At 63.1% G+C, this 55,708-nt stretch carries 51 protein-coding genes (1 of these 51 cut by a window edge); 32 read left to right on the top strand and 19 right to left on the bottom strand.

Annotation, left to right across the window (positions count from 1 at the left end):
• Together M5B42_RS27290 and M5B42_RS27285 are read left to right on the top strand one after the other, a co-directional pair.
• Positions 1 to 620: the 3' portion of a DUF4892 domain-containing protein gene (locus M5B42_RS27290; protein ID WP_248747581.1), read on the top strand. The gene continues 199 nt to the left of window position 1, outside the view; only the last 620 of its 819 coding nucleotides appear in the window; its start codon lies beyond the left edge, outside the window; it ends in the stop codon at positions 618 to 620.
• A gap of 126 nt (positions 621 to 746) precedes the next feature.
• On the top strand, positions 747 to 1,799 hold the full coding sequence (locus M5B42_RS27285; RefSeq protein ID WP_103498780.1) for an AI-2E family transporter: 1,053 nt from the start codon (positions 747 to 749) through the stop codon (positions 1,797 to 1,799).
• 135 nt (positions 1,800 to 1,934) lie between these two features.
• Here the strand turns inward: M5B42_RS27285 and M5B42_RS27280 are convergent, their stop codons facing one another.
• From M5B42_RS27280 to M5B42_RS27270, 3 genes are all read right to left on the bottom strand, one after another.
• Entirely contained in the window at positions 1,935 to 2,816 is an 882-nt protein-coding gene (locus M5B42_RS27280; RefSeq protein ID WP_248747555.1) for an EF-hand domain-containing protein, read from the bottom strand.
• Positions 2,817 to 2,931: 115 nt separating this feature from the next.
• Entirely contained in the window at positions 2,932 to 3,972 is a 1,041-nt protein-coding gene (locus M5B42_RS27275) for an ATP-binding protein (protein ID WP_103498614.1), read from the bottom strand.
• Positions 3,972 to 4,736, bottom strand: coding sequence for a response regulator (locus M5B42_RS27270; protein ID WP_248747554.1), 765 nt, complete (start codon positions 4,734 to 4,736; stop codon positions 3,972 to 3,974). Before M5B42_RS27270 ends, M5B42_RS27275 begins: the two co-directional genes overlap by 1 nt.
• Before the next feature lie 351 nt (positions 4,737 to 5,087).
• Here M5B42_RS27270 and kdpF point away from each other — a divergent pair, with 351 nt between their 5' ends.
• From kdpF to M5B42_RS27240, 6 genes are all read left to right on the top strand, one after another.
• Entirely contained in the window at positions 5,088 to 5,177 is a 90-nt protein-coding gene (gene kdpF, locus M5B42_RS27265) for a K(+)-transporting ATPase subunit F (protein ID WP_017128001.1), read from the top strand.
• Between the two features lie 11 nt (positions 5,178 to 5,188).
• Positions 5,189 to 6,883 carry a potassium-transporting ATPase subunit KdpA gene (kdpA, locus tag M5B42_RS27260; RefSeq protein WP_248747553.1) on the top strand — a complete coding sequence of 565 codons (1,695 nt, stop codon included), beginning with the start codon at positions 5,189 to 5,191 and terminating at the stop codon, positions 6,881 to 6,883.
• A gap of 10 nt (positions 6,884 to 6,893) precedes the next feature.
• On the top strand, positions 6,894 to 8,957 hold the full coding sequence (gene kdpB, locus M5B42_RS27255; protein ID WP_103498617.1) for a potassium-transporting ATPase subunit KdpB: 2,064 nt from the start codon (positions 6,894 to 6,896) through the stop codon (positions 8,955 to 8,957).
• A gap of 70 nt (positions 8,958 to 9,027) precedes the next feature.
• A complete protein-coding gene (gene kdpC / locus M5B42_RS27250; RefSeq protein WP_103498618.1) occupies positions 9,028 to 9,579 on the top strand; it encodes a potassium-transporting ATPase subunit KdpC in 552 nt (183 codons plus the stop codon).
• 159 nt (positions 9,580 to 9,738) lie between these two features.
• Positions 9,739 to 12,390 carry a sensor histidine kinase KdpD gene (locus M5B42_RS27245; RefSeq protein WP_248747552.1) on the top strand — a complete coding sequence of 884 codons (2,652 nt, stop codon included), beginning with the start codon at positions 9,739 to 9,741 and terminating at the stop codon, positions 12,388 to 12,390.
• A gap of 36 nt (positions 12,391 to 12,426) precedes the next feature.
• Positions 12,427 to 13,116: a response regulator gene (locus tag M5B42_RS27240; protein ID WP_103498620.1), complete on the top strand. Its 690-nt coding sequence runs from the start codon at positions 12,427 to 12,429 to the stop codon at positions 13,114 to 13,116.
• Here the strand turns inward: M5B42_RS27240 and M5B42_RS27235 are convergent.
• Positions 13,113 to 14,159, bottom strand: a complete 1,047-nt coding sequence (locus M5B42_RS27235; protein ID WP_248747551.1) for a patatin-like phospholipase family protein — start codon at positions 14,157 to 14,159, stop codon at positions 13,113 to 13,115. The two genes, M5B42_RS27240 and M5B42_RS27235, sit on opposite strands and share 4 nt — an antisense overlap.
• Positions 14,160 to 14,368: 209 nt before the next feature.
• On the opposite strand from M5B42_RS27235, the gene M5B42_RS27230 reads away from it, so the two are divergent.
• The 6 genes from M5B42_RS27230 to M5B42_RS27205 all read left to right on the top strand — a co-directional run bounded on the left by M5B42_RS27230 (position 14,369) and on the right by M5B42_RS27205 (position 20,414).
• Positions 14,369 to 14,647: a hypothetical protein gene (locus M5B42_RS27230; RefSeq protein WP_100940841.1), complete on the top strand. Its 279-nt coding sequence runs from the start codon at positions 14,369 to 14,371 to the stop codon at positions 14,645 to 14,647.
• A gap of 257 nt (positions 14,648 to 14,904) precedes the next feature.
• Positions 14,905 to 15,822, top strand: a complete 918-nt coding sequence (locus tag M5B42_RS27225) for a MoxR family ATPase (protein WP_248747550.1) — start codon at positions 14,905 to 14,907, stop codon at positions 15,820 to 15,822.
• Positions 15,819 to 16,775 carry a DUF58 domain-containing protein gene (locus tag M5B42_RS27220; protein WP_248747549.1) on the top strand — a complete coding sequence of 319 codons (957 nt, stop codon included), beginning with the start codon at positions 15,819 to 15,821 and terminating at the stop codon, positions 16,773 to 16,775. The genes M5B42_RS27225 and M5B42_RS27220 overlap by 4 nt, the downstream gene beginning before the upstream one ends.
• Positions 16,772 to 18,742, top strand: coding sequence for a DUF3488 and transglutaminase-like domain-containing protein (locus M5B42_RS27215; RefSeq protein WP_248747548.1), 1,971 nt, complete (start codon positions 16,772 to 16,774; stop codon positions 18,740 to 18,742). Before M5B42_RS27220 ends, M5B42_RS27215 begins: the two co-directional genes overlap by 4 nt.
• Before the next feature lie 7 nt (positions 18,743 to 18,749).
• Positions 18,750 to 19,514 (top strand): CHAD domain-containing protein, encoded by a 765-nt coding sequence (locus M5B42_RS27210; protein WP_248747547.1) that lies wholly within the window; start codon positions 18,750 to 18,752, stop codon positions 19,512 to 19,514.
• 102 nt (positions 19,515 to 19,616) lie between these two features.
• Positions 19,617 to 20,414, top strand: a complete 798-nt coding sequence (locus M5B42_RS27205) for a thioesterase family protein (protein ID WP_248747546.1) — start codon at positions 19,617 to 19,619, stop codon at positions 20,412 to 20,414.
• Between the two features lie 36 nt (positions 20,415 to 20,450).
• Here M5B42_RS27205 and M5B42_RS27200 read toward each other — a convergent pair whose 3' ends face one another.
• The 3 genes from M5B42_RS27200 to M5B42_RS27190 form a co-directional block, all read right to left on the bottom strand.
• Positions 20,451 to 20,690: a terminase gene (locus M5B42_RS27200; protein ID WP_103498628.1), complete on the bottom strand. Its 240-nt coding sequence runs from the start codon at positions 20,688 to 20,690 to the stop codon at positions 20,451 to 20,453.
• Positions 20,691 to 20,773: 83 nt separating this feature from the next.
• On the bottom strand, positions 20,774 to 22,252 hold the full coding sequence (locus M5B42_RS27195; protein ID WP_248747545.1) for a methyl-accepting chemotaxis protein: 1,479 nt from the start codon (positions 22,250 to 22,252) through the stop codon (positions 20,774 to 20,776).
• 97 nt (positions 22,253 to 22,349) lie between these two features.
• Positions 22,350 to 23,156: a TatD family hydrolase gene (locus M5B42_RS27190; RefSeq protein ID WP_248747544.1), complete on the bottom strand. Its 807-nt coding sequence runs from the start codon at positions 23,154 to 23,156 to the stop codon at positions 22,350 to 22,352.
• A 237-nt stretch (positions 23,157 to 23,393) separates the two neighbouring features.
• Between M5B42_RS27190 and M5B42_RS27185 the strand changes: the two genes are divergently transcribed.
• From M5B42_RS27185 to M5B42_RS27175, 3 genes are all read left to right on the top strand, one after another.
• Positions 23,394 to 24,818: a transglycosylase SLT domain-containing protein gene (locus tag M5B42_RS27185; protein WP_152737163.1), complete on the top strand. Its 1,425-nt coding sequence runs from the start codon at positions 23,394 to 23,396 to the stop codon at positions 24,816 to 24,818.
• 101 nt (positions 24,819 to 24,919) lie between these two features.
• Positions 24,920 to 25,357, top strand: a complete 438-nt coding sequence (locus tag M5B42_RS27180; RefSeq protein ID WP_248747543.1) for a DoxX family protein — start codon at positions 24,920 to 24,922, stop codon at positions 25,355 to 25,357.
• Between the two features lie 345 nt (positions 25,358 to 25,702).
• Positions 25,703 to 26,011 (top strand): class I SAM-dependent methyltransferase, encoded by a 309-nt coding sequence (locus tag M5B42_RS27175; RefSeq protein ID WP_177100349.1) that lies wholly within the window; start codon positions 25,703 to 25,705, stop codon positions 26,009 to 26,011.
• Positions 26,012 to 26,041: 30 nt separating this feature from the next.
• On the opposite strand, the gene greB is transcribed toward M5B42_RS27175, so the two are convergent.
• From greB to M5B42_RS27160, 3 genes are read right to left on the bottom strand one after another with little or no spacing between them, the layout of a single operon-like run.
• A complete protein-coding gene (gene greB / locus M5B42_RS27170; protein ID WP_248747542.1) occupies positions 26,042 to 26,539 on the bottom strand; it encodes a transcription elongation factor GreB in 498 nt (165 codons plus the stop codon).
• Between the two features lie 34 nt (positions 26,540 to 26,573).
• Entirely contained in the window at positions 26,574 to 29,078 is a 2,505-nt protein-coding gene (locus M5B42_RS27165) for an ABC transporter permease (protein WP_248747541.1), read from the bottom strand.
• Positions 29,078 to 29,761 (bottom strand): ABC transporter ATP-binding protein, encoded by a 684-nt coding sequence (locus tag M5B42_RS27160; RefSeq protein ID WP_248747540.1) that lies wholly within the window; start codon positions 29,759 to 29,761, stop codon positions 29,078 to 29,080. The genes M5B42_RS27165 and M5B42_RS27160 overlap by 1 nt, the downstream gene beginning before the upstream one ends.
• A 10-nt stretch (positions 29,762 to 29,771) precedes the next feature.
• Here M5B42_RS27160 and M5B42_RS27155 point away from each other — a divergent pair, with 10 nt between their 5' ends.
• The 3 genes from M5B42_RS27155 (at position 29,772) to M5B42_RS27145 (ending at position 31,818) form a co-directional block, all read left to right on the top strand.
• Positions 29,772 to 30,377, top strand: coding sequence for an arylesterase (locus M5B42_RS27155; RefSeq protein ID WP_248747539.1), 606 nt, complete (start codon positions 29,772 to 29,774; stop codon positions 30,375 to 30,377).
• A gap of 54 nt (positions 30,378 to 30,431) precedes the next feature.
• Positions 30,432 to 30,725 (top strand): hypothetical protein, encoded by a 294-nt coding sequence (locus M5B42_RS27150; protein WP_100940825.1) that lies wholly within the window; start codon positions 30,432 to 30,434, stop codon positions 30,723 to 30,725.
• A 127-nt stretch (positions 30,726 to 30,852) separates the two neighbouring features.
• The gene (locus tag M5B42_RS27145; RefSeq protein ID WP_103497655.1) at positions 30,853 to 31,818 is read left to right on the top strand and encodes a L,D-transpeptidase family protein; all 966 of its coding nucleotides are present in this window, start codon (positions 30,853 to 30,855) and stop codon (positions 31,816 to 31,818) included.
• 133 nt (positions 31,819 to 31,951) lie between these two features.
• Here M5B42_RS27145 and oprI read toward each other — a convergent pair whose 3' ends face one another.
• The gene (oprI, locus tag M5B42_RS27140; RefSeq protein ID WP_100940823.1) at positions 31,952 to 32,203 is read right to left on the bottom strand and encodes an outer membrane lipoprotei OprI; all 252 of its coding nucleotides are present in this window, start codon (positions 32,201 to 32,203) and stop codon (positions 31,952 to 31,954) included.
• A 684-nt stretch (positions 32,204 to 32,887) separates the two neighbouring features.
• On the opposite strand from oprI, the gene M5B42_RS27135 reads away from it, so the two are divergent.
• Positions 32,888 to 33,169 (top strand): GNAT family N-acetyltransferase, encoded by a 282-nt coding sequence (locus M5B42_RS27135; RefSeq protein WP_040065473.1) that lies wholly within the window; start codon positions 32,888 to 32,890, stop codon positions 33,167 to 33,169.
• Between the two features lie 60 nt (positions 33,170 to 33,229).
• Here M5B42_RS27135 and M5B42_RS27130 read toward each other — a convergent pair whose 3' ends face one another.
• Positions 33,230 to 34,306, bottom strand: coding sequence for a 3-deoxy-7-phosphoheptulonate synthase (locus M5B42_RS27130; protein ID WP_103497654.1), 1,077 nt, complete (start codon positions 34,304 to 34,306; stop codon positions 33,230 to 33,232).
• Positions 34,307 to 34,435: 129 nt separating this feature from the next.
• Complete coding sequence (locus M5B42_RS27125) at positions 34,436 to 34,882, bottom strand: PilZ domain-containing protein (protein WP_103497653.1); 447 nt, start codon at positions 34,880 to 34,882, stop codon at positions 34,436 to 34,438.
• Here M5B42_RS27125 and M5B42_RS27120 point away from each other — a divergent pair.
• The 4 genes from M5B42_RS27120 to cysB all read left to right on the top strand — a co-directional run bounded on the left by M5B42_RS27120 (position 34,881) and on the right by cysB (position 38,045).
• Complete coding sequence (locus M5B42_RS27120; protein WP_177100347.1) at positions 34,881 to 35,267, top strand: thioredoxin family protein; 387 nt, start codon at positions 34,881 to 34,883, stop codon at positions 35,265 to 35,267. The genes M5B42_RS27125 and M5B42_RS27120 overlap by 2 nt on opposite strands.
• Positions 35,264 to 36,229: a putative 2-dehydropantoate 2-reductase gene (locus tag M5B42_RS27115; RefSeq protein ID WP_152737161.1), complete on the top strand. Its 966-nt coding sequence runs from the start codon at positions 35,264 to 35,266 to the stop codon at positions 36,227 to 36,229. Before M5B42_RS27120 ends, M5B42_RS27115 begins: the two co-directional genes overlap by 4 nt.
• A 229-nt stretch (positions 36,230 to 36,458) precedes the next feature.
• Entirely contained in the window at positions 36,459 to 36,959 is a 501-nt protein-coding gene (locus M5B42_RS27110) for a universal stress protein (protein ID WP_103497650.1), read from the top strand.
• Positions 36,960 to 37,070: 111 nt separating this feature from the next.
• Positions 37,071 to 38,045 carry an HTH-type transcriptional regulator CysB gene (cysB, locus tag M5B42_RS27105; RefSeq protein ID WP_040065465.1) on the top strand — a complete coding sequence of 325 codons (975 nt, stop codon included), beginning with the start codon at positions 37,071 to 37,073 and terminating at the stop codon, positions 38,043 to 38,045.
• Between the two features lie 174 nt (positions 38,046 to 38,219).
• Here cysB and M5B42_RS27100 read toward each other — a convergent pair whose 3' ends face one another.
• The 5 genes from M5B42_RS27100 to M5B42_RS27080 all read right to left on the bottom strand — a co-directional run bounded on the left by M5B42_RS27100 (position 38,220) and on the right by M5B42_RS27080 (position 43,587).
• Complete coding sequence (locus M5B42_RS27100; protein ID WP_100940816.1) at positions 38,220 to 38,954, bottom strand: phosphoadenylyl-sulfate reductase; 735 nt, start codon at positions 38,952 to 38,954, stop codon at positions 38,220 to 38,222.
• Between the two features lie 108 nt (positions 38,955 to 39,062).
• Positions 39,063 to 40,406: an aminodeoxychorismate synthase component I gene (pabB, locus tag M5B42_RS27095; protein ID WP_248747580.1), complete on the bottom strand. Its 1,344-nt coding sequence runs from the start codon at positions 40,404 to 40,406 to the stop codon at positions 39,063 to 39,065.
• 117 nt (positions 40,407 to 40,523) lie between these two features.
• The gene (locus M5B42_RS27090; protein WP_248747538.1) at positions 40,524 to 41,510 is read right to left on the bottom strand and encodes an alpha-L-glutamate ligase-like protein; all 987 of its coding nucleotides are present in this window, start codon (positions 41,508 to 41,510) and stop codon (positions 40,524 to 40,526) included.
• A complete protein-coding gene (locus M5B42_RS27085; protein WP_152737159.1) occupies positions 41,510 to 43,042 on the bottom strand; it encodes an inactive transglutaminase family protein in 1,533 nt (510 codons plus the stop codon). Before M5B42_RS27085 ends, M5B42_RS27090 begins: the two co-directional genes overlap by 1 nt.
• A 5-nt stretch (positions 43,043 to 43,047) precedes the next feature.
• Positions 43,048 to 43,587, bottom strand: a complete 540-nt coding sequence (locus M5B42_RS27080) for an ATP-dependent zinc protease (protein ID WP_248747537.1) — start codon at positions 43,585 to 43,587, stop codon at positions 43,048 to 43,050.
• A gap of 303 nt (positions 43,588 to 43,890) precedes the next feature.
• Between M5B42_RS27080 and M5B42_RS27075 the strand changes: the two genes are divergently transcribed.
• From M5B42_RS27075 to prpD, 6 genes are all read left to right on the top strand, one after another.
• On the top strand, positions 43,891 to 44,613 hold the full coding sequence (locus tag M5B42_RS27075) for a GntR family transcriptional regulator (protein ID WP_103497646.1): 723 nt from the start codon (positions 43,891 to 43,893) through the stop codon (positions 44,611 to 44,613).
• Positions 44,610 to 45,509, top strand: coding sequence for a methylisocitrate lyase (gene prpB, locus M5B42_RS27070; RefSeq protein WP_103497645.1), 900 nt, complete (start codon positions 44,610 to 44,612; stop codon positions 45,507 to 45,509). Before M5B42_RS27075 ends, prpB begins: the two co-directional genes overlap by 4 nt.
• Positions 45,510 to 45,686: 177 nt before the next feature.
• Positions 45,687 to 46,814: a 2-methylcitrate synthase gene (gene prpC, locus M5B42_RS27065; protein ID WP_248747536.1), complete on the top strand. Its 1,128-nt coding sequence runs from the start codon at positions 45,687 to 45,689 to the stop codon at positions 46,812 to 46,814.
• Positions 46,815 to 46,833: 19 nt separating this feature from the next.
• A complete protein-coding gene (gene acnD, locus M5B42_RS27060) occupies positions 46,834 to 49,428 on the top strand; it encodes a Fe/S-dependent 2-methylisocitrate dehydratase AcnD (RefSeq protein WP_248747535.1) in 2,595 nt (864 codons plus the stop codon).
• A gap of 165 nt (positions 49,429 to 49,593) precedes the next feature.
• Positions 49,594 to 50,784 carry a 2-methylaconitate cis-trans isomerase PrpF gene (prpF, locus tag M5B42_RS27055; RefSeq protein ID WP_248747534.1) on the top strand — a complete coding sequence of 397 codons (1,191 nt, stop codon included), beginning with the start codon at positions 49,594 to 49,596 and terminating at the stop codon, positions 50,782 to 50,784.
• Positions 50,785 to 50,812: 28 nt separating this feature from the next.
• Positions 50,813 to 52,297 (top strand): 2-methylcitrate dehydratase, encoded by a 1,485-nt coding sequence (gene prpD, locus M5B42_RS27050; RefSeq protein WP_248747533.1) that lies wholly within the window; start codon positions 50,813 to 50,815, stop codon positions 52,295 to 52,297.
• Positions 52,298 to 52,302: 5 nt separating this feature from the next.
• Here prpD and M5B42_RS27045 read toward each other — a convergent pair whose 3' ends face one another.
• Positions 52,303 to 53,121, bottom strand: a complete 819-nt coding sequence (locus M5B42_RS27045; RefSeq protein WP_103499188.1) for a pyruvate, water dikinase regulatory protein — start codon at positions 53,119 to 53,121, stop codon at positions 52,303 to 52,305.
• A 175-nt stretch (positions 53,122 to 53,296) separates the two neighbouring features.
• Here M5B42_RS27045 and ppsA point away from each other — a divergent pair, with 175 nt between their 5' ends.
• Positions 53,297 to 55,672: a phosphoenolpyruvate synthase gene (gene ppsA, locus M5B42_RS27040; RefSeq protein WP_103499189.1), complete on the top strand. Its 2,376-nt coding sequence runs from the start codon at positions 53,297 to 53,299 to the stop codon at positions 55,670 to 55,672.
• Positions 55,673 to 55,708: the final 36 nt, after the last annotated feature.

The following is a 55,708-nucleotide window of genomic DNA, read 5'->3' as shown; positions in this document are numbered from 1 at the left end:
TGCGCACCGATGCCCAGGTCAGCGCCCGTGGGCAGATGACCTCGGTGACCTATGAGCTGCCGCCCGAGCATGGCGCCGACGAAGCCTTCACCGCGGCGCGCGAAGCCTTGCAGAAGGAGGGCGCGCAGTTGCTGTTCTGGTGCCAGGCCCGCGACTGTGGGGAAAACAGCCTGTGGGCCAATGAAGTGTTCGGTAATTCCACGTTGTCCGGTGCCGACGATCAGCAGGCTTACCTGCTGCTGCGCCTTGCGGCCCCGGCGGACAATTCGCTGGTGGCGTTGTACAGCATCACTCGCGGCAACCGCCGGGCCTACCTGCATGTGGAGCAGTTCGCCTCCGCTTCGCCGCTGGGCGAATTGCTGCCCACCTCCGCGACCTTGCTGCGGGAACTGCGCGATACCGGCAAGCTCGACTTCCCGAAATTGGCCGGCGCCCCCCAGGATGCCTGGGTCACCCTGATTTCCCGGGGCCTGAACCTGGACGCTACCTTGCGGGTCAGCCTTTCTGGAGCCTCCGCCGAGGCCTGGCGCCAGGCGCTGATGGCCCAGGGCGTGAGGGCCGCGCGCCTGGAGGCGGGCAGCGCCACCTCCAGTGGTTTGCATATCGAATTGCTGCGTTAGACGCTGTACGAATGACCACCGAGAGACGATCATGCGCGTTTACCGCTGAACCCGGGTCGTCTGTCGGTAAACGCCTGACCCGGGCTTGGCCTACGCTTTCATTGCCGTCTCCTGTCTGGAAAGACCATGCCCAATAATGATCGTCTGCTGGTGCAGATACTGCTCCTGGTACTGTTCGGTGCCACCTTGTGGGTGCTGGCGCCGTTCTGGTCGGCGCTGTTCTGGGGCGCCGTGCTGGCGTTTGCCAGTTGGCCGCTGATGCGCCTGTTGACCCGTGTGCTCGGTCACCGCGAATCCCTGGCGGCCGGGCTGCTGACGTTGGGTTGGATGTTGCTGGTGGCCGTGCCCCTGGTCTGGCTGGGGCTCAACCTGGCGGACCATGTGCGCGATGCGGTGACCTTTATCAAGGATGCCCAGGTCGACGGGCTGCCCGCGGCCCCGGCCTGGCTGGGCAGCTTGCCGATCGTCGGCGAACGCCTGGTGGGTCTCTGGAACACCATCGACCAGCAGGGCGCGGCCTTGCTGGTGACGATCAAGCCTTATCTGGGGCAGGTCGGCAACTGGTTGCTGGCGCGCAGCGCGCAGATCGGCGGCGGGATCCTCGAACTGACCCTGAGCATTGTCTTCGTGTTCTTTTTCTATCGCGACGGTCCGCGACTGGCGACCTTTATCCACGGCTTGCTGGAGCGGCTGATCGGCGAGCGTGCCGATTACTACCAGGAGCTGGTGGCGGGCACGGTGCAGCGGGTGGTCAACGGGGTGATCGGCACGGCGGCGGCCCAGGCCCTGCTGGCGTTGATCGGCTTCCTGATCGCCGGTATTCCCGGGGCCCTGGTACTGGGCATCGCGACCTTCCTGCTCAGCCTGATTCCCATGGGACCGCCGCTGGTCTGGATTCCCGCCACGGCCTGGCTGGCCTGGAAAGGCGAGTACGGGATGGCGGTGTTTCTCGGGATCTGGGGCACGTTCATCATCAGTGGCGTGGACAACGTACTCAAGCCGTACCTGATCAGCCGTGGCGGCAACCTGCCGTTGGTGATTGTGTTGCTGGGAGTGTTTGGCGGCTTGATCGCCTTCGGCTTTATCGGCCTGTTTATCGGCCCGACCTTGCTGGCGGTGGCCTACAGCTTGCTGATCGACTGGAGCGCGAGCCAGTCGCGGCGTGAAGAGAAATCCTGACCTTCGTTCGATCTTGAAAGCAGCACCGAACCTGTAGGAGCGTGGCTTGCCCGCGAAGAGGCCCTTGAGACCGCTAAAAGCTTCGCGGGCAAGCCATGCTCCTACAAGGTCAGGTGTGTTCTTACAGCCGATGGATCAGGCCGCAGCGGCAGTGACGTTACCGCTCTGTGCCACGGTCTGGCTCTTGAGGTTGACCATCAAGCGGCTCAACGCCTCTTTGATGTTGTCCTGGGCGGTCTGGCTATTGGTGCCCGAACCGGTACCCGAGCCGCTACCGCTGTTGCCGCTCGCATTGGCCAGGGCCTGGAGCAGGAACGTGGTGGCGTTGAAGCTGGAACTGCTTGTGCTGCTGGTGCTGGTCGTGTCAGTGGTCGACCCCGTCGAACTGCTGCTCGAAGTGCCCTGCAAGGCGCTGGTCAACTCGGCCTGGCTGATGCTGCCGTCGCCATTGGTGTCCAGTTCACTGAACAGGTCAGTGGCGGACACGGTTTGTGGCGGTGGTGGTGGCGGCTGGATCCCGGACAGGGCCGAAGCCAGTTCGCTGCTGCTGATGCTGCCGCTGTTGTCGGTGTCCAGAGCGCTGAACAGCGAGGAACTGTCGGCGGTGCTGCCGGCGTTGGTCAGCCCGGCGGCCAGTTCGCTGCTGCTGATGGAACCGTCACCATTGGTGTCCAGGGACTGGAGCAGCTCATCGGCCAGTTGGGTATCGGGCTTGCCGCCGCCATGACCGCCGTGGGCGTGGGGCTTCATCGCCGACAGTTCGGTGGCACTGATGGTGCCGCTGCCGTCGGTGTCCAGCGCGCTGAAATTCTGACTCAGGTCATTGAGCACTTTGCTGCCGCTGTTCTGCGACAGGGCGGCGTTCAGTTCGTCCTTGCTGATGGAGCCGTCACCATTGGTGTCGAGCTTGGCCAGCAGTTGCTTCTGGAACTGTTGCTGGCGTTGTGTCGCTGTCGTGCTGCTGGTGTTGTAACCGGTATAGCTCGAGTAGTTGCTGACGCTACTGATCGTGCTCATAAGTGCACACTCCCTAAGTGTTGGCAAAGCCAATGACAGTGCATCGGCTTGTGCAGACTCCAAGGCTCAGGTGTCGAGGGTGTGTGGGCTTTGTACCAGTCGTTACACAGAGGGCTCAGGCCCGGGGCAGACGGACCACGGCGGTCAGGCCGCCGCCCGGGGTTTCCTCCAGGGTCAGCTCGCCGCCCAGGCGCTGGGCCGCTTCCCGGGCGATAGTCATGCCCAGGCCGACGCCGCCGGAATTGCGGTTGCGCGAACCTTCCAGGCGATAGAAGGGTTCGAACACCGCCTCGCGTTTTTCCGCGGCAATCCCCGGACCATGGTCGATCACCCGGATCAGCAATTGCCGACGGCTGTCTTCCAGGGTGATCAGGGCGTCGCCGGCATAACGCAGGGCATTGTCCAGCAGGTTGTTCAGGCACGAACGCAATGCCATGGGCTGCACCAGCAACGGCGCGCAGTGGCCGCTGGCCTGGACCTGCGAGCCCTGGTCCTGGGCGTTTTCGCAGAGGGATTCGACCAGCGCCTGGACGTCCATCCATTGCATGGCTTCGCTGGTGCGCTGCTCATGCAGGTAACTGAGGGTGGCATCGAGCATGCCGATCATGTCGTCCAGGTCCTGGCGCATCTGGCCCTGGAGTTTCATGTTGTCGACCTGTTCGAGCCGCAGCTTGAGGCGTGACAACGGCGTGCGCAGGTCGTGGGAGACCGCGCCAAGCATGCGTCCGCGTTGCTGCACCTGTTCGCGGATGCGCTGCTGCATCAGGTTGAAGGTGTTGGCCGCCAGCCGTGCCTCACGCGGGCCGGTCTCATCCAGCGGCGGGCTGTTGAGGTCTTCGCTGAGACGTTCGGCGGCGTCGCTCAGGCGCTGGATCGGCCGCGATAGCAGCTTGGCGCCATACCAGGCGACAATCACCAGGGAAATGATCTGCAGCGTCAGCGGCACCAGCGGTCCGCCGAACCAGGGGCGGGGCGGGCGGCGGTGGGGCGGCGGATGGTCGGGGTCGAAATTTTCCATCATGCCGGGAGGTGGCGGCGGTGGTGGCCCGCCACCGTAATGATGGAACCAGAGAAAACCCAGCAAATGGGCGAGGATGATCGCCACCAGCGACACGCCGAACAGGCGACCGAACAGCGTGTCGAGGCGTGCGCGCATCAGCCGATCTCTTTTGCGTCGAACAGGTAGCCTTCACCGCGCACGGTCTTGATCAATTGCGGCGATTTCGGGTCGTCGCCGAGTTTCTGCCGCAGACGCGAGACCAGCAGGTCGATGCTGCGGTCGAAGGCCTCGATGGAGCGACCCCGGGCGGCATCGAGCAACTGCTCGCGGCTGAGGACCCGGCGCGGGCGTTCGATAAACACCCAGAGCAGGCGGAACTCGGCGTTGGACAGCGGCACCACCAGCCCGTCGTCGGCGATCAGCTGGCGCAGCACACTGTTCAGGCGCCAGTTGTCGAAGCGGATATTGGCCCGCTGTTCGGTGCGGTCGTCACGTACCCGGCGCAGGATGGTCTGGATCCGGGCCACCAGCTCACGGGGCTCGAAGGGCTTGGCCATGTAATCGTCGGCGCCCAGTTCCAGGCCGATGATCCGGTCGGTGGGTTCGCAACGGGCGGTGAGCATCAGGATCGGGATGTCCGATTCGGTGCGCAGCCAGCGGCACAGCGACAGGCCGTCTTCACCCGGAAGCATCAGGTCGAGGACCACCACGTCGAAGGTTTCAAGCTGCAAGGCCTGGCGCATGCCGGCGCCGTCGGTGACACCGGTGGCCTGGATGCTGAAGCGTGCCAGGTAGTCGATCAGCAGTTCGCGGATGGGAATATCGTCATCGACGATCAGCGCGCGGACATTCCAGCGCTTGTCATCGCTCGGTGGGAGCGGTTTGTTGACATCAGCCAGAGGAGCGGGAGTGTTCTGCATGCGGGCGATTATCTACCGGTAAGCGGCCAACCACGAAAGAGGGGCCGCGAATTGTTGCAGGATAGGTACCCGGTCCGAAGGCCGGAATCCCTTTCAAGTGTAGCTATGCACGAAGCTACAGGGGGCGGATGTTGGCCGCTTGTCGGTTTTGTATCGAGACTGATACAAGCGGCCCGCGTCAAATCGGTCATCTCCCTGGAACTCCTACGGATTCTAGGGTGTAACTCCTACGTAAAGTCACTCTTTACGCCTTCTTTACGCATCGCCCCCGGCCTCGCCCTCGTTCCTTTACGGCCTCCCTCACGACAATAAGCCCCACACACGGCCGTTGCCGTACCAAGGGGAAATTCCATGAGCATTCTGGACGGGGTGTCACTGCTGCTGGCTGTGGCGCTGTTCATTTATCTACTGGTTGCGCTGTTGCGCGCGGACCGGAACTAGGAGCGGCAGGTATGCACAGTTATGACTATTTGCTGATCCTGGCGTTTCTCGTGCTGGTGCTTGCGCCGGCACCGGCATTGGGGCGGTTCTACTACAACGTGATGGAAGGTAAGCGGACCTGGCTGACGCCGGTGTTCGGGCCGCTGGAACGGGCCTGTTATCGCCTGTCCGGGGTCGATGCCAGCAGCGAGCAGAGCTGGCAGAAATATGCCCTGGCCTTGTTTGCCTTCAACCTGGCGGGGTTTGTGCTGCTATTCGCGATTCTGCTGTTCCAGCAATACCTGCCGCTCAACCCGCAGAATCTGCCGGGCCTGGAGTGGACCCTGTCGTTCAACACCGCCATCAGTTTCATGACCAACACCAACTGGCAGAACTACAGTGGTGAAGCGTCCCTGAGCTACCTGAGCCAGATGGCCGGCCTGACCGTGCAGAACTTCGTCAGTGCCGCCACCGGCCTGGCCGTGCTGGTCGCCTTGTGCCGTGGCATCAGTCGGCGCTCGACGGCGACCCTGGGCAACTTCTGGGTCGACATGACCCGGGCCACGCTCTACGGCCTGCTGCCGATGTGCCTGATCATGGCGCTGTTCCTGGTCTGGCAGGGTGTTCCGCAGACCTTCGCGCACTACGTCAATGCCGTGACCCTGCAGGGCGTCGACCAGGTTATTCCCCTGGGCCCGGCGGCCAGCCAGATCGCGATCAAGCAACTAGGCACCAACGGCGGCGGTTTCTTCGGCGTCAACTCGGCCCATCCGTTCGAAAACCCCACGGCCCTGAGCGACCTGATCGAGTTGGTGTCGATCATCCTGATTCCGGCGGCACTGGTCTTCACCTTCGGCCATTACGTCAAGGACCTGCGCCAGAGCCGAGCCATCATGGGCTGCATGCTCGCCCTGCTGCTGATCGGCGGCGCGGTCTCGCTGTATGCCGAGTATCAGCCGAACCCGGCGCTGCACAATCCACTGGTGGAGCAGACCGCTCCGTTGGAGGGCAAGGAAACCCGTTTCGGTACCACCGCCAGCGTGCTTTGGGCAGTGACCACCACGGCCGCCTCGAACGGCTCGGTCAACGCCATGCATGACAGCCTCAATCCCCTGAGCGGGATGGTGGCGCTGGTCAACATGATGGTCGGCGAAGTGATCTTCGGCGGCGTCGGCGCGGGCCTCTACGGCATGCTGCTGAACGTGCTGATCGCGGTATTCCTCGCGGGCCTGATGATCGGTCGTACTCCGGAATACCTGGGCAAAAAACTCCAGGCCAAGGAAGTGCAACTGCTGGTGGTGACCTTGCTGGTGATGCCAGTGGGCACCCTGGTGCTCGGCGCGCTGGCTGCCAGCCTGCCTGGACCTGCCGCGGCCGTCAGCAACCCGGGGCCCCATGGCTTCAGTCAACTGCTGTACGCCTACACCTCGGCCACCGCGAATAACGGTTCGGCGTTCGGTGGTTTCAGTGCCAACACCACGTTCCACAACCTGATGATGAGCCTGAGCATGCTGCTCGGTCGCTTCGGTTACATCTTCCCGGTACTGGCCCTGGCCGGCAGCCTGGCGATGAAGAAGACCGCACCGATTGGCCAGAACAGTTTTCCGACCCATGGCCTGCTGTTTGTCACGTTGCTGACGGTGACCATCCTGCTGGTGGGTGGCTTGACCTTCCTGCCGACGCTGGCGCTGGGCCCGATTGCCGAACATCTGAGCATGGGTTTCTGAGGAAATAATGATGAATATGCCTCTTCCCGCAGCAAAAACGGCGCAAGCCAGACCGGCCGAGCCAGCCAAGACCGCGATGTCCGCCCTGTGGCGTCCGGCCCTGGTCCAAGCTTTCGTCAAGCTCGACCCGCGCCAGTTGCAACGTGCACCTGTGATGTTCGTGGTCGAACTGACGGCGATCCTGACCACTGTCCTGTGCTTTGTGCCGGACAGCACTGTTTCGATCTTTATCTCCGCCCAGATCGCCCTCTGGCTGTGGTTCACCGTGTTGTTCGCCAACTTTGCCGAGGCCCTGGCCGAAGGGCGCGGCAAGGCCCGCGCCGACAGCCTGAAGGCCGGCAGCGAAGGCCTGGTGGCCCATCGCCGCAAGGCCAATGGCAGCTTCGAATCGGTTCCCGCCGCCAACCTGCGCAAAGGTGACGTGGTACGGGTGGCCGCCGGGGAAATGATCCCTGGCGACGGCGAGGTGATCGAAGGGATCGCCGCCGTCAACGAAGCGGCGATTACCGGTGAGTCCGCGCCGGTGATTCGTGAGTCCGGCGGCGACCGCTCGGCGGTCACCGGCAATACCCGCCTGGTGTCCGACTGGCTGATCGTGCGCATCACCGCCAACCCCGGTGAATCGACCCTGGACCGCATGATCGCGTTGGTGGAAGGTGCCAAGCGCCAGAAGACCCCCAACGAAGTGGCGCTGGATATCCTGCTGATCGGCTTGACCCTGATCTTCCTGCTGGTGGTGGTGACCCTGCAGCCGTTCGCCCACTTCTCCGGTGGCAGCCTGCCGCTGGTGTTCCTGGTGGCATTGCTGGTGACCCTGATTCCGACCACCATCGGCGGCCTGCTCTCGGCCATCGGTATCGCCGGGATGGATCGCCTGGTGCGCTTGAACGTGATCGCCAAATCCGGTCGCGCGGTGGAAGCGGCGGGTGACGTGCATGTGCTGTTGCTGGACAAGACCGGCACCATCACCTTCGGCAACCGTCGCTGCACGGCGGTCTACGCCACCCCTGGCGTCAGCGCCAAGGAGCTGGCTGAAGGCGCCTTGCTGGCTTCGCTGGCGGACGACACCGCCGAAGGCAAGTCGATTGTCGAGTACCTGCGTGAACTGCATCCGCAGCAAGAACCGACCGCGGCCGAACTGACCGCCGTGCCGTTCAGCGCCGAAACGCGGCTGTCGGGTGTCGACTACCAGGGCCGGGTCTATCGCAAGGGCGCGGTGGATTCACTGCTGGCCTTTGTCGGCCAGAAACGCAGCGACCTGTCGCCGGTTTTGTCCCGGGAAGTCGACCGGATCGCCCAGAGCGGTGGTACGCCGTTGCTGGTCTGCGCCGATGGTCGTCTGCTGGGGGCCATTCACCTGAAGGATGTGGTCAAACCAGGCATTCGTGATCGCTTCGCCGAATTGCGCAAGCTGGGTATCCGCACCGTGATGGTGACCGGCGACAACCCGCTGACCGCCGCCGCGATTGCGGCCGAGGCGGGGGTTGACGATGTGCTGGCCGAAGCCACCCCGGAGAAGAAGCTGGCGCGAATTCGCCTGGAGCAGAACGACGGTCGTCTGGTGGCGATGTGCGGTGACGGTGCCAACGACGCCCCGGCACTGGCCCAGGCCGACGTCGGCATGGCGATGAACGATGGCACCCAGGCCGCGCGTGAAGCGGCGAACATGGTCGACCTCGACAGCGACCCGACCAAGCTGCTGGACGTGGTGCAGATCGGCAAGGAATTGCTGGTCACCCGAGGGGCGCTGACCACCTTCTCGATTGCCAACGACGTGGCCAAGTACTTCGCCATCCTGCCGGCGCTGTTCGCCTCGATTTATCCACAGCTGGGCGTGCTCAACGTCATGCACCTGACCAGCCCGCAGAGCGCGATCCTCTCGGCGATCGTGTTCAACGCCCTGATCATCGTCGTGCTGATCCCGCTGGCCCTGCGTGGCGTGCGGGTGCAGGCGGCGAGTGCCGCCCACCTGTTGCGGCGCAACCTGCTGATCTACGGGCTAGGCGGGATCGTGGTGCCGTTCGTGGGGATCAAGGCCATCGACATGCTGCTGACGGCGCTGCACCTGGTGTGACGCGTTTTTCTGCAGGGGCCGGCAAGCCGGCGCCTGCAGGTTGTGTACCCCTGAATTTGAGGAATTGAACATGTCCAGCGTAGTACGTCCGGCCTTGAGCCTGTTGGTCCTGATGACCCTGATTACCGGTGTCGCCTATCCCCTGGTGGTCACCGGCGTGGCCCAGGTGGTCTTCCCGGCGCAGGCCAATGGCAGCCTGGTGCGTGATGCCGACGGCAAGGTCCGTGGCTCGAGCCTGATTGCCCAGGATTTCACCGGTGACACCTGGTTCCATCCGCGGCCTTCGGCGGGGGCCTTTGCCACCGTGTCGAGCTCGTCGAGCAACCTGAGCCCGAGCAACCCGGCCCTGGCCACGCGGATCTTCGACGATGCGACCAAGCAGGCGGTGCCCGGCCAGGGCCCGGTGCCTCTGTCGATGCTGACCACCTCGGCCAGCGGCCTCGATCCGCACTTGCCACCTGAAGCGATTCGCTATCAACTGGCGCGGGTAGCGCAGGCGCGCAACCTGCCGACGGCCGATGTCGAGCGCCTGGTTGAAATGCATATCGAGCAACCGCTGATTGGCCCACCGGTGGTCAATGTGCTTGCCTTGAATGCGGCCCTGGCCGAAGTTTCGAAGTAACGCGGCCAATGCCGCCAACACCGCGAACCTTGTAGGAGCCGGCTTGCTGGCGATGCGATCTGGTAGCCGACATCGTTGTTGCCTGGATAACCGCTATCGCCAGCAAGCCGGCTCTTACAAGGAGCGGTGGTGTCAGCTTCATAAGTGAGAACCGATGACATGAGTGATTCCGGTCGCGCCGACGCGCTCCTAGCAGAACTGCCCCGCGACGGTCGTGGCCGGCTCAAGGTCTTCCTCGGCGCTTCGCCCGGTGTCGGCAAGACCTACGCCATGTTGCAGGCCGCCCACACTCAACTGCGCCAGGGTGTGAAGCTCCTCGCCGGGGTGGTGGAAACCCACGGCCGCGCGGAAACCGAGGCGCTGCTCAGCGGTTTGCCGCAGCAGCCGCTGGTGCGCTCCGAATATCGCGGGGTCCTGCTTGAAGAAATGGACCTCGACGGCCTGCTCAAGGCCAAGCCCAAGCTGGTGCTGGTCGATGAATTGGCCCACAGCAACGCCCCCAACAGCCGTCACGTCAAACGCTGGCAGGATGTCCAGGAGTTGCTGGCCGCCGGTATCGATGTGTTCACCACGGTCAACGTCCAGCACCTGGAAAGCCTCAATGACCAGGTGCGCGGTATTACCGGTGTGCAGGTCCGTGAAACCTTGCCGGACTGGGTCCTGCAGGAGGCCGACGAACTGCTGCTGATCGACCTGCCGCCCCGGGAACTGCTGGAGCGCCTGCGCGACGGCAAGGTCTATGTGCCGGAGCAGGCCCGCGCCGCCATCGATGCATTTTTTACCCAGACCAACCTCACCGCCTTGCGCGAACTGGCCATGCAGACGGCCGCGGCCCAGGTCGACAACGACCTGGCCCTCGGTTACCGGACCCTCGGCCAGGCGGCGCCGGCCCTGCGCGGACGCCTGCTGGTGGGAGTGGATGGCGATGCCCAGGCCGAGCGCCTGGTGCGCCATGCCAGTCGGGTCGCCCAGCGCCGGCATCTGCCCTGGAGCCTGGTGCATGTGGACAATGGCAGCGTGCGCGACGAGCAGTCGCGCCTGCGTCTGCAAAGTGCCCAGCAACTGGCCGAGCGTCTCGGCGGCGAAGTAGTGCTGCTGCGCGCCGGGGAAGTGGCCAAGACCCTGATTCAACATGCCGCCGAACGCCGCGCCAGCCTGGTGCTGGTGGGGCAGTCACGGCAACGTTGGCATCGCCGACTGTTTGGCGGAGGCCTGGCAGCGCGTTTGTTGCGCAATGCCCACGGCCTGGAAATCAATGTGCTGGACCGTGACGAAGAGCAACAGGTGGCGCGTACCCGCGATCCGCAAGCGGTGGTCTGGTTCGACTACGCGATGGCTCTGGTGGCGACGATCCTGGCCACCGCCCTGGCCTGGGGCGTGGCCAGTGTGCTGCCATTGCCGAATATTTCCCTGGTGTTCCTCGCCGCCGTGTTACTGGTGGCAGTGCGCAGCAGCCTGGGGCCGTCGCTGGCCTGTGCGGTGCTGTCGTTCCTGAGTTACGACTTCCTGTTTATCCCGCCGAAATTCTCCTTCGCCATCCAGCGTGAGGAGGATGTGCTGACGCTGCTGTTTTTCCTCTTGATGGCAGCGCTCACCGGTAACCTCGCGGCGCGTCAGCGGCGGCAGCTGGAGGCCCTGCGCGATACCCAGGAAGAAACCAGCGAACTGCTCGACCTGTCGCGCAAGCTGACCGCGGCCACTGATCGCCAGGCGGTCATCAGTGCCGCTTCACAGCACCTCAGTGGTTGGGAAGAGCTGCAAATCTGTCTGCTCAATCGCGACGGCCAGGGCGGTTGGAAAGTCGAGACCGGCGGCCCGCAGACCTTCTCCGAGTCCGAGCGGGCCGCCGCCGACTGGGCCTGGCAGCACGACCAGCCAGCGGGCATGGGCACCGGCACCTTGCCGTTCGGGCGTTGGTGGTGGTGGCCGTTGTCGGCGGAAGAGGGGCCACTGGCCCTGTTGGGGGTCTCCCCCAAAGAGGGACAGACCCTGAGCGGGCAGCGTCGCCGTTTGTTGACCGCCCTCAGCCAGCCGCTGGCCCAGGCCCTGGCCCGGGCGCAGTTGGCCGATGACCTCGAGGCCGCTCGCCTGCACGGCGAAACCGAACAACTGCGCAGTGCCTTGCTCGCCTCGGTGTCCCATGACTTGCGTACCCCGCTGACGTCCATGCGCGGCAGCATCGACAGCCTGTTGGCGCTGGGCGAGGCGATTCCCCTGGAAGATCGCCGGGAACTGCTGGAAGGCACCCGCGACGAAGCCGAGCGCCTGGACCGTTATATCCAGAACCTGCTGGACATGACCCGGCTCGGCCACGGGGCGCTGAAGCTGGCCCGCGACTGGGTCGCGCCGGCGGATATCATCGGCAGCGCGCTGAACCGGCTGCGGGCGGTGTTGGCGCCGTTGCAGGTCAGTACCGAGTTGCCGGCGGATTTGCCACTACTCTATGTACACGCGGCGCTGATCGAACAGGCGCTGATCAACGTGATGGAAAATGCCGCGCGCTTTTCACCGCCCCAGGGGCGCCTGCAACTGCGTGCCGGCACCACCGACAAGGAGCTGTTTTTTTCCGTCAGTGACGAAGGACCGGGGATTCCGCAAGATGAGCGGCACAAGATTTTCGACATGTTCTACACCGCCGCCCGTGGCGATCGCGGCGGGCAGGGTACGGGCCTGGGCCTTGCGATCTGCCAGGGGATGGTCGGCGCACACGGCGGACATATTGCCGTGGATGATGGCATTGACGGCCATGGCACCTGTATCACCCTGTTCCTCCCTTTGCAGGAGCAACCGGGCATTGAAAGTGAAGCCTGATATGCTTTGGCCACCGATTGCCATGATGTTAAGACCATGACCCAGACCGCGACCATCCTGGTCATCGACGACGAACCGCAGATCCGCAAGTTCCTGCGCATCAGCCTGGTGTCCCAGGGCTACAAGGTGCTGGAGGCCGGTACCGGCGCCGAGGGCCTGGCCCATGCCGCCCTGAACAAGCCGGACCTGCTGGTGCTCGACCTCGGCTTGCCGGACATGGACGGCCAGCAGGTGCTGCGTGAGTTTCGCGAATGGTCCACGGCGCCGGTGCTGGTGCTCTCGGTGCGGGCCGGCGAGGGGCAGAAGGTCGAGGCGCTGGATGGCGGGGCCAACGACTACGTGACCAAGCCGTTCGGTATCCAGGAGTTTCTCGCGCGGATTCGCGCCCTGTTGCGCCAGGCGCCCAGTGGCGAGGCCCAGGAGGCGGCGTTGACCTTTGGGCCGCTGACCATCGACCTGGCCTACCGGCGGGTGTTGCTCGATGGCGCGGAAGTGGCGCTGACCCGCAAGGAGTACGCGGTGCTGGCGCAACTGGCGCGGCACCCCGGGCGGGTGATCACCCAGCAGCAGTTGCTCAAGGATATCTGGGGCCCGACCCATACCGAAGACAGTCACTACCTGCGGATCGTGGTCGGGCATCTGCGCCAGAAGCTGGTGGATGACCCGACCGCGCCACGGTTTATCGTGACCGAGGCGGGGGTCGGTTACCGGTTGCTCGATAACTAGCCCTGGCGCCCTTCTTCCTCATAGCGGTCCAGCGTATCGCTGGCAATCAAGCGTCCCAGGGCGATCAGCTCCGGGGCCTTGTAGAACTCGAAGAAGCGGCACACCCGCTTGGGCACGTTGATCAGGATATCCGGCGGGTAGCCGGCGATCTTGTACTGCGCCAGCGAGGTCTGCATCACCTCGAAACTCTGGTTGATCAGGTCCAGCAGCGAGGCCGGGCCGACGTTGTCGATGATGAACGAGCCGGTGGCGGACTTCGGCGCGCCGTCGTTTTGTGGTGTGGCAGCCGGTTGCCGGGCCTGGGGTTCCTGGCCATCGAGCCAGGGATTGCCGACCTGGGCAGCCTCGCTGGCGAGGGTCTGTTGTTCCAGGCGCAATAGCTCCTCGGCCTGTTTACGGCGGAACGGCAGGCGCGAGCCCATGGAACTGAGCAGGTTGTTGAAGCGGCTCTTGAACGCCGGCGGTCGTTGGATCACCGGTAGCTGGTACTGCTTCTGGTTGGTGGCGTTGAGGTTGACGGCGATGATCAGGTCGCAGTGGCTGGAGACCACCGGAACGATCGGCAAGGGATTGAGAATGCCGCCGTCCACCAGCATGCGGTTGCCTTGCATCACCGGGGTGAACAGGCTGGGAATCGCCGCCGAGGCGCGCATCGCCTGGTGCAGGCAACCTTCCTGGAACCAGATTTCCTGCTGGTTGGTCAGGTCGGTGGCGACAGCGGTGTAGGGAATACGCAGGTCCTCGATATTGACCTCGCCGACGATCTTGCGGATCTGCCCGAAGACCTTTTCGCCGCGAATGGCGCCCAGGCGAAAACTCACGTCCACCAGGCGCAGCACATCCAGATAGTCCAGGCTCTCGATCCAGCGGCGGTAGTCGTCGAGTTTGCCGGCCGCATAGATGCCGCCGACCACCGCGCCCATGGAGCAACCGGCGATACAGGCGATGTCATAACCGCGTCTTTCGATTTCCTCGATCACCCCGATATGGGCATAACCCCGGGCCCCACCCGAGCCCAGCACCAGCGCAACACGTTTTTTCATGAGTCAGTCCTTGAACAAGCGGTTGTTAACAATGCACCTCCGGCGAGGCGGGTACAATCGTGGCGTCGGCTGTTCTTTGCCGTTGAATTGTCTCGACTGCACCCATCGTCATCTTGATTGGCTAAGCTTGAGTGAAAGACCAAGGCACTTTTTGCCTGGCGTGCCGTCATAACCTGCACAAGTATTTATTTTCTCCTGAGGTGTCATCGATGAAAGCCTGGATCTGTGTGCCATTGATTGCGTTGGCGTTGGCCGGTTGTGCTGGCAAAACTGCCTACCGGGACAGCTGTGGTACCGAACTGGATGCCGCCTGGCACGAGCTGGACCTGGCCAAGGCCGAAGGTTTTGCCGGGACCGTGAGCTACTCCAAGGCGCTGTCGCTGCTGACCGGGGCCAAGACCCAGCAGCAGTTCGAAGCCTATGAGGGCTGTACCAACAAGGCCGAGAAAGCGCGTTTCTACATCCGTGAGTCCCGCGCCGGACGTTGAGCCCATTAGTGCGGTCCCTTATAGACGCATGGCATGCCCAATGCCCGTCAGTCAAGGCCGAACACAATCCCCGTAGGAGCAGGGCTTGCCCGTGAGGCGGCCAAAAGCTTCGCTGGCAAGCCCTGCTCCTACAGGTTGGGTGTTGTTGCAGAAAGCAGGTTCGGTGTTGTTATGGAAAATAGCGCTATTTCACAAACCTGCATTGCAGTAGAAACACGGTAGTATCTTCGGCTTCTCCCAAGTTCGGATGTCTGCCTATGCGCAGTAAACTGGAAGCCTGTCTGCAGGCCGTGAACCAGGTGGTGTTGGGCAAGGATGCGCAGGTTCGCCTGGCCCTGACCTGCCTGCTGGCCAACGGTCATCTGCTGATCGAAGACCTGCCCGGCATGGGCAAGACCACCCTCAGCCACACCCTGGCCAAGGTCCTTGGCCTGAGCTTCCAGCGTATCCAGTTCACCTCCGACCTGTTGCCCAGCGATATCCTCGGCACCTCGGTGTTCGACAAGGACAGCGGGCTGTTCGTGTTCCACCCGGGACCGATCTTCGCCGAGCTGGTGCTGGCCGACGAAATCAACCGGGCCACGCCCAAGAGCCAGAGCGCCTTGCTCGAAGCCATGGAAGAAGGCCAGGTGACCATCGAAGGCGCCACCCGGCCCTTGCCGTCGCCGTTCTTCGTGATCGCCACGCAAAACCCCAGCAGCCAGGGCGGCACCTTCGCCTTGCCGGAGTCGCAACTCGATCGTTTCCTGATGCGGGTATCCCTCGGCTATCCGGCCCGGGCCGCGGAAAAGGCCCTGCTGCAAGGCGTGTCGCGCCGCGACCTGCTGCCAAAACTGCAACCGCTGCTCAACCATGCCGAATTGTCGGCGCTGCAACAGCAGGTCAAGCAGGTGCGCACCAGCGATTCGTTGGTGGACTATGTGCTGCGTCTTGTTGGCGCGACCCGCGACCAGCCGCAATTCGCCTGGGGACTGTCACCACGCGCGAGCCTGGCGATCCTCGCCGCCGCCCGGGCCTGGGCGCTGTTGGCGGGGCGCGACTATGTGGTGCCGGAAGACGTCCAGGCGGTCCTGCCCTCGGTGGTCAGCCATCGCCTGCGCGAGCGTGCCGATCCCACCGGGCAGGGCGGTGGCGCCCTGGTGCAGTGGCTGCTGCGCGAGGTGCCGGCGCTTTGATCCGGCGCCTGCGCGAGTACTGGCAGGCCTGGCTGGCGCGGCGCCTGCCGCCCTCGGCGCGGATTCAACTGACCCAGCGGCAGATCTTCATCATGCCCAATCGCGCCGGCGGGGTATTTGCCGCGCTGCTGGCGCTGATCCTGATGGTCGCCATCAACTACCAGAGCAGCCTGGCCTACGCCCTGTGCTTCCTGCTGCTGTCGGTGTTCGTGGTGGCGATCCTGCATACCTGGCGCAATCTGCAGGGGCTGGTGCTCAGTGCCGGGACCGGGCCTGCGGTGTTTGTCGGCGAGCAGGCGCGTTTTCTCGTGCGCCTGGAGAGTGCCGGCAAAGCCCATCAGTCCATTGGCCTGGGCTGGTCGGCGCAGGCTGTGCACAGCGTCGATGTGCCGCCCGCGGGTTTCTGCGAACTGGAGTTGAACCGGCCGACCCTGGTGCGCGGCTGGCTGCACGCGCCGCGCATCGGTGTCGAAAGCAGTTTTCCGCTGGGGATCCTGCGGACCTGGAGCCGGCTCGACCTGGGCCAGAAGGTGCTGGTTTATCCACAACCCCTGGAAGGCGAGCTGCCGACCCTGGCCAGCGTGCTCGCCGATGACCGCGAAGAGGGGATGCGCGCCCACGGCCAGGGGGTCGATGACTACCAGAGCCTGAAGGTCTATCAGCCCGGCGACTCCTGGCGGCGCCTGCACTGGAAAGCCTACTCCCGTGGCCAGGGCCTGCTGATCAAGGAATTCGCCCGGCTCGACGGTCGTGAGCTGTGCCTGGACTTCCTGGCCCTGGGCGGGGATGCCGAGCAGCGCCTGTCACGCCTGTGTTATTGGGTGCTGGAGTTGTCCCGTCGCGAGACCATGTTCTCCCTGCATCTGCCTGACCAGATGCTGGACAGCGATACCGGTGCGGCCCACTGCGAGGCCTGCCTGCGGGCCCTCGCGCTGTTCGGGAAAAGCCCATGAGCGCCGCGCCACTGATTTCCCGCGCCAGCCTGGTCTGGTTGCTGGTGGCCCAGACCCTGGTGATGCTGCCGTTCTGGTTCCATGTGCCGCCGTGGATGGTCGGGTTGTGGCTCGGCTGCACGGTCTGGCGGGTCCAGGTCTACCGCATGCGCGCGCGTTTTCCCGGACGCCTGATGGAACTGCTTCTGTTGCTGGCCACCATCGGCGGTATCTGGCTCTCGCGCAGCAGCCTGATCGGACTGGACGCCGGGGCGGTGCTGCTGGTGGCGATGTTTATCCTCAAGCTGGTGGAAACCCGCACTCGCCGCGATGCCCTGGTGCTGATTTTCCTCGGGCTGTTCTGTGTCGCGGTGGCCTATCTGTTCGAGGACAGCTTGCCCTGGGCGTTCTACAGCCTGCTGCCGGTGGGGGCGCTGCTGGCGGCCCTGGTCGGTTTGCAGCAGGGCGCGACGACCCGGCCGCTGAAGACCTTGTGGTTGTCCATGACCCTGTTGCTGCAAGCCTTGCCGTTGATGCTCCTGCTGTTCCTGTTTTTCCCCCGTATCGCGCCGCTCTGGTCATTGCCGTTGGCTATCGACAAGGCACAGAGCGGGTTGTCCGAAAGCATGTCGCCGGGGGATGTGGCCGAGCTTGGGCGTTCCGCGGAACTGGCCTTTCGCGCCAGCTTCGAAGGCCCCATGCCGGCGCGTCGCGACCTGTATTGGCGGGCGCTGACCCTGGAGCAATTCGATGGCCGGCGTTGGAGCCAGGCGCCATCGGTGAACTACAGCCAGGCGCCGAAATGGCAGGCCGCTGGCGAGTCCTGGCGCTACAGCATCATTCTCCAGGCCAGCGGCAAACCCTGGTTGCCGGCACTGGATGTGGCCCGCACCGATCAGGTCGATGTGCACCAACTGGCGGACTATCGGGTGCAACGCCAGCGGCCGGTGCAGCAGGTCTTGCTCTATCGGGCCGAGTCCTGGCCGCAGGTGATGCGCGATCCGCAACTCAGTGACCGGGCCCGGCGCCAGGCCTTGCAGTTGCCGACCCAGGGCGATCCGCGCAGCCGGCAGTGGGCAACACAGTTGCGGCAAACTTATCCACAACCCCAGGCGCTGGTGGCGGCGCTGCTCAAGCATTTTCACGACGAGCCCTATTACTACACCCTCAAGCCGCCAACCCTGGGCGCCGACAGTATCGACGCTTTCCTCTTCGACAGCCGCCAGGGCTTCTGTGCGCATTATGCCGGGGCCATGGTCTACGTGTTGCGGGCGGCGGGAATTCCGGCGCGAATGGTGGCCGGCTATCAGGGCGGTGAGCTGAATCCGGGGGGCAATTTTCTCACGGTGCGTCAGTTCGATGCCCACGCCTGGGTCGAATACTGGCAGGACGGACAGGGCTGGCGCAGCGTCGATCCGACCTATGCGGTGGCTCCGCAGCGTATCGATCAGGGCCTGGAACAGGCCCTGGCGGCCGACGAGGATATGCTCGGCGCCTCGTCACTCTCACCGCTGCGTTACCCGCATCTGACCTGGCTCAATAATCTGCGCCTGGGCTGGGATAATCTCAATTACGGTTGGCAGCGCTGGGTCCTGGGTTATCAGGGTGACCAGCAATTGCAGCTGCTGGGGCGCTGGTTCGGCGATCTCACCGCCTGGGTCCTGCCGGTCGGTCTGGTGCTGATCCTGGGGCTGCTCTCGCTGTTGCTGCTGCGCCCCTGGCGCAACACCTCCGATCCGTCGCTACGGGTATTCGCCGCCTTTGAAAAGCTCCTGCGTCGGCGTGGGCTGGTGCGCGAACCGGGCGAGGGCCCGCAGGCGTTTGGCGAGCGGGCGGCCCGGGAATTGCCGCGCCAGGCGGAAAATATCAATGCATTTGTCCAGAGCTTCGTGGCCCAGCGCTATGCTGAACAGGCCCCGTCGATGGATGCATTGCAACAGCGGTTGCGGTCATTGCGTCGTAGTCTTGGAAGTTCGATTTGGGAGTAAGTGTCGAATGTCTGCCCTGGTGGATGAATTGGTGGTTCAGGTCCTGAGCCTGGAAGTGCGCTTGTTGGCCTGTCATGCGCGGGTGGATGCGCTGACCGACGAGGAGGGCCTGCATGATTTACGCACTACGGTACGACGTCTGCGCAGTTTGTTGCGGCCGTTGCGTGGCTTGCCGGGTGTCGAACAGGTCGAGCAGGCGGCGCAGCAGGTCGGCAGCCTGACCACGCCGATTCGCGATCGTGAAGTGCTGGCCGCCTACCTGCATCGGCAGGGGCATCATGTGGCGGCGGCGCGGCGTACGGAACAGTTGTCCGATGAGTACTGGGCGGTGGCGCGCAGTGCCGAGCTGAAACAGTTGTTCAGTGTGCTCGATGCCTTTCCGCGTTTTCTCCGGGCTTCGCAACACCAGGGCCTGTTGAAGGGCCTGCACAAACGCATCGAAAAGCGCTTGACCAAACAGTGGGAGGCCCTGGATGAAGCCTTGCATGACCCGCTGCATGACCGCCATCGGTTGCGGCTGTTGATCAAGCGCGTGCGTTACGCCGCCGAGGCCTATCCGCATCTGAATCGCTTGCCGGCGCCAGCCTTGAAGTCCCTGAAGTCGGCCCAGGAAGCGCTGGGTGATTGGCATGATTGCTGGCAATGGTTGCTGCGGGCGGAACAGGAGCCGGACCTGCAATCCTGTGTGACGGGTTGGCGCAGGACCATGGCCCTGGCCGAGAACAAGGCCGACCGGGTGCTGGATCGGTTGAGCGAGACCTGTTTCAGCTGAGTGCCGGCGGCCTGTTTGACCGCTGCTTTGGCCGGTATGAGTGCTGTGTGGCGCGGATGAGCTGGTTACTATTCTGTAGGACTTTTTCCAGCTGAGGTCAGCATGCGCTTTTCAGATTTGCTCGATGCGGTTCGCCGCGAGCCCAAGGGGCTTTCCATTCCTGCCGAGTGGGCGCAGGGACGGGCCACGTTTGGCGGCCTGATGGTGGCGCTGCAATACGAGGCGATGCGCGCCCGGGTACCGGCCGAGCGGCCGGTACGTTCGCTGGCGATCACTTTTGTCGGGCCGGCCGAGCCTGGGGTGCCCATCGATTTTGAAGTCGAGGTGTTGCGCGAGGGCAAGGCGGTCAGCCAGGTGCTGGGCCGGGCCATGCAAAATGGCCAGGTGGTGACGTTGGTTCAGGGTAGCTTTGGCGCGTCGCGGGAATCGGTGGTGGAGGTGGCGGCTGAGCCGGCACCCGCGTTCAAGCATTGGGACGAATGCCCGGAGGCGCCCTATATCCCGGGAGTGATGCCGGAGTTCATGCGTAATCTGTCGATGCGCTGGGGCGTGGGTGGCATGCCTTTTACCGGCAACAAATCCCGCGAGATGGGCGGCTGGGTGCAACTGCGTGGGGATGTCCGGCAAGAGCCGCTGACCGAGGCGCACTTGCTGGCCCTGGTGGACGCCTGGCCGCCGGCGGTGTTGTCACACCTGGGCAAACCGGCGGCCGGCAGCACCCTGACCTGGACGGTGGAGTTCGTCCAGCCATTGCTGGAACTCGATACCCTGGACTGGTGCAAATACCGCGCGGTGATCGAGCATGCCCGCGACGGCTATGGCCATGTGGCGGCGGCGTTGTGGAGCGCCGATGGACGGCTGATCGCATTGAGCCGGCAGACCGTTACCGTGTTTGCCTGAGGCCGGCAAGCCGGCCTTCAGGGGAACGGTGCTGGCTCAGGCTTCCAGTGCCAGGCTCTGGCCTTTGCTGCGCAGGCTGAATGCGGCCACCAGGCCCAGCACGCCAACGGCGAAGTTGGTCGGGTTCTGCGCGAACACGCCGGAACTCACCAGCAGGAAGGACAGTGCGAACAGGGTCAGCGCCAGCAGTTGCATGCCTTCGCGGGTGCCATCGTTCGAAGCTTGGGGGGCAACCCGCCATTGCCAGGCGGGGAAGTTGGGGTGACGTTGGCCCATGATCGTGTCCTCTGTTCGTGTAGTAGGTGAACAGAGAGTAAGCCCGGCTAGCTTTCCGGGCGAATCAACTCTTCCTATCGATCCTATAGTTTGAGCTGGCCAATCGCCTTGCTCAGCTCTCCCGCCAGCTTCGCCAGGTCATGGCTGGTGGTGGCCGAGTCCACGGTCTGTTGCACGGTGTTCTCGGTCACGTCGCGGATGCTCACCACCGCCCGGTTCATTTCTTCCGCGACCTGGCTCTGCTGTTCGGCGGCCACGGCGATCTGGGTGTTGCTTTCGCGCATCTGGGCCACCGCGCTGGTGATCTGCGCCAGCGCTTCCCCGGCTTCCTGGGCCTGTTGCACGCAGTCGTCGGCCTTGAACGAGCTTTCCTGCATAAAGTCCACGGCGTCGCGGGTGCCGGCCTGCAAGGCGGACACCATGGTGGTGATCTCGTCGGTGGAACTCTGTACGCGCTTGGCCAGGTTGCGCACCTCATCGGCGACCACCGCGAAACCTCGACCCATTTCCCCGGCCCGGGCCGCTTCGATGGCGGCGTTCAGTGCCAGCAGGTTGGTCTGTTCGGCGATGCTGTGAATGACACTGACCACGCCATTGATCTTCTGACTGTCCTCGGCCAGTTGCTGGATCATCGTCGCGGTCTGCTGCACGCCGCTGGACAGCCCGGTGATCGATTGCTGGACCCGGTTGACTACGACGTGCCCGCTGCCGGCCAGGTCGTCGGCGGTTTTCGACAGGTCACGGGTGGCGCCGGCGTGCTGGGCGATGTGATAGACCGTGGCTGACATTTCGTTGATGGCCGTGGCGGCCTGGTCGGTTTCGCTCTGCTGGCCGAGCATGCCGTGGCGCACGTCGTTCATGCTCGAGGCCAGGCGCGCCGCGCCGACATCCAGTTGCGCCGCCGTGCGCGCCACCGTGCTGACCACCCGCTGATAGCCGGCTTGCATGGCATTGAAGGCGCTGGCCATTTGTCCGACTTCGTCCTTGCCGGCCAATGGCACACGGGCCGAGAGGTCGCCGGTCTTCTCCACGTGGAGCATCACGTCCTTGAGGGTATTGAGCTGGCTGAGCAGGAAGCGGATCAGCAACTGCGAGGCGCCGAGCATCGCCAGCATCAGGATGAAGACGGCCACCGCATAGTTGGCGAAACGTTCGCTGAACACCTGGGCCAGGCTTGGCGCATAGGCGAGTACGGCGACCTGCTGTTCTCCACGGCCGAGCACTTGTGCGCCGAGCAGCGGGTTGTCGCCGAACAGTGGCATATAGTCGTAAGCGACCCAGCCGTTGGCGTCCTTGAGACGCGGCAACATCTGCCCCTTGAGGGTCGGCGTTTCACCGGCCTTGAACGGCAGCAGGTTGTCGGCCTCGGGCCAGGCCTTGCCTTCGGGCCAGGCCGCGAGCAGGTGAGCCTGGGCCTGGACCGCGGCGCGGGAGGCGTCGGTGCGGGCCTGTTGTTCCAACTGCACGGCGTACAGCACCAGAAACAGGGTGGTGACAAACGCGACCGCGTTCACGGCCCAGAACTTGTATTTCAGCGAGATATTGCTAAGCCAGGCACGCATGGTGGGTCTTCCCTGATAGGGCGGAAACAGTTTTGGCAAGGTGCCATTATTGTGCCGCTACTCAGGGAGGCAATTGTTGATATGGGTCAATGCCGCTTCAGTCGAGGCCCGGCAAATTGAAGAACGCGCGGGCGCAGGCGCTGGTGTGGGCGGCCAGGTCTTCCTGGCTTTCGTCGCGGTGCAGGGCCACTTCACGCAGCACTTCGCCCAGGTACGCCGGTTCATTGCGGCCGTTCTTCGGCTTGGGCCGCAGGCTGCGTGGCAGCAGGTAGGGCGCGTCGCTTTCGAGCATCAGGCGGCCCCGGGGAATCTCCCGCACCAGTGGGTGCAGGTGGGTGCCACGACGCTCATCGCAGATCCAGCCGGTGATGCCAATATGCAGGTCCAGGTCGAGATAGCTGAACAGCGCCTTCTGCTCGCCGGTGAAACAGTGCACCACGGCGGCGGGCAGGTGGTCGCGGTAGTCCCGCAGGATCTCCAGCAAACGGACGTTGGCATCGCGCTCATGGAGGAACACCGGACGCTGCAACTCCACGGCCAGGGCCAGGTGTTCCTCGAGGACTTTTTCCTGTTGCGGGCGCGGGGAGAAATCGCGGTTGAAATCCAGCCCGCATTCGCCGACCGCGCAGACGTTCGGTTCCATCAGCAGGGCTTTCAGACGAGCGGCGCTGTCGGCCCTCCAGTCACTGGCGGAATGGGGGTGGATGCCAGCGCTGGCGAATAGCCGCCGACCGCTCTGATCCAGCTCCCGGCACAGCTCCAACGCCTGTTCGCTGCCCTCCAGACTGGTGCCTGTCACAATCAGTTGGCAGACTCCGGCGGCATAGGCACGGTCGAGTATTTCCTGCTGTTTGCCGGCAAAACCGGGGTTGGTCAGGTTGACGCCGATATCGATGAGTTGCATGGTGCTACCTCAGGCCACAGGCCGAAAAGCATACCAGAGCTGTAGATTTATAATAAAAATCAAGAACTACAACGAGTTATGACTGTCTCTTAAAGCCGGAAGAAAACATCGGTTGGCATGACCTCGGTGCCGTACCCAGTCTTTCGCACTTTTCGCGTTCAAAAGACGCTCGATTTCAGTTGTTCGACTTCAGGCCACCTTCGTCTGAGGCTGGGCAGTATTCTTTCCGGAGAACGGATGAAGAAGCGACCCTCGCTGTTGCTCCTGCTGTGCCTGTCCCTGCTGCTGCCGTTGCCGGCGCTTGCGCGGTTGGCCGGGCCGTTGGAAATCGCCCAGCCGGGCAAGGTCCGCGACCTCGCGGAGATTCGCAGCAGCCGGGTCCTGCGGGTATTGGTCAACCAGAGCCGCAACAGCAGCGGCGAGGTCCAGGGCGAGGTCATTGGCCTCGAATACCATCGCCTGCGCGCCTTCGAGCAGTTCCTCAACAGCCAGGCCCGCGACAACCAGGAGATCACCCTCAAGATCATTCCCAAGGCCAAGGACCAACTGCTCGGCGCCTTGCAGCGTGGGGAGGGTGATCTGGTAGCCCCAGGGGAATTGCTCGAAGTCCAGCCTGGGCACGCGGTGCTCGCCAGCGATCCCCTCGGCAATACGGTGCCGTTACTGCTGGTAGGGCTCAAAGGCGAGAAGCGCTTTACCCGATTTGAACAACTGTCCGGCCGGACCCTGGCCCTGACCCCCGGCAGCGCCGCGGGTGAGGCGGTCAACCAGATCAACCAGAAACTGGCCTTGCGCAAGTTGCCGCCGGTCAAGATCGAATGGGTCGATCCGAGCCTGGCGGCAGAGGATGTGCTGGAGATGGTCCAGGGCGGGATCTTTCACCTGACCGTCGTCGAGCAGCCGATTGCCGAACGCTGGGCGCGGATCATGCCCAAGCTGCGTTTCGACAAGCAGGTGCTGGTCAGCGAGCCGGGGCAGATGCACTGGTTCGTACGCGACAATGCTTCAATGCTGCGGGCGAGTATCGACCGCTTTCTCAAGACCTACAAGGCCCCTTCGGACCAGGACACGGCGTTTCTGCGGATCTATCGACGCCTGTACCAGGTGCATTATCCGTTGAGTCGCAGTGATCGGGCGAAGCTGGAAAAGCTCCGTCCGGTCTTGCAACGGCATGCCCAGGCCCAGGGCATCGACTGGCTGAACCTGGCGGCGCTGGCCTTCAAGGAATCGGCCCTGGATCCCGGCGCCCGGGGTGCCAGCGGCGCGACCGGATTGCTACAGATCACCCCCTCGGCGGCGCAGCGGGTCGGCGTCGGCAATATCCAGAATGTCGATAACAATGTGCAGGCCGGGGCCAAGTACCTGGCGATGATCCGGCGCAAGTTCTTTGCCAGCCCCAAGCTCAACGAACGCGAGCGCATGGCCTTTGTCCTGGCGGCCTACAACATGGGCCCGGAACGGGTCCAGGGCATGCGCGCCGAGGCCCGCCGCCGTGGCTTGAACCCCAATCAGTGGTTCTTCCAGGTCGAGCGCATCGCCATGGAGCAGGTGGGGATGAATGCGGTGAACTATGTGAACAGCGTGAACAAGTATTACCTGGCATTTGACCGCGAGCGCGACTCCCTGGAGCCGAATGCACGGAAGATTGCCTTGCGTAAGTAATCGAATAAGTTGATTGTTTTGTCGGGTTTTTTGCGCTTTTTACATGTTAAAAACTGATTAATATGAGGCCCATCAACCCCTATATCAAAAAGGATTCACCGATGAGCACCTTGATCAATCGCGTTCTGAGCACCCGCGCCGGTTATGGCCTGACTGTCCTGCGGATTTTTGTCGGGATCATCTTTGCCGCCCACGGTTCGCAGAAGCTCTTCGGCCTGTTCGGCGGCTACGGCCTGGCCGGCACGGCGCAGTGGATGGAGAGCATCGGCCTGGCACCGGGTCACCTGATGGCCCTGTTGGCGGGCGGCACCGAGTTCTTCGGCGGCCTGGCCCTGATCATCGGCCTGTTGGCCCGTCCGGCGGCGCTGGGCCTGACCTTTACCTTGCTAGTGGCGATCTTCTCGGTGCATATCCACAACGGTCTGTTCATGGCCAACAATGGTTATGAGTTCGCCCTGGCCCTGTTAGGCGGGACATTTGCGGTACTGATCGAAGGGGCCGGCAAACTCTCGGCGGACGCGGCCATCGCCCGCTCGTAGAATCCAGACGACAGCGCAAGCCTTTGTTGGAGCTGGCTTGCCGGCGATAGCGTCCGATTCGGCGATGCAAGGCTCACTGGCCTCATCGCCAGCAAGCCGGCTCCCACACGAATACGACAAGCCCGCATTTTTGCGGGCTTGTTCGTTGTGGAGGATTCTTGACAGCCAGCCACCGGCTTCTCTAGGATAAATACATGCGCCGATTTAAACAGCTACTTGCGGGGCGCCAGGTGGATCAAAAGACCGCCGACAGAAGCTTGAGAGAAGCTTCGAAATACCGCTAAAGCGCTGGTTCGGTGTTGCCTCACACCTGCCCGGCAGATCGTTGAGGTGGAGACACGCACTTTGAACAACCCACGCCCCGTTGTACGTCTGACGCCGATCACGGCGAATCTGCCTTTTCGCAACCCTAAAATCCTCCTCGGCGGTACACATCAGCCCACGCTGCTGCGTTATCTCGACGGCTGGCCACGACGCAAGGGTCGCGCCTCGGCTTTTCTGATCCAGTTTGTCGAGGACGGTGACTCCCTGGCCCGCTTTGCCGATAACAGTTTTGATCTGGCGGTGATCCAGGCGCCGGATGCCGAGCACGCCCAAGCCGTGATCCGACAACTGACCCGCGTTGCGCGGCAGGGGTTGATCACGCGGCGCTAGAGACGTCAGGTGGCATGACCGCCGGTAGGTTCAGGGATAGTCGATGGTGGTGACGTACACCAACTGCTCGCCAGTGGGCGCCATCACCCGGATCTCCGCATCCAGCGCCTTGCCGATCAGGGCCCGGGCCAGTGGCGAATCGATACTAATCAGGTTCTGCTTGAGGTCCAGTTCGTCCGGGCCGACGATACGATAGCGCGACTCCTTGCCGTCTTCGTCTTCGATGGTGACCCAGGCGCCGAAATACACCTTGTTCAGGTCGCTGGGCCGTTCGTCGACCACCTTCAGGCTTTCCAGACGCTTGGTCAGGAAGCGCACGCGGCTGTCGATCTCGCGCAGCATCTTCTTGCCATAGGTGTATTCGGCGTTTTCCGAACGATCGCCCTGGGCCGCCGCCTCGCTCACCGACTGGGTGACCTGGGGGCGGCGCACATGCCACAGCTCGTGCAACTCGGCGCGCATGCGGGCCTCGCCCTCGGGGGTGATCAGGGCGGTGCCGGCAGTGCGGGGTGGGCGGTAGCGACTCATTGGTATCCCTTGGCGAAACAAGACCTTGAGTCTATCAGCCCTCGCGCAGCACTGTCAGCGGGCTGGCATTCAGCGCCCGGCGGGTGCCGAACACACCGGCGCCGCCGACCATCACCGCACCGATCAACGGCAGCAGCAACAGCCAGGGATGCAGGTGCCAGGGCAGGTCGAAGGCGAACCTGTAGAGCACCCAGCTCACCAGTTCCGTGCCGAGGGCTGCCAACAGGCCGCTGGCCGCGCCCAGCAGGCCGAACTCGATCCGTCGTGCCTTGACCAGCAGTTTTCGCTCGGCCCCCAGTGCCCGCAGCAGCGCACCTTGGCGGATGCGTTCGTCGAGGGTCGCCTGCAAGCCGGAGAACAGCACGGCCATGCCCGCCGCGAGGACGAACAGCAGCACGTACTCCACGGCAATGGTCACCTGCGCCAGGATACTGCGCAGCTGCTCCAGCAGGGCTTCCACCTGCAAGATGGTTACTGCCGGGAAGGCCCGGGACAGTTCGACGACGTCCTTGTCGTGCCCCGGTGCCAGGTAGAAGCTGGTCAGGTAGGTCGCCGGCAAGTCCTGCAGGGTGCCGGGCTGGAAGATCATGAAGAAGTTCGGCTGGAAGTTGTCCCAGTTGATGGTCCGCAGGCTGCTGACCACGGCCTCGCGATTGGCCCCGCCGACGCTGAACACCAGGTGATCGCCGAGTTTGAGCTTCAGGCTCTGGGCAACCTTGGTTTCCACCGAGACACCGGGAATGTCCCCGCTGGGTTTGTCCGGCCACCAACTTCCTTCGGTCAGGGTGTTACCCGGCGGCAGGTCGGCGGCCCAGGTCAGGCTCAGGTCGCGCTGGGTGGCGCGATCGCCGCCGGAATCCTTGCTGACGATCTCCTGCACCGGGGTGCCGTTGATGCTGATCAGCCGGCCGGGCACCACCGGATAGATCGGCGCCGACTTGGCCGCGAGCTGGATCAGGTGGTCGCGAAAACCGTCCTTGTCCGCCGGCAGGATATTCAGGGCGAAATAGTTCGGTGCATTTTTCGGCAACTGGTTCTGCCAGGTATCGAGCAATTCACCGCGCAGCAGGGCGATCAGGGCCATGGACAGCAGGATCAGGCCGAATGCCAGGGACTGCCCGGCCGCCGCCAGCGGATGGCGCAGCAACTGGCCCAGGCCCAGGCGCCACGGCAACGAGGCCCCGGCCAGCAGTCGGCGCAGGCTTTGCAGCCCGAGCAGCAGCAGTCCGCCGAGTAACAGCGCGGCGATCACCCCGCCACCGAGCAGGGCGAAGGTCAGCAGCAGGTCCAGGCTCAGGCGCCACATGATCAGGCCCAGTGCGAGCAAGGCCGCGCCGTAGACCAGCCAGGTGCTGGCCGGGATCGGCAGCAGGTCGCGGCGCAGTACCCGCAGCGGCGGCACCCGGCCGAGGGCGGCCAGGGGCGGCAGGGCGAACCCGGCCAGTGCCACCAGGCCGGTGCCGATACCGGCGAGCGCCGGCATCAGCCCGCCCGCCGGAACGTCGGCGGGCAGCAGGTCATGGAGCAGGGCGAACAGGCCCAGTTGGGCCAGCCAGCCGAGCAGGGCGCCGCAGACACTGGCCAACACGCCGAGCATCGCCAGTTGCAGGCTGAACAGGGTCATGGTTTCCCGGCGTGACAGGCCCAGGCAGCGCAGCAGCGCACTGGCGTCGAAGCGCCGGGCGGCGAAACGGCTGGCGCTGAGGGCCACGGCGACGCCGGAGAGCAGCACCGCCACCAGGCTGGCCATATTCAGGTAACGCTCGGCCTTGCCCAGGGCGCCGCCGATCTGCCGGTTGCCGTCGCGGGCATCGAGCAGGCGCTGGTTCGCCGCCAGGCCGGGGGTGATCGATTCGCGATAGGTCGCCAGGGCGTTCGCCGGACCGCGCCACAGTTCGCGGTAGTCGACCCGGCTGCCGGGCTGGACCACGCCGGTGGCGTCGAGGTCGGCGAGGTTGATCAGCACCCGCGGGGTCAGGCTGTAGAAGTTGACGGAGCGATCCGGCTCATAGGTCAGGACCCGGGCCAGGCGCACGGTTTTCATCCCGACGTCGATGCTGTCGCCGATCTTCAGGTCCAGCGCGGTCAACAGCCGTGCTTCGACCCAGGCCTCGCCGGGTGCCGGTCCGCCGCCGGCGGTTTCGACGCCGAACGGCGCGGCGGCGCTCTTGAGTGCGCCGCGCAGCGGGTAGTGTTCGTCGGCGGCCTTGATGCTCGACAGCTGGATGCCGGTGTCGGTGGCGATCACGCTGGAGAACTCGACCGCCCGCGCATGTTCAAGCCCCAGGTCGCGGCCGGCCTGGATCTGTTCCGGACGGGCGCCGGAGGTGCCGTCGAGCACCAGGTCGGCGGCGAGGAATTCGGTGGCCCGCAGCAACATCGCGCCGTTCAGGCGCGCGCCGAAGTAGCCGATGGCGGTGCTGGCCGCGACCGCCACCAGCAAGGCGAAGAACAGCACCCGCAGTTCACCGGCGCGGGCATCGCGCAGGAGCTGGCGGGTGGCGAGGCTGAACAGGCGCAACAGCGGCAGGCGTGCCATCAAGGCTCCAGGGGGCCGACCAGATGGCCGGCGTCAAGACGGATCAGGCGCCGGCAGCGATGGGCCAGGCGTTCGTCGTGGGTCACCAGCACCAGGGTGGCGCCGCGTTCCTGATTGAGTTCGAAGAGCAGGTCGCTGATGCGCTCGCCGGTATGGCTGTCGAGGTTGCCGGTGGGTTCGTCGGCGAACAGTACATCGGGTTCGGCGGCGAAGGCCCGGGCGATGGCCACCCGTTGCTGCTCGCCGCCGGACAGCTGGCGTGGCGAGTGGGTCAGGCGCTGGCCCAGGCCGACCCGTTCGAGCAGGTCGCGGGCGCGTTCGCGGGCGTCGCTACGGCCGTCCAGCTCCAGGGGCAGCATGACGTTTTCCAGGGCATTGAGGCTGTCCAGCAGTTGGAAGCTCTGGAACACGAAACCGACGTGTTCGGCGCGGATCCGCGCGCGCTGGTCTTCGTCCAGTGTGCTCAGGGCCCGACCGGCCAGGGTGACTTCGCCGGCGCTGGGCAGGTCGAGGCCGGCGAGCAGGCCCAGCAGGGTCGATTTGCCCGAACCCGAGGCACCGACGATGGCCAGGCTGTCGCCCTTGTTCAATGTCAGGCTCAAGGGGTGCAGGATGGTCAGTTCACCTTCCGTGCTGGGAACCACTTTGCTAAGGTTCTGCGCGGTGAGAATACTTTCGCCCATGGAGAATCCGATGCGAGTGTGGTTTTTGAGTGCCGGCCTGGCCTTGATGTGCATGGCCCAGAACGCGGCGGCGGGTACAGTGCTGATCGTGGGCGATAGTATCAGCGCGGGTTTCGGCCTGGATACCCGCGTGGGATGGGTCGCCCTGCTGGAAAAGCGTCTGAAGACCGAGGGTTTTGCCGACCAGGTGGTCAATGCGTCCATCAGTGGCGACACCAGTGCGGGGGGCCAGGCGCGGCTGCCGGCGCTGCTTGCAGAGCATAAACCGCAGGTGGTGGTGCTCGAGTTGGGCGGCAACGATGGCCTGCGTGGGCAGCAGCCGGCGCAATTGAAACAAAATCTTGCATCGATGATCGACAAGTCCCAGGCCACGGGTGCAAAAGTGCTGTTGCTGGGGATGCAGATTCCGCCCAATTATGGTCAGCGCTACACCCAGGCCTTTGCCAAGGTCTATGGTGAGCTGGCCGAGGAAAAACACGTCGCCCTGGTGCCGTTTTTCCTCGAAGGCATCGGCGGCCATCCCGAACTGATGCAGGCCGACGGGATTCACCCGGCACCCGCGGGGCAGGGGATGTTGCTCGATAATGTCTGGCCGAGGTTGAAACCGCTGCTTTGAGCTTTTCTAGCGGCCGGCTTTGGGCTAATGTGGCGCCCCGATTTGGAGCCCCCGATGCAGCGTCCCGCCTGGTCCTTGTTTGCCTACCAACTGATCGAACCCGACGAGCAGCTCGATCTGTTCGCCTGTCAGGAAGTACGCGTGCACCTGGTCACCCGGCAGTTGGAACTCGGCGGCTCGGCCGACCGGACGCTGTGCGGCACGCTGTTGCCGGCCCAGCCGCGCTGGTCGGGGGTGGACCGCTCGATTTTCCAGGACCAGCGCCTGTGCCCCCTGTGCCGGGCGATTCTCGAGTCGCAGAAGCGCGGTACGCCGCCGATCTGGCCGGAACTGCGCTTCGAGCTCTGAGCCCCGGCAACCTGTACCGTACCTGTCTCGTTACGATTGTCCCGGCGTGGCATCTCCCTTGCAGGTGCGCTGTCGGTGTACAATTGCTGTCTATTTACTTACGTCGATCATGCGAAGGATGTCCTGGATGTTATCGCGCTTTCCCGCCGTCACCCGTTGCCTGTCTGTTGCCGCCCTCTGTGTGGCAGGTCCCGTTTCGGCCCTGGAACTGCCGCTGCCGCCGCCTGGCGAGGACATCGTCGGCCAGGTCCAGGTGATCAAGGCCAAGTACGAGGACACCTTCGCTGACCTCGGGACCACCTACGACCTGGGTTATTCGGAAATGGTCGCGGCCAACCCGGGCGTCGATGCCTGGTTGCCGGGCGCGGGGACCGATATCGTCCTGCCGACCCGCTTCATCCTGCCGCCGGGCCCGCGCGAAGGCATCGTGATCAACCTGGCCGAATATCGCCTGTACTACTTCCCGAAAGGCCGGAATGTGGTCTACACCTTCCCGCTGGGGATTGGTCGCGAAGGCTGGGGTTCGCCGGTTGCCCACACCACCATTACCGCCAAGATCCCGAATCCGACCTGGACCCCGCCGGCCTCGATCAAGGCCGAGCACGCCGCCGAGGGTGATCCGCTGCCCAACGTGGTGCCGGCCGGTCCCGACAATCCGCTGGGCCCGTTCAAGTTCACCCTGGGTACGCCGGGCTATCTGATCCACGGTTCGAACATGAAGTTCGGCATCGGCACCCGCACCAGCCACGGTTGCTTCCGCATGTACAACAACAACGTGCTGGAGATGGCTGGCATGGTGCCGGTGGGCACTTCGGTGCGGATTATCAACGATGCCTACAAGTTCGGTGTCAGCGGCGGCAAGGTGTTCCTGGAAGCCCATACGCCGCTGGACGACAACGGCAACCCTTCGGTGGTCGACAAGCACACCGCGGTGATCAATGCCTTGCTCAAGCGTGAAGACCTGGCGAACAACCTGCGGGTCAACTGGGATGAAGTGCGTGACGTGGTAGCGGCCGAAGATGGCCTGCCGACCGAAATCGCCGTGCCAGGTGCGCCGTCGATGGTCTCCAACGCGCCCGATCTGCAGCAGTAAGGGCGTTGTAAACGACCCGCCCGGGCCTTGAGGCCCTGGCGGGTTTTTTATGCCTGCGCGCCGACCACTTTCTGCCAGGCAAAAAAAAGCCGATCCAGTAATGGATCGGCTTGATAACAACCCCGAGGGATTATTACTTCTTGCTTGCTTTTTCGAGCATGCGCAGAGCGCGCTCGTTAGCTTCGTCAGCAGTCTGTTGTGCTTTTTGAGCAGCAGCCAGAGCTTCATCAGCTTTGCGGTAGGCTTCATCAGCACGAGCCTGGGCACGAGCAGAAGCGTCTTCAGTAGCAGTCAGACGGGCTTCAGTTTCTTTGGATGCGCTGCTGCAACCAGTGGCCAGAACGGCGGCCAGGGCCAGAGCAGAGAATTTCAGAACGTTGTTCATCGTGTTCCCCTTCAAGGACTTTCTATTAATAACCATCTCCCCAGAGTGGGGATATAGTCGGCATACATACTACCCATTACTTGTAGTAAGTAAACTGACGTAACGCAAGAAGCAAAAAAAATTTTTGGAAGAGAATATTTTCAGCTAACTTTTCATCATCCTGTATAAAAAATGTGCAGCAACCGGGCGTGATTCGGGCGCTTTGGGCAAGTCCAATCTGCACTAGTGTGCCAGTCACAGGGACTGTCCACTGCTCATACACGCGTCGCGCTAGTCGCGGCGAATGACTCTTTTCTTCCACCGTCGGCAGGGCGGGGAGGCATCTTTGCCAATTGAAAAGTGACTTTAAGAAGCACTGTTCGTCTTACAACATAACATTCCGGCAATCTTCAGCCGCTGTTCAGGTTTTTCAGCGAAAGGGCCCGTTTGGCCGGGCTACCATGAGCCGGTCGGACCATATGACGAGCGTGTCTTGAGCAGGGCGGGCAGGACGCCTACTATCTGTCAGGTGCCCACTTGTTCGGGAGCTGTCGGCTCTTCTCGTTGTCCAACCAGGCACGGGGCGGCGTAGGATATTTGTGATGATTTGGCTGCTGTATCGATTTTTCGTACAGAGCTGGATGATACCTTCGTCGGAAAAACATGTAAGGTAGGGTCAGAATCCAAGACCCGCGAGGAGTAGTGATGAGCGAGGCGTTGTCCATCCACCATGACCAGGCAGGTCATCAATTCGAGACCAATGTGGACGGTCATCGTGCCTACCTGACCTATATGGACCTGGGTAAGCAGACCCTGGATATCTACCGTACCTTCGTGCCGAACGCCTTGCGCGGCCGCGGGATTGCGGCGGCGCTGACCGAACAGGCGCTGGCCTATGCCGACCAGATGGGTTACACGGTGATTCCTTCCTGCTCCTATGTCGAGCGTTACATGGAACGTCATCAGCGGCATGCCGCGAAGATCTGAGTCCACGACGCACACAAAAACGCCGGGCAATGCCCGGCGTTTTCGCGTCTGCGTGTCCGGTCAGCCGCGCTGACGCTTGGGCAACACGTCCTTGAGCTTGGCATGCATGCTGCGCAGGGTTTTTTCGGTGGCGCTCCAGTCGATGCAGGCATCGGTGATCGACACGCCGTATTGCAGGTCGGCGAGGTCTTTCGGAATCGCCTGGCAACCCCAGTTCAGGTGGCTCTCGACCATCAGGCCGATGATCGACTGGTTGCCTTCGAGGATCTGGTTGGCGACGTTCTCCATCACCAGCGGTTGCAGGGCCGGGTCCTTGTTGGAGTTGGCGTGGCTGCAATCGACCATGATGTTGGCCTTGATCTTGGCCTTGGCCAGCGCCTGTTCGCAGACCGCGACACTGACCGAGTCATAGTTCGGCTTGCCGTTGCCGCCGCGCAGGACCACGTGACCGTAGGCGTTGCCCTTGGTGGTGACGATGGACACGCCGCCTTCCTGGTTGATGCCGAGGAAGCGATGGGGGCTGGATACCGACTGCAGGGCGTTGATCGCCACGGTCAGGCCGCCGTCGGTACCGTTCTTGAAGCCCACGGCCGAGGACAGGCCCGAGGCCATTTCGCGGTGGGTCTGGGATTCGGTGGTGCGCGCGCCGATGGCCGACCAACTGATCAGATCCTGCAGGTACTGCGGCGAGATCGGGTCAAGGGCTTCGGTGGCGGTGGGCAGGCCCATTTCCGCCAGGTCCAGCAGCAGCTTGCGACCGATATGCAGGCCGTCCTGGATCTTGAAGGAGTCATCCAGGTAAGGGTCGTTGATCAGGCCCTTCCAGCCGACGGTGGTACGCGGCTTCTCGAAATACACGCGCATCACCAGGTACAGGCTGTCGGACACTTCGGCGGCCAGGACTTTCAGGCGTTCGGCGTATTCGTGGGCAGCCTTGATGTCGTGGATCGAGCAAGGCCCGATGACGACGAACAGGCGATGGTCAGTGCCATCGAGAATATTGCGGATCACCTCGCGACCTTTGGTCACGGTGCGCAGGGCGCTCTCGCTCAGGGGAATATCACGCTTGAGCTGATCGGGAGTGATCAGCGTCTCGTTGGAGGCGACGTTAAGGTCGTTGATCGGTAAATCAGCCATCGTGTTACTCGTCAGGTCACGGATGCCGGCCGCCAGCGATCCCCGCGCGGCGGAGCGCAGCAGATTTAAGCGCGTCGGGGAGCCGAACCTTAGCGCGTTAGGCGGGGGGCGGGCAATGGCCTGGCCGGTTTAATCGAGTAAAGCTCGCACATAAGGGCGCTCCAGGCTGGCTTGGGAGAAGTCGCTGGCGTGTTCGCGAACCCATTCCTGGGCGATGACTTCGATGTTTTGCCGATCTTTGCTTTGTTGCTGGCGGGTTCGCTGGTAGCGTTCGATCTGGCAGACCTGCTCGCCCATGCGCGCGCCGAACAGGGTTTGTTCGTCGACAAAGGCAATGCCCACCCGGTAGCCGTGCTTGCGTTTCAGGCACCAGGCCACGTAGCCCGGATAACAGGCGCTGGCACCGAGGCTGGGAATGCACATTTGCAACGCCGAGCCTTTGCGCCAGCCACGCGGTGAATAGCAGGAGACACCGCCCAGGCTGATGCGGTCGAGTTGGTGAAGAGAAATGCAGGAGTGCTCAAACAGGGTCAATGTGACGGGAACGTCATCGGGATGAGGAAGAAAGCGCACCATGAACAACGACTCCCTGCGTCGGTCAGTGGAAAAACTTTCCAACAGTATAGTGAAGAGCCTGGAGTTGACGGATTTTGATATCGACCGGAATCTATTGGACTTGCCAGGTGTTTCATTACTGATATTCACCAGTGTCGGCTGTGCCTCCTGCCGTTTCGCCCGGGAGGTATTGCCGACCCTGGCCTTACCGGTCGAGCGCTTGTGCTGGATCGATGCGGGCGACAACGGCGGGGCGGTGCAGCGTTACGGGGTGTTTCATCTGCCGGCACTGTTTGTGGTCAAGGACGGTGGTTTTCATGGAGCTGTGCAGTCACGCCTGGCCGTGAACGAGCTTGCCGACGGGGTTCGGCAGGCCTTGAGTCTTGTACCAGAGGAGTTGCCATGACAGGTTCAGCGAGCAGGCCGCGTATCGGCATTATCGGCACCGGTGCGATCGGTGGGTATTACGGTGTGATGCTGGCCCGGGCCGGCTTTGACGTGCATTTTCTGTTGCGTAGCGAGTTTTCGGCGGTGGCCGGGGACGGCTTGCGGATCGACAGTGCAGTGCACGGTGCCCTGCATTTGCAGAATGTGCAGGCCTATGCCCAGGCCGCCGACATGCCGCCCTGCGACTGGTTGCTGGTGGGCGCCAAGACCACCAGCAACGCCAGTCTCGCGCCGCTGATTGCCCAGGCCGCGGCACCGGGGGCGAAGGTATTGGTGCTGCAGAACGGCCTCGATGTAGAGGATGAACTGCGTGCGCTGTTGCCCGAGTCCCTGCATCTGTTGGGCGGGCTGTGCTTTATCTGCGTGCACCGTGCCGGCCCCGGGACCATCGTGCACCAGGCCCTCGGCGCGGTGAACATCGGTTATCACAGTGGTCCGTTGCTCGATGATGCGACGGCTCGCCAGGCCCTGGTCGAAGAGGGCGCCGCTCTGTTCCATGCCGCGGGCATCGAGTCCCAGGCCATGGCCAACCTGCAGCAGGCGCGCTGGCAGAAGCTGGTGTGGAACGTGCCTTACAACGGTCTATCGGTGTTGTTGCGGGCCAGCACCACGCCGTTGATGAGCGATGACAGCAGCCGCGAACTGGTCCGGGCGCTGATGGCCGAGGTGGTGCAAGGCGCCCAGGCCTGCGGTCATGAGCTGCCGGCCGGCTACGCCGAGCACCTGTTCAAGGTGACGGAAAAGATGCCGGACTATTGGCCGAGCATGTACCACGACTTTGTCCATAAGCGGGCGCTTGAATTGGACGCCGTCTATGGGCGTCCGCTGGCCGCGGCAAGTGCCGCCGGTTGCGAGTTGCCGAAGATCCGAGCCCTGTACCAGGCCCTGGCCTTTATCGACGCGAACAATCGCCAGGATTGAATGCGCTCCTGTAGGAGTCGGGCTTGCCCGCGAAGAGGCCCTTGAGCCTTGCGTCGATCATGCGGCCCTCTTCGCGGGCAAGCCACGCTCCTACAGGTTTCAGGTGTTTTCAAGATCGGGTTTCTTCAAGGATGAGCAGCGGGGCCGGCCCGACCAGCCGTGCTCCGAGGTCTGCGGGGCGCTGCTAAGCTCAACTGAACTCCGCCATTCTGGCAGTCGAGGAGGCCCCATGATCCGTTCGATGTTGTACGCCACCGACCTCGGTCTGTATGCGCCTTATGTCATGCAGCATGCCCTCGAGTTGGCGCGGACGTTCAAGGCCGATTTGTATGTGGTGCACGCCGTCGAGCCGATGGGGTTGTTCGCCGAGTCGGTGTTGCAGAGCTACCTGGATGAGCAGGCATTGAACGAATTTCACAGCCAGGGTCTTAACACCGTGATGGCGACCATTGAGCAGCGGGTGCTCGACAGCTTTCGCGAGGAGTGTGCCGACGGGCTGCAGGACCTGAGCATGATCCAGTCGATCAAGGTGCTCCAGGGCGATCCTTCGCAGGTCATTCTCGAACAGGCCCGGGCCCTCTCGGTGGACCTGTTGATCGTCGGCAGCCATAGCCATGGCACTGGTAGCGAGGCGCATTTGGGGCGCACCGCCGCGCGGGTCCTGCAGTTGGCCCAGGTGCCGGTTTACCTGGTGCCGCTGTTGCAACGCCGTCGCTATGGCGATGTCTGAGTCGGAAAGTCAGGGTTTTGATAAAAAAGTTCTAGATTTATTCTTCAAACCATTCATATAGTTATATATCGCCGCTGTTACTGCGGCGTTTACCTGCTTTGAGGGATACATATGAAGCTTCAACAACTGCGCTACATCTGGGAAGTGGCGCACCACGACCTCAACGTTTCCGCGACCGCGCAAAGCCTTTACACCTCTCAGCCGGGTATCAGCAAACAGATCCGCCTCCTCGAAGACGAGCTGGGTGTCGAAGTCTTCGCCCGTAGCGGCAAGCACCTGACCCGCGTCACGCCAGCCGGTGAACGTATCATCACCACGGCCGGCGAGATCCTGCGCAAGGTCGAGAGCATCAAGCAGATCGCCCAGGAATTCTCCAACGAGAAGAAAGGCACCCTGTCGATCGCCACCACCCACACCCAGGCGCGTTATGCCTTGCCGCCGGTGATCAGCAGCTTTATCAAGCAATACCCGGACGTGGCCCTGCACATGCACCAGGGCTCGCCGATGCAGATCGCCGAGATGGCCGCCGACGGTACCGTGGATTTCGCCATTGCCACCGAAGCCCTGGAGCTGTTCGGCGACCTGGTGATGATGCCGTGCTATCGCTGGAACCGTTGCGTGGTCGTGCCCCAGGGCCACCCACTGACCAAGCTGCCGAAGCTGACCCTGGAAACCCTGGCCGAATACCCGATCGTCACCTACGTGTTCGGTTTCACCGGGCGTTCCAAGCTGGACGAGGCCTTCAGCCATCGCGGCCTGACCCCCAAGGTGGTGTTCACCGCGGCGGACGCCGACGTGATCAAGACCTATGTCCGCCTGGGCCTGGGCGTCGGTATCGTCGCCAAGATGGCGGTGGACCCGGTACTCGACAAGGACCTGGTGGTACTCGATGCCAGCGAGTTGTTCGAATCCAGCGTGACCAAGATCGGTTTCCGTCGGGGCACCTTCCTGCGCGGTTTCATGTGCGACTTCATCGAGAAGTTCGCGCCGCACCTGACCCGTGAGGTCATGGCCAAGGCCATCCAGTGCCACAACAAGCAGGAACTGGAAGAGCTGTTCGACGGTGTCGAGCTGCCGGTGCACTGAGTCAGCCGGACATGAAAAAGCCCCGACTGGTTCGGGGCTTTTTTGTCGGTGTTGGAACGCAATCTTGAAGGCTACACGTCACCTGTAGGAGCAGGGCTTGCCCGCGAAGCTTTTAGCGTTCTCGCTGGCCTCTTCGCTGGCAAGCCAGGCTCCTACAAGGACCGTGTCCGGCCTTCAGATCTTGGCGATCAGGTTACCGGAGTGCAGACCGCATTCCTTCTGCGTGGCTTCTTCCCACCACCAGCGGCCTTCGCGTTCGTGCTGGTTCGGCAGCACCGGACGGGTGCAGGGCTCGCAGCCGATGCTGATAAAGCCGCGCTCATGCAGGCTGTTGTAGGGCAGTTCGAGCATGCGGATATAACCCCAGATCTCTTCGCTGCTCATCTGTGCCAACGGGTTGAACTTGTACAGGGTGCGTTCCGGGGTGGAGAAGGCGCTGTCGATTTCCAGTGCCGCCACCTGGCTGCGGGTGCCCGGGCTCTGGTCGCGACGCTGGCCGGTGGCCCAGGCGCTGACGCCGGACAACTTGCGGCGCAGCGGCGCGATCTTGCGGATACCGCAGCATTCGCCGTGGTTGTCCTTGTAGAAGCTGAACAGGCCCTTGGCCTTGACGAAAGGCTCGAGCTCATTGTGATCCGGGGAGATCAGCTCGATATCGATCTTGTAGTGCTCGCGCACCTGGTCGATGAAACGGTAGGTCTCCGGGTGCAGGCGCCCAGTGTCGAGACTGAAGACCTTGACGTTCTTGTTCAGTTTCCAGGCCATGTCCACCAGCACCACGTCTTCCGCGCCGCTGAAAGATATCCACAGGTCATCGCCAAACTGGGAAAAGGCCAGCTTGAGAATGTCCTGGGCGGACTTGTTGGCGTATGTCGCGGCGAGTTCAGCGACGTCGAACGGTTGGCTCATCAGGCGGTTCCTACAGTCAGTGGCGCTTTGCGCTCGAATAGGTGAATAGTAACAAAATCCTTCGGCGCCGGCCCCATGCTCAAGCACGATCCCTTGCGGGCACAGGCTTCAGAGGCTTTGCAGGGTGTCGAGCAAGACCTTCACCTTGGTGATGGATTCCTGGTATTCCGCCTGCCAGTCGGAATCGGCGACGATGCCGCCGCCGCCCCAGCAACTGACCTGGCCATCTTTGACCAGCAGGCTGCGGATGGCGATGGAGCTGTCCATCTCGCCGCGCACATCCAGGTACAGCAGCGAACCGCAATACAGCGCCCGTCGGGTCGGTTCCAGCTCGTCGATGATCTGCATGGCGCGGATCTTCGGCGCGCCGGTGATCGAGCCGCCGGGAAAGCTGCCGGCGATCAGATCGAGGGCGTCGCGGTCGTCGGCCAGGGTCCCGGTCACGCTGCTCACCAGATGGTGCACGTTGGGGTAACTCTCCAGGCTGAACAGTTCCGGGACCCGTACCGAACCGATACGGCAGGTGCGCCCCAGATCGTTGCGCAGCAGGTCGACGATCATCAGGTTTTCCGCGCGGTCCTTGCTGCTGGCCAGCAGTTCGGCGGCGTTGGCCGCGTCTTCAGCCTCGTCGCGGCCGCGTGGGCGGGTGCCCTTGATCGGGCGTGTCTCGACCTGGCCCTGGCTCACCTTGACGAAGCGCTCCGGTGACAGGCTCAGCACCGCGCCGTGGTTGGGCAGGCTCTGGAAGCCGGAGAAGGGTGTCGGGCAGGCGGCGCGCAAGGCGCAATAGGCGACCCACGGATCGCCCTGGCAGTCAGCCCGGAAGCGCTGGGCGAAGTTGACCTGATAGCAGTCACCGGCCTGGATATAGTGCTGGATACGTTCGAAGGCCTGGCGGTAGGCGTCGGCCGTGAGGTCCGCGGTCATCGGGCCCTTGAGCTGGAATTCGTTGCTGTCCCGGGCGGCCGGCTGGCTGAACAGCTGGATCAGCCGTTCGCGCTCGGCGACTTCGACGCTGGGATGGAACACCAATTGGCTGCTGCCTTGCTGGTGATCGCTGATCAGCGCCCAGGCATACAGGCCGAAACGCGCATCGGGCAGTTGCAGGTCGTCCCGCGCCTGATTGGGCAGGTGTTCCAGGTGGCGGCCGAAGTCGTAGCTCAGGTAGCCGATCAGGCCGCCGGCAAACGGCAGTTCGCACGCCGCCGGAAGTTGTGCTTCGCCCAGGCGCGCCAGGTTGTCCCGCAGGCGTTGCAGGAACGCCGCGCCACGCTCGTCCGGCAACACCGCCAGTTGCTCCAGCGGCCAGGCGCTGAGCAGGTCGTAACGCCCGCGCTCGGCCTCGGGCCGGCCGCTGTCGAGCAATACGGCGCCGGGCGCATGGCGGATCGCCGCGAAGTAATGGGCGGGATTGGCATGGTAGGGCAACGGATGTACGGTGCAGGTCAACATGGGGGGCGGGTCAGCCATGGGAGCGCGGTGCGCGATTGTAGTCTCCTGTAGGCGTTGCTCCTAGGGGCATGTCGCTGGATGGAGATTGCCTTGTAGGATCTGTCGTTGTGCAGTGGATCAGTCGTTGAGTGCCGGCACATGGCCGAACAGTTCCTGGACAAAACGCACCCGTGCCTCCGGCGTCTCGGTGATGCCCGCGGCGGCCAGTTCCGCCAGGTGGGCCTCCACGGCATGGGTCCGGTGGGTCAGCCCGCAGTCGTTGGCGATCTGGATATTCAGGCCGGGGCGGGCATTGAGTTCGAGGATCAGCGGGCCCTTGTCCTGGTCCAGGACCATGTCCACGCCGATATAACCCAGGCCGCAGAGTTCATGGCAGCCGGCCGCCAGTTGCATGAAGGCGTCCCAGTTGGGCAATTGCACGCCATCCACCGGATGGGTGGTGTCCGGGTGCTTGCGGATGATGTTGTTCAGCCAGGTGCCGCGCAGGGTGATCCCGGTCGCCAGGTCCACGCCCACGCCAATGGCACCCTGGTGCAGGTTGGCCTTGCCATGGGACTGGCGGGTCGGCAGGCGCAGCATGGCCATTACCGGGTAGCCCATCAGTACGATGACGCGGATGTCCGGCACGCCTTCGTAGCTGATGCTCTTGAAGATCGGGTCGGGGGTGACCCGGTATTCGATCAGCGCGCGGTCGCGGTGCCCGCCCAGGGAATACAGGCCGGTCAGGATGCTGGAGATCTGGTGCTCGATTTCCCCGTGGCTGATCAGGCGTCCGGAGATCGAGCGATAGTGGCCCTCGAAACGGTCGGCGATCACCAGGATACCGTCGCCGCCCGCGCCCTGGGCCGGCTTGATAACGAAATCACGGCGCCCGTCGATGATCGCTTCCAGCCGGTCGATTTCCTTTTCCGTGGAGATCACCCCGTACATTTCCGGCACCTGGATGCCGGCGGCGATGGCCCGCTCCTTGGTGATGATCTTGTCGTCGACGATGGGGTAGAGGCTGCGCTTGTTGTACTTGAGCACATAGTCCGCGTTGCGCCGGTTGATCCCCATGATGCCCCGGGCCTCCAGGGCTTTCCAGGTTTTCCACAGGCCGAACATCAGGCGTTTTCCTTGAGGAACGCCTTGAAGCGCAGCAGTTCGGTCAGGCGGTAACCGCGATAGCGACCCATTGCCAGCATGAAGCCCACCAGGATCAGCAGGATCGCCGGGAAGGTGAAGACGAAATAGATCAGCTCCGGCACGGTCATGATCAGGTGCGCCAGGGAGGCCGCGAACAGCGTGCCGATGGCGACTTTCAGGGCATGATTGGCGCCGCGCTCTTCCCAGGTGATGGACAGGCGCTCGATGGTCATGGTCAGGATCACCATCGGGAACAGTGCCACCGACAAGCCACGTTCCAGGCCCAGCTTGTGGCTGAACAGGCTGATGGCGGCGATCAGCACCACGACGAAGGTCAGTACCACCGACAGCCGTGGCAGCATCTGCAACTTCAGGTGTTCCAGGTAGGAGCGCAGCGACAGCCCGAGGGCGGTAATGATGGTGAACAGCACGATGCCGAAGCCCAGCTGGGTTTCACGGAAGGCCAGGGCGATCAGCACCGGGGTGAAGGTGCCGAGGGTCTGCAGGCCGATCAGGTTGCGCAGGATCAGGATCACCAGCACGCCGATGGGGATCATCACCATGATCATGAAGGTCTGCTGGGTTTGCAGCGGCAGGCCATAGAGCGAATATTCGAGGAAGTTGGCGTCGGAGTTCTCGTCGGTCAGCTTGGCCAGGCGGATCGCGTTCATCTCGCTGTTGTTCAGGCTGAAGGTGACGCCGGCCTTCTTGCCGCCCTCGACGCTGATCAGGTTGTCGGCGCCGGTCCACCAGAGCAGGCGGTCGGACGGCAGGCCCTGTTCACCGGTGTCCGGGTTGAAATACAGCCAGTCCGTGCCGTTGAAGCTGCGCAGCCAGAGTTCCGGGGTCTGCGGTTGATCGGCCACCAGGCGCAGGGTGTGGGCGCGTTCCATCGGCACATGGGCGATGGACAGCAGCAGTTCGATGATCTGCGCCTTGTGCGGGGTCGACGGATCGCCGGCCAGCAGCAGCTTGACGTTGTCGTCGCCGAGGTTGTTGACCCGCTTGATGGTTTCGCCGATGAAGGTCTCGACGTCCGCCGAGTGCTGGCGGATCGGCGCGAGCAAGGCGTCCGCGGCGATTTTCTCCGGCCCCTCGATCGCCATGCTGTCGCGGAAGGTCGGACCTTTGACCTTGGGTTTCTCGCCGGTATAGCGCTTGGTCAGCACCAGGCGGTAATACAGCGTCTGCTTGCCACTGACCTTGCGTGCCGACCAGGTCACCTTGCGGTTGCCGTCGGCGCGGTTGACGCTCACCCCGTAGTTGTTGGAAATGAAGCTCTCGTTGAGGCTGACGTAGTCGCGGCTCAGGGGCGGCACGAACATCTGGATCTTCACCGGTTCCTTGGTGCTGGCGACGAACTCGACCTTGGCGTCGATGTTCCACAAGTCGTCCGTGGCATCCTCGGTGACGGGAATCCCCAGCACGAAAATCTGATAGGCCGTGACCGAAGCACCCAGCAACACCAATACGGTGATGAGGATTTTCAGGTGGAGGGTGAGAGAACGCATTCGGATTACTCGGCGGTTTGTGCGTCGTGGCGGCAGGCGGGTTTGCCGGCAGCGTACTTAAGACTGGGGTCGACCAGCGCATCGAAGCGCTTGAGGGCTTCGGAGCCGATCAACAGCGGGTATTGGAAGCTGCTGCGGTCGGTCAAGTTCACTTCTATGCTGCGCAAGGCGCTGCCCATGCAGATTTCCAGGGTGATCACCGGGCGCGCGGTATAGGCGTTGCCCTCGTCCGGGTCATAGTCGCCGGCACGGCGCTTGATCTTGCTGACGCGGGCCAGGGGCAGTTCGATCGGATGCGAGTGGGCGGCGTCGATCGCCAGGTAGAAGCGCACCCAGCTTTCACCGTTGCGTTTGAACCGGTGGATGTCGCGGGCACTGAGGGAAGCGGTCTTGGCACCGGTGTCGAGCTTGGCCGGCACTTGCAGGTCGATCCCGGCCAGTTGCGCGTACTCGTTCAGGCCGTACACCGTCTTCTCGGTCGCGAGGCTGATGCCAGGCAGACAAAACAGGCAGAGAAGCAGTAGGGAGAAAGGCGTGAGTCTCATAAATCCTGGCGCGTATCGGGCAATCTTGATTCAAGGGGACTGGCAATATCGCGCAAGCATCCTCGTACGTCTGTCAGGAAAATATGACAGTCAGCGCATCGGCGGAAGCGCGCGGCATTCTAGCATGCTGGACTTGTCGCGCCAGCGCCGGACGCCTCCCTCGTCGGATAGGTCGAGGTTTGTTCCTTGAAGCGCGCTGTTTCAGTGCTTCTTAGACTATTGTCGACAATGCCAATTAATTCTTTGACTGATTTGCTGATATTGGCTAGTTTTAGCGCCATTGATGGATAAGGTGTCGACAATATGTTGCATGAGCTGGAGCCACCCGCGATTGCCCAGGACGATTCGGAAACCTTGTCCGAGAACGTCTTCCGGCGCATTCAGGCGGCGATCGTCAAGGGTGAAATCGCCCCCGGCAGCAAGATTTCCGAGCCGGAGCTGGCCCGCACCTACGGCATCAGCCGCGGCCCGCTGCGCGAGGCCATTCACCGTCTGGAGGGCCAGCGCCTGCTGGTGCGCGTACCCCATGTCGGGGCGCGGGTGGTGTCCCTCAGCCAGGCCGAGTTGATCGAACTCTACGAAATCCGCGAGTCCCTCGAAGGCATGGCCTGTCGCCTGGCGGCCGAGCGCATGACGGCCGAGGAAATCGAGGAGTTGAGAGAGGTTCTCAATACCCATGAGCGCGACGCGGCGTTCCAGGCCGGGGTCGGTTATTACCAGCAGGAAGGCGATTTCGACTTTCACTACCGGATCATCCAGGGCGCGGGCAACCGCACCCTGACCCAGATGCTCTGCGGCGAGCTGTATCAGTTGGTGCGCATGTACCGCATCCAGTTTTCCGTCACTCCCAATCGGCCACGCCAGGCGTTCGCCGAGCACCACCGGATTCTCGACGCCATCGCCGAGCGCGATGGCGAATTGGCCGAACTGCTGATGCGCCGCCATATCGGCGCGTCGAAACGCAATATCGCGCGTCACTACCAGGACGCCGTCCAACCGACAGCTACGAAGCGAGGTGAGTCATGAGTCAGGGTTCCAACAAGAGCACGCCCGGTCAGCGTTTCCGCGATGCGGTCGCCAGCGAACAGCCCTTGCAGGTGGTCGGCGCGATCAACGCCAACCATGCCTTGCTGGCCAAGCGCGCCGGCTTCAAGGCCATCTACCTGTCCGGTGGCGGTGTCGCGGCCGGCTCCCTCGGGGTGCCGGACCTGGGCATCACCGGCCTGGATGACGTGCTCACCGATGTACGGCGGATCACCGATGTCTGCGACCTGCCGTTGCTGGTGGATGTCGACACCGGCTTCGGGGCCTCGGCGTTCAACGTGGCGCGCACGGTCAAGTCGATGATCAAGTTCGGCGCGGCGGCGATCCATATCGAAGACCAGGTCGGCGCCAAGCGTTGCGGCCATCGTCCGAACAAGGAAATCGTCACCCTGCAGGAAATGGTCGACCGCATCAAGGCGGCGGTGGATGCCCGTACTGACGACAGCTTCGTGATCATGGCGCGTACCGATGCCCTGGCCGTGGAAGGCCTGGAGTCGGCCCTGGAACGTGCCGCCGCGTGCATCGAGGCCGGTGCCGACATGGTCTTTCCGGAAGCCATCACCGAACTTGAGATGTACAAGCTGTTCGCCAGCCGCGTGAAGGCGCCGATCCTGGCCAATATCACCGAGTTCGGTGCGACGCCGCTGTTCACCACCGAACAGCTGAAGTCCGCCGACGTGTCCCTGGTGCTGTACCCGCTCTCGGCGTTCCGTGCGATGAACAAGGCGGCGGAAAACGTCTACACCGCGATTCGCCGCGACGGCACCCAGGCCAATGTGATCGACACCATGCAGACCCGCATGGAGCTTTACGATCGTATCGATTACCACACCTTCGAGCAGAAGCTCGATGCGTTGTTTGCCCAGAAGAAGGGCTGATCGCAGCCGCTATATTTTGGAGGCGGGCGCGTAACTGTAGGAGCAGGGCTTGCCCGCGAAGCTTTTGGCGGCTTCAAGGACGCCTTCGCGGGCAAGCCCTGCTCCTACAGGATTGGGTTGGCCCCTTGAACAATGTAATGGCCGAGTCCCTGACAACATCAAGAATTGGAGAGAGCAATGGCTGAAGCAAAAGTACTGAGCGGTGCCGGCCTGCGTGGCCAGGTCGCCGGGCAAACCGCCTTGTCCACCGTCGGCCAGGCCGGTGCCGGCCTGACCTACCGTGGTTACGACGTGCGTGAACTGGCCGCCGAGGCGCGTTTCGAAGAGGTCGCCTACCTGCTGCTGTACGGCGAGCTGCCGAATGCCACCGAACTGGCGGCCTACATGGGCAAGTTGCAGACCCTGCGCGACCTGCCCCAGGCACTGAAAGAAGTGCTCGAGCGGATTCCCGCTGATGCCCACCCAATGGACGTGATGCGCACCGGTTGCTCCTTCCTCGGCAATCTCGAGCCCGAAGGCGACTTCGCCCGCCAGCATGAAGCCACCGACCGGCTGCTGGCCGCGTTCCCGGCGATCATGTGCTACTGGTATCGCTTCAGCCACGAAGGCAAGCGCATCGACTGCGTGACCGACGAGGCTTCCATTGGCGGGCATTTCCTGCACCTGCTGCATGGCAAGGCGCCAAGCGAGTTGCACCGCAAGGTGATGGACGTGTCGCTGATCCTCTACGCGGAGCACGAGTTCAACGCCTCGACCTTTACCGCGCGGGTCTGTGCCTCGACCCTGTCCGACCTGTTCTCCTGCATCACCGCCGCCATCGGTTCCCTGCGCGGCCCGCTGCACGGCGGCGCCAACGAGGCGGCGATGGAAATGATCGAGCGTTTCAGCTCGCCCCAGGAAGCCGTCGAAGGCACCCTCGGCATGCTGGCGCGCAAGGACAAGATCATGGGCTTTGGCCATGCGATCTACAAAGACAGCGACCCGCGTAATGAAGTGATCAAGGGCTGGTCGAAGAAACTCGCCGATGAAGTCGGTGACACCGTGCTGTTCCCGGTCTCCGAAGCCATCGACAAGACCATGTGGGAGCAGAAGAAACTCTTCCCCAACGCCGACTTCTACCATGCCTCGGCGTATCACTTCATGGGCATCCCGACCAAGTTGTTCACGCCGATCTTCGTCTGCTCGCGCCTGACCGGCTGGGCCGCCCATGTGTTCGAGCAGCGTGGCAACAACCGCATTATCCGCCCGAGCGCCGAGTACATCGGCGTCGAACAGCGCAAGTTCGTGCCAATCGAGCGTCGCTGAAATAATCGAGTCCCAGACCATGAATAGCCAATACCGTAAATCGCTGCCCGGCAGCCACCTGGATTTCTTCGACGCCCGTGCGGCAGTCGAGGCCATCCAGCCCGGGGCCTACGGGACCCTGCCTTACACCTCCCGGGTACTCGCCGAGAATCTGGTCCGTCGTTGCGACCCGGCGACGCTGACCGATTCCCTGAAGCAACTGATCGAGCGCAAGCGCGACCTGGACTTCCCCTGGTTCCCGGCCCGGGTGGTCTGCCATGATATTCTCGGCCAGACCGCCCTGGTCGACCTCGCCGGCCTGCGTGATGCCATCGCTTCCCAGGGCGGCGATCCGGCCCAGGTCAACCCGGTGGTGCCGACCCAACTGATCGTCGACCACTCGCTGGCGGTGGAATGCGGCGGTTTCGACCCGGACGCCTTCACCAAGAACCGCGCCATCGAAGACCGTCGCAACGAAGACCGTTTCCACTTTATCGACTGGACCAAGAAGGCCTTCAAGAACGTCGATGTGATCCCGCCCGGCAACGGCATCATGCACCAGATCAACCTGGAGAAAATGTCCCCGGTGATCCAAGCGCGGGACGGCGTGGCCTTCCCCGACACCTGTGTCGGCACCGACAGCCACACCCCTCACGTCGATGCGCTGGGGGTGATCGCCATCGGTGTCGGCGGCCTCGAAGCCGAGAGCGTGATGCTCGGCCGGGCCTCCTGGATGCGCCTGCCGGAAAGCGTCGGCGTCGAACTGACCGGCAAGCTGCAACCGGGCATCACCGCCACCGACATGGTGCTGGCGCTGACCGAGTTCCTGCGCAAGCAGAAAGTGGTCGGTGCCTGGTTGGAGTTCTTTGGCGAAGGCGCCTCGGCGCTGACCCTGGGCGACCGCGCGACCATTTCCAATATGGCCCCGGAGTACGGCGCCACGGCGGCGATGTTCTATATCGACCAGCAGACCATCGACTACCTGAAACTCACCGGGCGTGAAGACGAGCAGGTCAAGCTGGTGGAAACCTACGCCCGCCACACCGGGCTCTGGGCCGACAGCCTGAAAGGCGCGGACTACGAGCGTGGTTTGAGCTTCGACCTGTCCTCGGTGGTGCGTAATATGGCCGGTCCGAGCAACCCCCATGCCCGCGTCGCCACCAGCGACCTGGCGGCCAAGGGTATTGCCGGCCAGTGGGACGATGTGCCGGGGCAGATGCCCGACGGCGCGGTGATCATCGCCGCCATCACCAGTTGCACCAACACCAGCAACCCGCGCAATGTGATCGCCGCCGGCCTGATGGCGCGCAACGCCAACAAGCTCGGCCTGACCCGCAAGCCCTGGGTCAAGTCGTCCCTGGCGCCGGGTTCCAAGACCGTGGCACTGTACCTGGATGAAGCCGGGCTGACCAAGGAGCTGGAACAGCTGGGCTTTGGTGTCGTGGCCTTTGCCTGCACCACCTGCAACGGCATGTCCGGTGCGCTGGACCCGGCGATCCAGCAGGAAATCATCGACCGTGATCTCTATGCCACGGCCGTGTTGTCCGGTAACCGTAACTTCGATGGACGTATCCATCCCTACGCCAAGCAGGCCTTCCTGGCATCGCCGCCGCTGGTGGTGGCCTATGCCATCGCCGGGACCATCCGTTTCGATATCGAGAAGGATGTGCTGGGCCTGGACGCCGACGGCAAGGAAATCCGCCTCAAGGATATCTGGCCGAGCGACGAAGAGATCGACGCGGTGGTCAAGGCCTCGGTGAAGCCGGAGCAGTTCCGCAAGGTCTACATCCCGATGTTCGCCATTCACGAAGACACCGGTCCCAAGGTCACGCCGCTGTACGACTGGCGGCCGATGAGCACCTATATCCGCCGTCCGCCGTACTGGGAAGGCGCCCTGGCCGGCGCGCGACCGCTCAAGGGCATGCGCCCGCTGGCGGTGCTGCCGGACAACATCACCACCGACCACTTGTCGCCGTCCAACGCCATCATGCTCGATAGCGCGGCCGGTGAGTACCTGGAGAAAATGGGCCTGCCGGAAGAGGACTTCAACTCCTACGCGACCCACAGGGGGGATCACCTCACCGCGCAGCGCGCGACCTTCGCCAACCCGAAGCTGTTCAACGAAATGGTCGTGGAAAACGGCAAGGTCAAGCAGGGTTCCCTGGCGCGGGTCGAGCCCGAAGGGCAGGTCATGCGTATGTGGGAAGCCATCGAAACCTACATGGAACGCAAGCAGCCGCTGATCATCATTGCCGGTGCCGACTACGGCCAGGGCTCGTCCCGCGACTGGGCGGCCAAGGGCGTGCGCCTGGCTGGGGTCGAGGCGATTGCCGCCGAAGGCTTCGAACGTATCCATCGCACCAACCTGGTGGGCATGGGCGTGTTGCCGCTGGAGTTCCTGCCTGGGACCGACCGCAAGACCCTTGGCATCGACGGCACCGAGACCTTCGATGTGATCGGCGACCGCACGCCCCGTAACACCCTGACCCTGGTGATCAATCGCCATAACGGCGAGTGTCTTGAAGTGCCGGTGACCTGCCGCCTCGACACCGCTGAAGAGGTCTCGATCTATGAGGCCGGTGGTGTCTTGCAGCGTTTTGCCCAGGACTTCCTTCAATCGGCCACGGTGGGTTGAAGGCGTTGCCGGGGCGGCAGTTGAAGCCCCGGCCTTGTTCATGACAGGTCGGCCTGCCAGTGATTGCAGCGCAAGATTCAGCGCCGCCATCGCCAGCAAGCCGGCTCCTACAGATGTGTGTTTTGCCGCGAAACAGCGTCGCGTCCAGACTCAGCAGGAGATTTCATGGCCCACGTAGCGCAAATCAAGATCCCCGCCACCTATATGCGCGGCGGCACCAGCAAAGGGGTGTTCTTCAACCTCAACGACCTGCCCGAAGCGGCGCAATTGCCCGGTGCGGTGCGGGATGCGTTGTTGTTGCGGGTGATCGGCAGCCCCGACCCCTATGAGAAGCAGATCGACGGCATGGGCGGGGCGACCTCCAGCACCAGCAAGACGGTGATCCTGTCCAAGAGCATCAAGGCCGACCACGACGTCGACTACCTGTTCGGCCAGGTCTCCATCGACAAGCCGTTTATCGACTGGAGCGGCAACTGCGGCAACCTGTCGGCGGCGGTCGGTTCGTTCGCCATCAGCGCCGGCCTGGTGGATGCCGGGCGGATCCCGCGCAATGGCGTGGCGGTGGTGCGGATCTGGCAGGTGAATATCGGCAAGACCATCATCGCCCATGTGCCGATCACCGAGGGCCAGGTGCAGGAAACCGGTGACTTCGAGCTCGACGGCGTGACCTTTCCGGCCGCCGAAGTGCAGCTTGAATTCATGGACCCGGCGGCCGAGGAGGAGGGCGCCGGCGGTTCGATGTTCCCCACCGGCAATCTGGTGGACGACCTGGAAGTACCGGGTGTCGGTACCTTCAAGGCGACCATGATCAATGCCGGGATTCCGACGATCTTCGTCAATGCGGCGGATATCGGCTACACCGGTACTGAGTTGCAGGGCGATATCAACAGCGATCCCAAGGCCCTGGCGATGTTCGAGACGATCCGTGCCTACGGTGCCGTGCGCATGGGCCTGATCCGGCATATCGATGAGGCGGCGACCCGTCAGCACACGCCGAAGGTGGCGTTTGTCGCGGCACCCGCGAGCTATACCGCGTCGAGTGGCAAGCCGGTGGCGGCGGCCGATCTGGACCTGTTGGTGCGAGCCTTGTCCATGGGCAAGCTGCACCATGCGATGATGGGCACGGCGGCGGTGGCCATCGGTACTGCTGCGGCGATTCCCGGCACCCTGGTGAACCTGGCGGCGGGCGGTGGCGAGCGCAGTGCGGTGCGTTTCGGCCATCCGTCGGGTGCCTTGCGGGTTGGGGCGCAGGCTTCCCAGGTCAACGGTGAATGGACCGTGGTCAAGGCCATCATGAGCCGCAGTGCGCGGGTCCTGATGGAGGGTTGGGTACGTGTGCCGGGTGATGCTTTTTGAGCTGAACCACCCTCGGAGTGAAGCGAAGATGAGCGCCAACGTTGATCTGAACAACCGTCCCGATTACGACCAGATCCTGCAGGATATCGCCGACTATGTGCTCGACTATCAGGTCGAGTCCGCGGAGGCGCTGGATACCGCGCGTAACTGCCTGATGGATACCCTCGGCTGCGGCCTGTTGGCCCTGCGCTTTCCCGAGTGTGCCAAGCACCTCGGGCCGCTGGTCGAGGGCACCATCGTGCCCTTCGGCTCGCGTGTGCCGGGGACGAGCTTTCGCCTCGATCCGGTCAAGGCGGCCTGGGATATTGGCTGTATCGTTCGTTGGCTCGACTACAACGACACCTGGCTGGCGGCCGAGTGGGGTCATCCTTCGGACAACCTCGGCGGGATACTCGCGGTGGCCGATCATCTGTCGCAGAAGCGTGTGGCCAATGGTGAGGCACCGCTGAGCATGCGGGTGGTGCTGGAGGCGATGATCATGGCCCATGAGATCCAGGGCGTGATCGCCCTGGAAAACTCCTTCAACCGGGTCGGTCTTGATCATGTGCTGCTGGTGAAAGTCGCCTCCACCGCGGTCACCGCCAAACTCATGGGTGCCAGCCGTGAACAACTGCTGGCGGCGCTGTCCCATGCCTTTGTCGATGGCCAGGCGCTGCGCACCTATCGTCACGCGCCGAATGCCGGTTCGCGAAAATCCTGGGCGGCGGGTGATGCCACCAGTCGTGGCGTACGCCTGGCGGATATCGCCCTGCGCGGGGAAATGGGCATTCCCGGGGTGTTGAGCGCGCCACAATGGGGCTTCTACGACGTGCTGTTCAGCCACACCAACAAGGACCTGGCGCTCAAGCCCGAAGACAAGCGCACCTTCAGCCTTTCCCAGCCGTATGGCAGCTATGTCATGGAAAATGTGCTGTTCAAGATCAGTTTTCCCGCCGAGTTCCATGCCCAGACGGCCTGTGAGGCGGCGGTGAAGCTGCACCCGCAGGTCAGGAGCCGCCTGGGCGAGATCGACCGGATCGTGATCACCACCCATGAATCGGCGATCCGCATTATTTCCAAGGTCGGCAAACTGGCCAATGCCGCCGACCGCGACCACTGTCTGCAGTACATGACGGCGGTGCCGCTGGCCTTCGGCAATCTGGTGGCCGAGCACTACGAGGACGATTTCCACGCGGCCCATCCGATCATCGATGTGTTGCGCGAGAAGATGGTGATCGTTGAAGACCCGCGTTACACCCGTGAATACCTGGAGGCCGACAAGCGTTCGATCGCCAATGGGGTGCAGGTGTTTTTCAAGGATGGGACCAGTACCGCGCAGGTGGTGGTGGAATACCCGATCGGCCATCGTCGGCGCCGGGCCGAGGGTATTGCGTTGCTGGAAGACAAGTTCAAGGCCAATCTGGCGACGCGTTTCACCGCCCAGCGCAGTGCCGAAATCCTCGCCCTGTGCAAGGATCCGGCGCGCCTGGAGACGACGCCGGTGCATCGGTTTGTCGATCTGTTCGTGATCTAGGTGCTTTACTTGAAGCGCCGCTCCACACCTTTCTCCACAAGAATCTTCGCCGAAATCTCTTCCACCGAGAAATGCGTGGAGTTGATATGGGCGATGTTCTCGCGGCGAAACAGGTTTTCCACCTCGCGCACTTCGAATTCGCACTGGGCATAGCTGGAATAACGACTGTTGGGCTTGCGCTCGTTGCGGATCGCGGTGAGACGGTCCGGGTCGATGGTCAGGCCGAACAGCTTGTGCTGGTGGGCGCGCAGGGCGGCCGGCAGTTGCAGGCGTTCCATATCGTCCTCGGTCAGCGGGTAGTTGGCCGCGCGGATGCCGAATTGCATCGCCATGTACAAACAGGTCGGGGTCTTGCCGCAACGCGACACACCCACCAGGATCAGGTCGGCCTTGTCGTAATAGTGGGTGCGGGCACCGTCGTCGTTGTCCAGGGCGAAGTTCACCGCCTCGATGCGCTCCATGTAGTTGGAGTTGCCGCCGATGGAGTGGGACTTGCCCACCGAGTAGGACGAGTGCTCGCTCAGTTCCTGTTCCAGCGGGGCGAGGAAGGTGGAAAAAATGTCGATCATGAAACCATTGGACGTGGCGAGGATCTCACGAATGTCCTGGTTGACGATGGTATCGAAGATGATCGGGCGAAATCCGTCCTTTTCGGCGGCGATATTGATCTGTTGCACCATGGCCCGGGCTTTGTCGACGTTGTCGATGTAAGGACGGGTGAATTTGGCGAAGGTAATGTTTTCGAACTGCGCCAGCAGGCTTTGACCCAGGGTTTCGGCGGTGATACCGGTGCCATCGGAGATAAAGAAAGCAGATCGTTTCATTTGCGCCTTGGGCCTTAAGCTGGTGACGATTCTTGGATATGATAGGCGGGATTTGTCCGCCAGGAATGACGGGCATTCTCACTTATTTTCCAGGTCCAGGCCACATGGCGGATAACCTGCCCATTAGAGCAGTCCGCTCCTGAGCTTTTCCAACACAGTTAGTGGAGAGATCACCTTGGTAGAGTACGTAGTTTCCCTCGATAAGCTCGGCGTCCATGATGTAGAGCACGTAGGGGGCAAGAACGCATCCCTGGGCGAGATGATCAGTAACCTCGCGGGTGCCGGTGTATCGGTCCCCGGCGGCTTTGCCACTACGGCTCAGGCGTATCGTGATTTTCTCGAACTCAGTGGCCTGAACGACCAGATCCATGCGGCGCTGGATGCACTGGACGTCGATGACGTCAACGCCCTGGCCCGCACCGGTGCACAGATCCGCCAGTGGATCATGGAAGCCGAGTTCCCCGAGAAGCTCAACGCCGAGATCCGCACCGCCTTCGCCACCCTGTCGGCGGGCAACCCGGACATGGCCGTGGCCGTGCGTTCCTCGGCCACCGCCGAAGACCTGCCGGACGCGTCCTTCGCCGGCCAGCAGGAAACCTTCCTGAATATCCGCGGCGTGGAAAACGTCATCCGTGCGGCCAAGGAAGTCTTTGCCTCGCTGTTCAACGACCGCGCCATTTCCTACCGCGTACACCAGGGCTTCGACCACAAGCTGGTGGCCCTGTCCGCCGGCGTGCAACGCATGGTGCGTTCGGAAACCGGCACCGCCGGCGTGATGTTCACCCTCGACACCGAGTCGGGCTTCCGTGACGTGGTGTTTATCACCGGCGCCTACGGCCTGGGTGAAACCGTCGTACAAGGCGCGGTCAACCCGGATGAGTTCTACGTGCACAAGGGCACCCTCGAAGCCGGTCGTCCCGCCATCCTGCGCCGCAACCTGGGCAGCAAGGCGATCAAGATGATCTACGGCGACGAAGCCAAGGCCGGTCGTTCGGTCAAGACCGTCGATGTCGACAAGGCCGAGCGCGCGCGTTTCTGCCTCAGCGACGCCGAAGTCAGCGAGTTGGCCAAGCAGGCGATGATCATCGAGAAGCACTACAAGTGCCCGATGGACATCGAATGGGCCAAGGACGGTGACGACGGCAAGCTGTACATCGTCCAGGCGCGTCCGGAAACCGTGAAGAGCCGCACCCAGGCCAACGTCATGGAGCGCTACCTGCTCAAGGAAACCGGCACCGTGCTGGTGGAAGGCCGTGCCATCGGCCAGCGCATCGGCGCCGGCAAGGTGCGGATCATCAAGGACGTGTCCGAGATGGACAAGGTCCAGCCAGGCGACGTGCTGGTTTCCGACATGACCGACCCGGACTGGGAGCCGGTGATGAAGCGCGCCAGCGCCATCGTCACCAACCGTGGCGGGCGAACCTGCCACGCGGCGATCATCGCCCGTGAGCTGGGGATTCCGGCAGTGGTCGGTTGCGGTAACGCCACCCAACTGCTGAAAGACGGTCAGGGCGTGACCGTTTCCTGTGCCGAAGGCGACACCGGTTATATCTTCGAAGGCGAACTGGGCTTCGATATCAAGAAAAACTCCGTCGATGCCATGCCGGAACTGCCGTTCAAGATCATGATGAACGTCGGCAACCCGGACCGCGCCTTCGACTTCGCGCAGTTGCCGAACGCCGGCGTGGGCCTGGCCCGCCTGGAATTCATCATCAACCGCATGATCGGCGTGCACCCCAAGGCGCTGCTGAACTACGCCGGGCTGCCACCGGAAATCAAGGACAGTGTCGATAAACGCATCGCCGGTTACGACGATCCGGTCGGCTTCTATGTCGAGAAGCTGGTGGAAGGTATCAGCACCCTGGCGGCGGCGTTCTGGCCGAAGAAGGTCATCGTGCGGCTGTCGGACTTCAAGTCCAACGAATACGCCAACCTGATCGGCGGCAAGCTCTACGAGCCGGAAGAAGAAAACCCGATGCTGGGTTTCCGTGGGGCCTCGCGTTATATCAGCGAGTCGTTCCGTGACTGTTTCGAGCTCGAATGCCGTGCCCTCAAGCGCGTGCGCAACGAGATGGGCCTGACCAACGTCGAAATCATGGTGCCTTTCGTCCGTACCCTCGGCGAAGCCAGCCAGGTGGTCGACCTGCTCGCCGCCAACGGTCTGGCCCGTGGCGAGAACGGCCTGCGGGTGATCATGATGTGCGAGTTGCCGTCCAACGCCATTCTCGCTGATGAATTCCTTGAGTACTTCGATGGTTTCTCCATCGGTTCCAACGACCTGACCCAGCTGACCCTGGGCCTGGATCGTGATTCAGGGATCATCGCGCACCTGTTCGACGAGCGTAACCCGGCGGTGAAGAAGCTGTTGTCCAACGCCATCCAGGCTTGCAACAAGGCTGGCAAGTACATCGGCATCTGCGGCCAGGGGCCTTCCGATCACCCGGACCTGGCGCTCTGGTTGATGGAGCAGGGCATTGAAAGCGTGTCGTTGAACCCGGACTCCGTGCTGGAGACCTGGTTCTTCCTGGCTGAAGGGCAAGCCCAGGCCTGACCCCTGTGGGAGCTGGCTTGCCCGCGAAGGCGTCCT

The sequence above is a fragment of the Pseudomonas sp. MWU12-2037 genome (assembly GCF_023242345.1).
GTDB classification, from domain to species: Bacteria; Pseudomonadota; Gammaproteobacteria; order Pseudomonadales; family Pseudomonadaceae; genus Aquipseudomonas; species Aquipseudomonas gingeri_D.
Note: the sequence above shows the minus strand (reverse complement) of the source record. Positions and strands in the feature narration are given on the sequence as shown.

What these genes read in the sequence shown, in the direction of transcription:
- cysB (WP_040065465.1), top strand. Translation starts at nt 37,071, where the DNA reads ATGAAGCTTCAACAACTGCGCTACATCTGGGAAGTGGCGCACCACGAC.
- prpD (WP_248747533.1), top strand. Translation starts at nt 50,813, where the DNA reads ATGAGCGCCAACGTTGATCTGAACAACCGTCCCGATTACGACCAGATC.
- M5B42_RS27200 (WP_103498628.1), bottom strand. Translation starts at nt 20,690, where the DNA reads ATGGGCCAACGTCACCCCAACTTCCCCGCCTGGCAATGGCGGGTTGCC.
- M5B42_RS27285 (WP_103498780.1), top strand. Translation starts at nt 747, where the DNA reads ATGCCCAATAATGATCGTCTGCTGGTGCAGATACTGCTCCTGGTACTG.
- M5B42_RS27100 (WP_100940816.1), bottom strand. Translation starts at nt 38,954, where the DNA reads ATGAGCCAACCGTTCGACGTCGCTGAACTCGCCGCGACATACGCCAAC.
- M5B42_RS27155 (WP_248747539.1), top strand. Translation starts at nt 29,772, where the DNA reads ATGCGAGTGTGGTTTTTGAGTGCCGGCCTGGCCTTGATGTGCATGGCC.
- M5B42_RS27085 (WP_152737159.1), bottom strand. Translation starts at nt 43,042, where the DNA reads ATGCGTTCTCTCACCCTCCACCTGAAAATCCTCATCACCGTATTGGTG.
- M5B42_RS27205 (WP_248747546.1), top strand. Translation starts at nt 19,617, where the DNA reads ATGCGCTTTTCAGATTTGCTCGATGCGGTTCGCCGCGAGCCCAAGGGG.
- M5B42_RS27080 (WP_248747537.1), bottom strand. Translation starts at nt 43,587, where the DNA reads ATGAGACTCACGCCTTTCTCCCTACTGCTTCTCTGCCTGTTTTGTCTG.
- oprI (WP_100940823.1), bottom strand. Translation starts at nt 32,203, where the DNA reads ATGAACAACGTTCTGAAATTCTCTGCTCTGGCCCTGGCCGCCGTTCTG.
- M5B42_RS27145 (WP_103497655.1), top strand. Translation starts at nt 30,853, where the DNA reads ATGTTATCGCGCTTTCCCGCCGTCACCCGTTGCCTGTCTGTTGCCGCC.
- M5B42_RS27125 (WP_103497653.1), bottom strand. Translation starts at nt 34,882, where the DNA reads ATGGTGCGCTTTCTTCCTCATCCCGATGACGTTCCCGTCACATTGACC.
- kdpB (WP_103498617.1), top strand. Translation starts at nt 6,894, where the DNA reads ATGAATATGCCTCTTCCCGCAGCAAAAACGGCGCAAGCCAGACCGGCC.
- M5B42_RS27280 (WP_248747555.1), bottom strand. Translation starts at nt 2,816, where the DNA reads ATGAGCACGATCAGTAGCGTCAGCAACTACTCGAGCTATACCGGTTAC.
- M5B42_RS27190 (WP_248747544.1), bottom strand. Translation starts at nt 23,156, where the DNA reads ATGCAACTCATCGATATCGGCGTCAACCTGACCAACCCCGGTTTTGCC.
- kdpC (WP_103498618.1), top strand. Translation starts at nt 9,028, where the DNA reads ATGTCCAGCGTAGTACGTCCGGCCTTGAGCCTGTTGGTCCTGATGACC.
- M5B42_RS27075 (WP_103497646.1), top strand. Translation starts at nt 43,891, where the DNA reads ATGTTGCATGAGCTGGAGCCACCCGCGATTGCCCAGGACGATTCGGAA.
- M5B42_RS27180 (WP_248747543.1), top strand. Translation starts at nt 24,920, where the DNA reads ATGAGCACCTTGATCAATCGCGTTCTGAGCACCCGCGCCGGTTATGGC.
- M5B42_RS27110 (WP_103497650.1), top strand. Translation starts at nt 36,459, where the DNA reads ATGATCCGTTCGATGTTGTACGCCACCGACCTCGGTCTGTATGCGCCT.
- kdpF (WP_017128001.1), top strand. Translation starts at nt 5,088, where the DNA reads ATGAGCATTCTGGACGGGGTGTCACTGCTGCTGGCTGTGGCGCTGTTC.
- M5B42_RS27150 (WP_100940825.1), top strand. Translation starts at nt 30,432, where the DNA reads ATGCAGCGTCCCGCCTGGTCCTTGTTTGCCTACCAACTGATCGAACCC.
- M5B42_RS27185 (WP_152737163.1), top strand. Translation starts at nt 23,394, where the DNA reads ATGAAGAAGCGACCCTCGCTGTTGCTCCTGCTGTGCCTGTCCCTGCTG.
- M5B42_RS27270 (WP_248747554.1), bottom strand. Translation starts at nt 4,736, where the DNA reads ATGCAGAACACTCCCGCTCCTCTGGCTGATGTCAACAAACCGCTCCCA.
- M5B42_RS27160 (WP_248747540.1), bottom strand. Translation starts at nt 29,761, where the DNA reads ATGGGCGAAAGTATTCTCACCGCGCAGAACCTTAGCAAAGTGGTTCCC.
- M5B42_RS27235 (WP_248747551.1), bottom strand. Translation starts at nt 14,159, where the DNA reads ATGAAAAAACGTGTTGCGCTGGTGCTGGGCTCGGGTGGGGCCCGGGGT.
- M5B42_RS27090 (WP_248747538.1), bottom strand. Translation starts at nt 41,510, where the DNA reads ATGTTCGGCCTGTGGAAAACCTGGAAAGCCCTGGAGGCCCGGGGCATC.
- pabB (WP_248747580.1), bottom strand. Translation starts at nt 40,406, where the DNA reads ATGTTGACCTGCACCGTACATCCGTTGCCCTACCATGCCAATCCCGCC.
- M5B42_RS27120 (WP_177100347.1), top strand. Translation starts at nt 34,881, where the DNA reads ATGAACAACGACTCCCTGCGTCGGTCAGTGGAAAAACTTTCCAACAGT.
- M5B42_RS27135 (WP_040065473.1), top strand. Translation starts at nt 32,888, where the DNA reads ATGAGCGAGGCGTTGTCCATCCACCATGACCAGGCAGGTCATCAATTC.
- M5B42_RS27115 (WP_152737161.1), top strand. Translation starts at nt 35,264, where the DNA reads ATGACAGGTTCAGCGAGCAGGCCGCGTATCGGCATTATCGGCACCGGT.
- M5B42_RS27130 (WP_103497654.1), bottom strand. Translation starts at nt 34,306, where the DNA reads ATGGCTGATTTACCGATCAACGACCTTAACGTCGCCTCCAACGAGACG.
- M5B42_RS27210 (WP_248747547.1), top strand. Translation starts at nt 18,750, where the DNA reads ATGTCTGCCCTGGTGGATGAATTGGTGGTTCAGGTCCTGAGCCTGGAA.
- M5B42_RS27225 (WP_248747550.1), top strand. Translation starts at nt 14,905, where the DNA reads ATGCGCAGTAAACTGGAAGCCTGTCTGCAGGCCGTGAACCAGGTGGTG.
- prpB (WP_103497645.1), top strand. Translation starts at nt 44,610, where the DNA reads ATGAGTCAGGGTTCCAACAAGAGCACGCCCGGTCAGCGTTTCCGCGAT.
- prpC (WP_248747536.1), top strand. Translation starts at nt 45,687, where the DNA reads ATGGCTGAAGCAAAAGTACTGAGCGGTGCCGGCCTGCGTGGCCAGGTC.
- M5B42_RS27245 (WP_248747552.1), top strand. Translation starts at nt 9,739, where the DNA reads ATGAGTGATTCCGGTCGCGCCGACGCGCTCCTAGCAGAACTGCCCCGC.
- M5B42_RS27275 (WP_103498614.1), bottom strand. Translation starts at nt 3,972, where the DNA reads ATGCGCGCACGCCTCGACACGCTGTTCGGTCGCCTGTTCGGCGTGTCG.
- M5B42_RS27215 (WP_248747548.1), top strand. Translation starts at nt 16,772, where the DNA reads ATGAGCGCCGCGCCACTGATTTCCCGCGCCAGCCTGGTCTGGTTGCTG.
- M5B42_RS27240 (WP_103498620.1), top strand. Translation starts at nt 12,427, where the DNA reads ATGACCCAGACCGCGACCATCCTGGTCATCGACGACGAACCGCAGATC.
- greB (WP_248747542.1), bottom strand. Translation starts at nt 26,539, where the DNA reads ATGAGTCGCTACCGCCCACCCCGCACTGCCGGCACCGCCCTGATCACC.
- M5B42_RS27195 (WP_248747545.1), bottom strand. Translation starts at nt 22,252, where the DNA reads ATGCGTGCCTGGCTTAGCAATATCTCGCTGAAATACAAGTTCTGGGCC.
- M5B42_RS27045 (WP_103499188.1), bottom strand. Translation starts at nt 53,121, where the DNA reads ATGAAACGATCTGCTTTCTTTATCTCCGATGGCACCGGTATCACCGCC.
- acnD (WP_248747535.1), top strand. Translation starts at nt 46,834, where the DNA reads ATGAATAGCCAATACCGTAAATCGCTGCCCGGCAGCCACCTGGATTTC.
- prpF (WP_248747534.1), top strand. Translation starts at nt 49,594, where the DNA reads ATGGCCCACGTAGCGCAAATCAAGATCCCCGCCACCTATATGCGCGGC.
- kdpA (WP_248747553.1), top strand. Translation starts at nt 5,189, where the DNA reads ATGCACAGTTATGACTATTTGCTGATCCTGGCGTTTCTCGTGCTGGTG.
- M5B42_RS27230 (WP_100940841.1), top strand. Translation starts at nt 14,369, where the DNA reads ATGAAAGCCTGGATCTGTGTGCCATTGATTGCGTTGGCGTTGGCCGGT.
- M5B42_RS27165 (WP_248747541.1), bottom strand. Translation starts at nt 29,078, where the DNA reads ATGGCACGCCTGCCGCTGTTGCGCCTGTTCAGCCTCGCCACCCGCCAG.